Source organism: Saccharibacillus sp. O23 (assembly GCF_002205895.1).
Lineage (GTDB): Bacteria > Bacillota > Bacilli > Paenibacillales > Paenibacillaceae > Saccharibacillus.
The window spans coordinates 288,357-346,027 of sequence record NZ_NJDE01000010.1 but is presented as its reverse complement, the minus strand read 5'-3'; the positions used below and the strand labels follow the sequence as shown (position 1 = coordinate 346,027).

At 55.6% G+C, this 57,671-nt stretch carries 51 protein-coding genes and 3 tRNA genes (1 of these 54 only partly in view); 14 read left to right on the top strand and 40 right to left on the bottom strand.

The genetic code is table 11. The features are described 5' to 3' along the window. Nucleotides 1–276: the 3' portion of a GNAT family N-acetyltransferase gene (locus CDO73_RS15465; RefSeq protein ID WP_088489414.1), read on the top strand. The gene continues 174 nt to the left of window position 1, outside the view; 276 of the gene's 450 nt are visible here — the last part of the coding sequence; its start codon lies beyond the left edge, outside the window; its stop codon occupies nt 274–276. A 97-nt stretch (nt 277–373) separates the two neighbouring features. Here the strand turns inward: CDO73_RS15465 and yfcE are convergent, their stop codons facing one another. The 4 genes from yfcE to rnhA form a co-directional block, all read right to left on the bottom strand. Beyond that, complete coding sequence (gene yfcE, locus CDO73_RS15460; protein WP_088489413.1) at nt 374–922, bottom strand: phosphodiesterase; 549 nt, start codon at nt 920–922, stop codon at nt 374–376. A gap of 249 nt (nt 923–1,171) precedes the next feature. After that, nucleotides 1,172–1,585, bottom strand: coding sequence for a hypothetical protein (locus CDO73_RS15455; RefSeq protein ID WP_088489412.1), 414 nt, complete (start codon nt 1,583–1,585; stop codon nt 1,172–1,174). 24 nt (nt 1,586–1,609) lie between these two features. After that, nucleotides 1,610–2,278 carry a uracil-DNA glycosylase gene (gene ung, locus CDO73_RS15450; protein ID WP_088489411.1) on the bottom strand — a complete coding sequence of 223 codons (669 nt, stop codon included), beginning with the start codon at nt 2,276–2,278 and terminating at the stop codon, nt 1,610–1,612. Nucleotides 2,279–2,493: 215 nt separating this feature from the next. Then, nucleotides 2,494–3,138, bottom strand: a complete 645-nt coding sequence (gene rnhA / locus CDO73_RS15445) for a ribonuclease H (protein WP_088489410.1) — start codon at nt 3,136–3,138, stop codon at nt 2,494–2,496. Nucleotides 3,139–3,466: 328 nt separating this feature from the next. Here rnhA and CDO73_RS15440 point away from each other — a divergent pair, with 328 nt between their 5' ends. Continuing rightward, nucleotides 3,467–4,327 (top strand): polysaccharide deacetylase family protein, encoded by an 861-nt coding sequence (locus CDO73_RS15440; RefSeq protein WP_088489409.1) that lies wholly within the window; start codon nt 3,467–3,469, stop codon nt 4,325–4,327. Between the two features lie 83 nt (nt 4,328–4,410). On the opposite strand, the gene CDO73_RS15435 is transcribed toward CDO73_RS15440, so the two are convergent. The 7 genes from CDO73_RS15435 to CDO73_RS15405 all read right to left on the bottom strand — a co-directional run bounded on the left by CDO73_RS15435 (nt 4,411) and on the right by CDO73_RS15405 (nt 13,603). After that, nucleotides 4,411–5,331, bottom strand: a complete 921-nt coding sequence (locus CDO73_RS15435) for a glycoside hydrolase family 43 protein (RefSeq protein WP_088489408.1) — start codon at nt 5,329–5,331, stop codon at nt 4,411–4,413. Nucleotides 5,332–5,370: 39 nt separating this feature from the next. After that, complete coding sequence (locus tag CDO73_RS15430; protein WP_088489407.1) at nt 5,371–7,209, bottom strand: glycoside hydrolase family 127 protein; 1,839 nt, start codon at nt 7,207–7,209, stop codon at nt 5,371–5,373. A gap of 12 nt (nt 7,210–7,221) precedes the next feature. Beyond that, nucleotides 7,222–8,052, bottom strand: a complete 831-nt coding sequence (locus CDO73_RS15425) for a carbohydrate ABC transporter permease (protein WP_088489406.1) — start codon at nt 8,050–8,052, stop codon at nt 7,222–7,224. Then, the gene (locus tag CDO73_RS15420; protein WP_088489405.1) at nt 8,052–8,936 is read right to left on the bottom strand and encodes a carbohydrate ABC transporter permease; all 885 of its coding nucleotides are present in this window, start codon (nt 8,934–8,936) and stop codon (nt 8,052–8,054) included. The genes CDO73_RS15425 and CDO73_RS15420 overlap by 1 nt, the downstream gene beginning before the upstream one ends. 51 nt (nt 8,937–8,987) lie before the next feature. Further along, a complete protein-coding gene (locus tag CDO73_RS15415; protein ID WP_088489404.1) occupies nt 8,988–10,391 on the bottom strand; it encodes an ABC transporter substrate-binding protein in 1,404 nt (467 codons plus the stop codon). 114 nt (nt 10,392–10,505) lie between these two features. Next, nucleotides 10,506–12,290, bottom strand: coding sequence for a cache domain-containing sensor histidine kinase (locus CDO73_RS15410; protein WP_088489403.1), 1,785 nt, complete (start codon nt 12,288–12,290; stop codon nt 10,506–10,508). After that, the gene (locus CDO73_RS15405) at nt 12,287–13,603 is read right to left on the bottom strand and encodes a response regulator (protein WP_088489402.1); all 1,317 of its coding nucleotides are present in this window, start codon (nt 13,601–13,603) and stop codon (nt 12,287–12,289) included. The genes CDO73_RS15410 and CDO73_RS15405 overlap by 4 nt, the downstream gene beginning before the upstream one ends. Nucleotides 13,604–13,847: 244 nt before the next feature. Between CDO73_RS15405 and CDO73_RS15400 the strand changes: the two genes are divergently transcribed. Both CDO73_RS15400 and CDO73_RS15395 read left to right on the top strand, forming a co-directional pair. After that, nucleotides 13,848–15,620, top strand: a complete 1,773-nt coding sequence (locus tag CDO73_RS15400; RefSeq protein ID WP_088489401.1) for an ATP-dependent nuclease — start codon at nt 13,848–13,850, stop codon at nt 15,618–15,620. Beyond that, nucleotides 15,601–17,130, top strand: a complete 1,530-nt coding sequence (locus CDO73_RS15395) for a UvrD-helicase domain-containing protein (RefSeq protein ID WP_088489400.1) — start codon at nt 15,601–15,603, stop codon at nt 17,128–17,130. The genes CDO73_RS15400 and CDO73_RS15395 overlap by 20 nt, the downstream gene beginning before the upstream one ends. Nucleotides 17,131–17,275: 145 nt before the next feature. Here CDO73_RS15395 and CDO73_RS15390 read toward each other — a convergent pair whose 3' ends face one another. The 14 genes from CDO73_RS15390 to CDO73_RS15325 form a co-directional block, all read right to left on the bottom strand. Continuing rightward, on the bottom strand, nt 17,276–18,586 hold the full coding sequence (locus CDO73_RS15390; RefSeq protein ID WP_088489399.1) for a Gfo/Idh/MocA family protein: 1,311 nt from the start codon (nt 18,584–18,586) through the stop codon (nt 17,276–17,278). A gap of 134 nt (nt 18,587–18,720) precedes the next feature. Continuing rightward, on the bottom strand, nt 18,721–20,457 hold the full coding sequence (locus tag CDO73_RS15385; protein WP_256972716.1) for a prenyltransferase/squalene oxidase repeat-containing protein: 1,737 nt from the start codon (nt 20,455–20,457) through the stop codon (nt 18,721–18,723). Nucleotides 20,458–20,492: 35 nt separating this feature from the next. After that, nucleotides 20,493–21,176 (bottom strand): hypothetical protein, encoded by a 684-nt coding sequence (locus CDO73_RS15380; protein ID WP_088489397.1) that lies wholly within the window; start codon nt 21,174–21,176, stop codon nt 20,493–20,495. Next, on the bottom strand, nt 21,163–22,152 hold the full coding sequence (locus CDO73_RS15375) for a sugar phosphate isomerase/epimerase family protein (protein WP_088489396.1): 990 nt from the start codon (nt 22,150–22,152) through the stop codon (nt 21,163–21,165). The genes CDO73_RS15380 and CDO73_RS15375 overlap by 14 nt, the downstream gene beginning before the upstream one ends. 1 nt (nt 22,153) lies before the next feature. Next, a complete protein-coding gene (locus tag CDO73_RS15370) occupies nt 22,154–23,026 on the bottom strand; it encodes a carbohydrate ABC transporter permease (RefSeq protein ID WP_088489395.1) in 873 nt (290 codons plus the stop codon). Between the two features lie 40 nt (nt 23,027–23,066). Then, nucleotides 23,067–24,011, bottom strand: a complete 945-nt coding sequence (locus tag CDO73_RS15365) for an ABC transporter permease (RefSeq protein WP_088489394.1) — start codon at nt 24,009–24,011, stop codon at nt 23,067–23,069. A gap of 154 nt (nt 24,012–24,165) precedes the next feature. Next, nucleotides 24,166–25,770, bottom strand: coding sequence for an extracellular solute-binding protein (locus CDO73_RS15360; RefSeq protein ID WP_088489393.1), 1,605 nt, complete (start codon nt 25,768–25,770; stop codon nt 24,166–24,168). 463 nt (nt 25,771–26,233) lie between these two features. Next, a complete protein-coding gene (locus CDO73_RS15355) occupies nt 26,234–28,474 on the bottom strand; it encodes a helix-turn-helix domain-containing protein (RefSeq protein ID WP_088489392.1) in 2,241 nt (746 codons plus the stop codon). Between the two features lie 218 nt (nt 28,475–28,692). Then, nucleotides 28,693–29,865 (bottom strand): glycoside hydrolase family 88/105 protein, encoded by a 1,173-nt coding sequence (locus CDO73_RS15350; protein ID WP_256972709.1) that lies wholly within the window; start codon nt 29,863–29,865, stop codon nt 28,693–28,695. A gap of 219 nt (nt 29,866–30,084) precedes the next feature. Then, nucleotides 30,085–30,167, bottom strand: a tRNA-Leu gene (locus tag CDO73_RS15345). A 168-nt stretch (nt 30,168–30,335) separates the two neighbouring features. Further along, nucleotides 30,336–32,036: a methyl-accepting chemotaxis protein gene (locus CDO73_RS15340; protein ID WP_088489391.1), complete on the bottom strand. Its 1,701-nt coding sequence runs from the start codon at nt 32,034–32,036 to the stop codon at nt 30,336–30,338. Between the two features lie 354 nt (nt 32,037–32,390). Then, entirely contained in the window at nt 32,391–32,906 is a 516-nt protein-coding gene (locus CDO73_RS27520) for an SH3 domain-containing protein (protein WP_256972708.1), read from the bottom strand. 89 nt (nt 32,907–32,995) lie between these two features. After that, nucleotides 32,996–33,244, bottom strand: a complete 249-nt coding sequence (locus tag CDO73_RS15330) for a hypothetical protein (protein ID WP_088489389.1) — start codon at nt 33,242–33,244, stop codon at nt 32,996–32,998. Between the two features lie 217 nt (nt 33,245–33,461). Beyond that, nucleotides 33,462–35,285, bottom strand: a complete 1,824-nt coding sequence (locus CDO73_RS15325) for an APC family permease (RefSeq protein ID WP_088489388.1) — start codon at nt 35,283–35,285, stop codon at nt 33,462–33,464. Nucleotides 35,286–35,682: 397 nt separating this feature from the next. On the opposite strand from CDO73_RS15325, the gene CDO73_RS15320 reads away from it, so the two are divergent. The 6 genes from CDO73_RS15320 (at nt 35,683) to CDO73_RS15300 (ending at nt 38,517) form a co-directional block, all read left to right on the top strand. Beyond that, on the top strand, nt 35,683–35,865 hold the full coding sequence (locus CDO73_RS15320; protein WP_088489387.1) for a hypothetical protein: 183 nt from the start codon (nt 35,683–35,685) through the stop codon (nt 35,863–35,865). Nucleotides 35,866–36,068: 203 nt separating this feature from the next. Further along, a complete protein-coding gene (locus CDO73_RS15315; protein ID WP_088489492.1) occupies nt 36,069–36,428 on the top strand; it encodes a NucA/NucB deoxyribonuclease domain-containing protein in 360 nt (119 codons plus the stop codon). A gap of 75 nt (nt 36,429–36,503) precedes the next feature. After that, nucleotides 36,504–36,878: a YidH family protein gene (locus tag CDO73_RS15310; protein WP_088489386.1), complete on the top strand. Its 375-nt coding sequence runs from the start codon at nt 36,504–36,506 to the stop codon at nt 36,876–36,878. Between the two features lie 95 nt (nt 36,879–36,973). Then, a complete protein-coding gene (locus CDO73_RS15305) occupies nt 36,974–37,336 on the top strand; it encodes a hypothetical protein (RefSeq protein WP_088489385.1) in 363 nt (120 codons plus the stop codon). 31 nt (nt 37,337–37,367) lie between these two features. Beyond that, nucleotides 37,368–37,511, top strand: coding sequence for a hypothetical protein (locus CDO73_RS26795; RefSeq protein ID WP_179218716.1), 144 nt, complete (start codon nt 37,368–37,370; stop codon nt 37,509–37,511). Nucleotides 37,512–37,890: 379 nt separating this feature from the next. Next, the gene (locus CDO73_RS15300; protein ID WP_088489384.1) at nt 37,891–38,517 is read left to right on the top strand and encodes an FMN-dependent NADH-azoreductase; all 627 of its coding nucleotides are present in this window, start codon (nt 37,891–37,893) and stop codon (nt 38,515–38,517) included. Between the two features lie 171 nt (nt 38,518–38,688). On the opposite strand, the gene CDO73_RS15295 is transcribed toward CDO73_RS15300, so the two are convergent. Continuing rightward, nucleotides 38,689–38,916: a hypothetical protein gene (locus CDO73_RS15295; RefSeq protein ID WP_088489383.1), complete on the bottom strand. Its 228-nt coding sequence runs from the start codon at nt 38,914–38,916 to the stop codon at nt 38,689–38,691. A 314-nt stretch (nt 38,917–39,230) separates the two neighbouring features. On the opposite strand from CDO73_RS15295, the gene CDO73_RS26790 reads away from it, so the two are divergent. Then, nucleotides 39,231–39,377, top strand: coding sequence for a hypothetical protein (locus CDO73_RS26790; protein ID WP_179218715.1), 147 nt, complete (start codon nt 39,231–39,233; stop codon nt 39,375–39,377). Nucleotides 39,378–39,478: 101 nt separating this feature from the next. Here CDO73_RS26790 and CDO73_RS15290 read toward each other — a convergent pair whose 3' ends face one another. The 4 genes from CDO73_RS15290 to CDO73_RS15275 all read right to left on the bottom strand — a co-directional run bounded on the left by CDO73_RS15290 (nt 39,479) and on the right by CDO73_RS15275 (nt 43,890). Further along, a complete protein-coding gene (locus CDO73_RS15290; RefSeq protein WP_256972707.1) occupies nt 39,479–40,411 on the bottom strand; it encodes a ring-cleaving dioxygenase in 933 nt (310 codons plus the stop codon). Then, nucleotides 40,408–41,361 carry a ring-cleaving dioxygenase gene (locus tag CDO73_RS15285; protein ID WP_088489382.1) on the bottom strand — a complete coding sequence of 318 codons (954 nt, stop codon included), beginning with the start codon at nt 41,359–41,361 and terminating at the stop codon, nt 40,408–40,410. Before CDO73_RS15285 ends, CDO73_RS15290 begins: the two co-directional genes overlap by 4 nt. 208 nt (nt 41,362–41,569) lie before the next feature. Continuing rightward, nucleotides 41,570–42,730: a DUF2264 domain-containing protein gene (locus CDO73_RS15280; RefSeq protein ID WP_088489381.1), complete on the bottom strand. Its 1,161-nt coding sequence runs from the start codon at nt 42,728–42,730 to the stop codon at nt 41,570–41,572. Then, entirely contained in the window at nt 42,724–43,890 is a 1,167-nt protein-coding gene (locus CDO73_RS15275) for a glycoside hydrolase family 88 protein (RefSeq protein ID WP_088489380.1), read from the bottom strand. Before CDO73_RS15275 ends, CDO73_RS15280 begins: the two co-directional genes overlap by 7 nt. Before the next feature lie 166 nt (nt 43,891–44,056). Between CDO73_RS15275 and CDO73_RS15270 the strand changes: the two genes are divergently transcribed. From CDO73_RS15270 to CDO73_RS15260, 3 genes are all read left to right on the top strand, one after another. Continuing rightward, nucleotides 44,057–44,893, top strand: coding sequence for a helix-turn-helix domain-containing protein (locus CDO73_RS15270; RefSeq protein ID WP_088489379.1), 837 nt, complete (start codon nt 44,057–44,059; stop codon nt 44,891–44,893). A 108-nt stretch (nt 44,894–45,001) separates the two neighbouring features. After that, nucleotides 45,002–46,177, top strand: a complete 1,176-nt coding sequence (locus tag CDO73_RS15265; protein WP_088489378.1) for a serine hydrolase domain-containing protein — start codon at nt 45,002–45,004, stop codon at nt 46,175–46,177. Between the two features lie 106 nt (nt 46,178–46,283). Next, the gene (locus tag CDO73_RS15260) at nt 46,284–46,544 is read left to right on the top strand and encodes a hypothetical protein (protein WP_088489377.1); all 261 of its coding nucleotides are present in this window, start codon (nt 46,284–46,286) and stop codon (nt 46,542–46,544) included. Between the two features lie 87 nt (nt 46,545–46,631). Here the strand turns inward: CDO73_RS15260 and CDO73_RS15255 are convergent. The 10 genes from CDO73_RS15255 to pyrR all read right to left on the bottom strand — a co-directional run bounded on the left by CDO73_RS15255 (nt 46,632) and on the right by pyrR (nt 57,528). After that, nucleotides 46,632–46,705, bottom strand: a tRNA-Ile gene (locus CDO73_RS15255). Nucleotides 46,706–46,753: 48 nt separating this feature from the next. Then, nucleotides 46,754–46,827 (bottom strand) — tRNA-Met (locus CDO73_RS15250). Nucleotides 46,828–46,947: 120 nt separating this feature from the next. Continuing rightward, entirely contained in the window at nt 46,948–48,498 is a 1,551-nt protein-coding gene (locus CDO73_RS15245; protein ID WP_088489376.1) for an ABC transporter substrate-binding protein, read from the bottom strand. A 199-nt stretch (nt 48,499–48,697) separates the two neighbouring features. After that, nucleotides 48,698–49,339 carry an orotate phosphoribosyltransferase gene (gene pyrE, locus CDO73_RS15240; protein WP_088489375.1) on the bottom strand — a complete coding sequence of 214 codons (642 nt, stop codon included), beginning with the start codon at nt 49,337–49,339 and terminating at the stop codon, nt 48,698–48,700. A 40-nt stretch (nt 49,340–49,379) separates the two neighbouring features. Next, a complete protein-coding gene (gene pyrF / locus CDO73_RS15235) occupies nt 49,380–50,132 on the bottom strand; it encodes an orotidine-5'-phosphate decarboxylase (RefSeq protein ID WP_088489490.1) in 753 nt (250 codons plus the stop codon). 95 nt (nt 50,133–50,227) lie between these two features. Next, nucleotides 50,228–53,452, bottom strand: coding sequence for a carbamoyl-phosphate synthase large subunit (carB, locus tag CDO73_RS15230; RefSeq protein WP_088489374.1), 3,225 nt, complete (start codon nt 53,450–53,452; stop codon nt 50,228–50,230). Nucleotides 53,453–53,454: 2 nt separating this feature from the next. Beyond that, nucleotides 53,455–54,585, bottom strand: a complete 1,131-nt coding sequence (carA, locus tag CDO73_RS15225) for a glutamine-hydrolyzing carbamoyl-phosphate synthase small subunit (RefSeq protein WP_088489373.1) — start codon at nt 54,583–54,585, stop codon at nt 53,455–53,457. A gap of 71 nt (nt 54,586–54,656) precedes the next feature. Continuing rightward, nucleotides 54,657–56,000 (bottom strand): dihydroorotase, encoded by a 1,344-nt coding sequence (locus CDO73_RS15220; RefSeq protein ID WP_143536135.1) that lies wholly within the window; start codon nt 55,998–56,000, stop codon nt 54,657–54,659. Between the two features lie 62 nt (nt 56,001–56,062). Then, nucleotides 56,063–56,974 carry an aspartate carbamoyltransferase catalytic subunit gene (locus tag CDO73_RS15215; RefSeq protein WP_088489372.1) on the bottom strand — a complete coding sequence of 304 codons (912 nt, stop codon included), beginning with the start codon at nt 56,972–56,974 and terminating at the stop codon, nt 56,063–56,065. Further along, nucleotides 56,971–57,528 (bottom strand): bifunctional pyr operon transcriptional regulator/uracil phosphoribosyltransferase PyrR, encoded by a 558-nt coding sequence (gene pyrR / locus CDO73_RS15210; RefSeq protein ID WP_088489371.1) that lies wholly within the window; start codon nt 57,526–57,528, stop codon nt 56,971–56,973. The genes CDO73_RS15215 and pyrR overlap by 4 nt, the downstream gene beginning before the upstream one ends. Between the last annotated feature and the right edge of the window lie 143 nt (nt 57,529–57,671).

The following is a 57,671-nucleotide window of genomic DNA, read 5'->3' as shown; positions in this document are numbered from 1 at the left end:
GACGCGGCCGCCGGACGCTATGTTCCTTACGCGGATGGCGCGGTCAAAATGCAGCGTATCGCGGTACGCTCCGCTTATCGGGGAAAAGGTCTCGGCAGGATTCTGATGGAGACTCTCGAAGAGGCGGCGCGCCTCGACGGATTCGAGCGCTCCGTATTGGACAGCCAATGCCATGCGGAAGCTTTTTACCGCTCGCTCGGTTATCGGACGATTCCGGGCGAACCGTTCGAAGACGCCGGAATCTTGCATGTACGCATGGAGAAAGATCTCCGGTGAATCGTCCCCGGAACGCGGCGAACAAACGGCCGACTCGAAAAACCGGAAGCCGATCGGCTTCCGGTTTGCCGTTTGCGATTCGCCGGATAAGCGACGATCACCATGCCGTTCGCATAAGGTCGGCCCCGTCCAATGTTTTCACGGTCAAGCCGCTTGCGTCCAGCAGCCCGTAAGAAGCCGGATATCCGTCTTTGGGCAGCGAGACCGAACCGGGATTAAACAGATACAGCCCTTCGCGTTTCTCGGCGACGGGTACATGCGTATGGCCTTGCATAAAGACGTCGCCCGCCGACAGCGCGGGCAAGTTGTCCATGCTGTGATGATGGCCGTGCGTGACGAACAATCTGCGTTCTTCTTGCAGCAAGACCGCGTATTCGCCCATGATCGCGAAATCGATCAGCATCTGGTCCACTTCGGAGTCGCAGTTGCCGCGGACCGCGCCCACCACCTGCGCTTTGCGGGAATTCAGCACCCGAGCGACCTCCTGTGGGTCGTAACCTTCGGGAAGCGGATTGCGCGGACCGTGGTAGAGCAAGTCGCCGAGCAGCAGGATGCGCTGCGCGCCTTCCCGGTCCGCTTGTTCCAACGCTCGGTTCAATCCGGCCGACGAGCCGTGGATGTCCGAGATGATCGCCAATTTTTTCATATCGAGGTCTCTCCTTCTTTCTGTTTCGCCCGGCCGAAATCGCGAACAGGCCGAACGTCTCCGCTTTATTATACCGTTGATCCCCGGCGCTGCGCAGCACAAAAAAAGCCCCGGAACCCCGCCGATGCGGAAAACGGCTCCGGGGCCGAAAGCTTATCCGTGAAACGAACAACATGGACGTCTGGTTTCGTCAGGCGCTTCCGATATTATCCTCGGAAGGAACGTACGTACCGTATGTTTCTTGCGATATTATCCTCGGAAGGAACGTACGACGAAGCGATGTTCCCGCTTGTCCAGCACGGTGCCGTCTTCGAGCGTTACGGTCTGATCGTTATGTTTGACCAGATGCGTTCTCGCGGCTACCAGCTTATCGCCCTGCCAGATCATGACTTCCGAACGAAACAGCACGGCATGTTCGAACTGTCTCATCGTACGCATCACGTACCCGATCGAATTCGGACGCCCGGCCGCTTGGCGGCTCTCCTGAGGCAGCACGTCGACCTCGCGGATCGACATGATGTCTTTCATTCCGATTCGGACTCCGCCGGGACTCAGCACGATGTATTGTTCTTTGTCGTTCCAGCGGATCAGGGTCCCGTAGCGCTTCGTCTGATACGGTCCGCCGTTGTCGACAACCACTTTTTTACCTACCCAATGTTTCAAAGCGCGCACCTCCGGGCAGTCGCATCACAGCGACGGTATTTCCCAATTTATCGGCTGGATGCCGTGTGACTTCAAATAATCGTTCGTTTGCGAATAAGGACGGCTGCCGAAGAAGCCTCCCCTGGCCGACAACGGGCTTGGATGCACGGACTTCAGTACGGCATGCCGCCCCGTATCGATCAGCGCTTCTTTCTTCTGGGCGTGAGCGCCCCATAAGATGAAGACCGCCGGTTGTTCCCGTTCCCCGATCGCTCGAATCACCGCGTCGGTAAAACGCTGCCATCCCAATTTCTGGTGAGAAGCCGCCTGACCTTCCCGTACGGTAAGCACCGTGTTGAGAAGCAGAACGCCTTCTTCGGCCCAATGAATCAGATAGCCGTGATCGGGGATCGAATATCCCAGATCCGAAGCAAGTTCTTTGTACATATTCCGCAGCGAAGGCGGAATCTTGACGCCCGGAAGCACCGAGAAGCTTAGCCCGTGAGCCTGTCCTGGTCCGTGATAAGGGTCTTGACCGAGAATAACGGCCTTGACGGCGGCAAAAGGGGTCAGCTTCAGCGCCTGAAACAAAAGAGGCTCCGGCGGATACACCGTGTGCGTCCGATATTCTTCCGCGACGCGCTGCATCAATTCCTTAAAATACGGTTGGTTGATCTCGTCTTTCAATACCTCGTCCCAATCGTTGCCAAACATTCGTTTCGCTCCTTTCCAACATTTCCGACACGGCATGGCAGCAATTTGTTCCCGGCTTTCATTACCCGAAAATCGCTCGCGCGCTCCGAACGTCTCCAAACGGTCAAAAAGCCGACTCTCGCGCGAACAAGAGCCGGCCTGGCGGTCCGGTAAACGTTAGAAATTATACTAGCACGTTTGCGGATGCGGCGCAATTTGGCGAGCATCGGGAACGCTTATTTGCGGCCGTAGTCGGCTTTGATTTCGCCCCAATCCTTCGTCTCCCATTTCATGATTTTGGTCGTATAAGGATGGGTCTCCAGCCACTGCACCGCCCGATCGACCAGAGTCCAAATCTCCTCCGTCGAACGGTCTCTCGGCAGAGTCGACGACACGCGGCGCTGCTTGACCCATTTCATGGCGTTGACGGAATCGCTATAGACGGATTTGTCGCTGCCTTCGCGCTGAATATGGGCCAACGCATGCACGATAGCCAGAAACTCTCCGAGATTGTTCGTTCCCTTGGCGATCGGTCCGTACGAAAAGATCACTTCTCCGGTCGCCGTATCGACCCCCTTGTATTCGACGGGGCCGGGGTTGCCGCGCGTGCCCACGTCGACCGAGATGCTGTTGTAGTCGATCAGATCGGCAGACTTCGCGCCTGCCCGGGAAGCGGCGGGTTTCTTCGCTTTCCCGGCTCCGCCGGACCTTATGTAAGGCTTCGCTCCGCCCGCATAGGCGGCCTCCGCCTCGCTTCTCGACTCGAACGATTTGTAACGCGCGCCCGGGAACCCGTCTACCTGCGCTTTGCAATCCGCCCAGGTCGAGTAGATTCCGGGCTGCTTGCCCGCCCAGACGACATAAAATTTAGACTTGCTCATACGCACCTCCAACCCTTTGCAGCTTGTTGTGTAACAACGTCGAAATTCGACGTGTAACACTTCATTATAGGTTGTGCTCCCGAACAATTGCAATACAAGTTGAAGGTTTCTTGCGGATTCCGGCCGCGTGCCGCAAGCAGCGATCTTCCGCGAAAAACGCTGCCTTCGGCCGAAATCGGCCCGCGCGGAACGAGTCGAAGGAAGCTTCAGGAATCCGAAGCGGGAAACTGGCTTTCGGTCGTCCTTTTCGTCCATAATAACAGGGTAAGGGCGAATCGGGCATATGGCTTGACGAGCCCTCATCACAACGAGAAACGGTGGGATTGATATGCTTACTCTGGAAAACTGGAAGTCCCGGCGACGCTTGATCCTGCATGCCGACGATTTCGGGATGTGCCATTCGACCAACCGGGCGATCCTCGAACTGCTGGAACGCGGCGCGATCACTTCGACGACTTTGATGACGCCTTGTCCGTGGGCGCTGGAGGCGGCCGACGCCTCGGCTTCGGACGCGGGTCTGGACGTGGGCGTCCATCTGACGTCGACGAGCGAATGGGAACGATACAAATGGGGCCCGGTGCATCGTCAGCCGGGAAGCGAAGCCTTGACGGACCGGCTGGGTTATTTTCCGGCGGACTCGCAGTATATGCCCGACGTCGACCCTGCCGTCGTCCGGGCCGAGATGGTCGCGCAGATCAAACTGGCGCAATCTCTCGGCGTCGATCCGACGCATCTGGACAACCATATGGGAAGCCTGCGCAACGTGCATCACAGGCTGCTTATCGAATTGGGCGCGGAATACGAGCTGCCGGTCCGCTTCTCGATCCGCCCCGCTTACGCGAGCGGCGACGAAGCCGAGATCGCCGCGTTGGCGCGCGAATTGGGCGTGCTGCATCCCGATGCCGTAATCGGGCTTCCTTTCACGTACGAAGAAGGACAAGATTACGACTTTGCCCGGAACCGTGTCATCGGACTCCTTCGGGGACTGGAACCCGGCGTCACCGAGATGCTGTTCCATCCGTCGCTCGAGACGGACGAACTCAAAGCGATCACCGACAGTTGGCCTTACCGGTTATTCGATTACCGGCTGTTCCTCGATCCGGAGGTGCTGCGGGTCATCGAAGAAGAACAGATCGAGCTGATCGGCTGGCGGGAGCTTCGCGATCTTCAACGCGATTCGCGCCGCTGAACATCGAACCCGGCAAGCCGAGCATGCCGAAAAGCCCGATTCTTCCGGTTAAGGAGAATCGGGCTTTCGTTCGGATTGGCCGCTCAAGTCATTTTGACGGGCAGAATGTTCCCCGTCTCGTCGTCGAACGCCATCTCGTCCATGCAGAGCACGCGATGGTTGCGATCGCTCTCGCCGAGCGGACGGCGGTGATAGACGATCCGCCAATCGCCGTCTTCGCGATTCGGCACGAATACGCCGTGATGGCCCGCGCCCGTCGCGACCTGCGGGTCCTGCTCCAAGATCTTGCCGATCCGTTCGAACGGACCGAGCGGCGAACGGGATCTGGCGTATGCGACCGAATAATCCGGACCGCCCCAACCGCCTTCCGCCCACATGAAATAATACTCGCCGCTTCGCTTGAACATGCACGGGCCTTCCACGTAACCTTCCGGCGTGATCGACTTGAAGACCTCGCCGTCGTCGAAGCTTCCCACGCTGACCATGTCGGCATTCAATTTGACGACATTGCAGTGTCCCCAACCGCCGTAATACAAATAAGCCCGACCGTCGCCGTCCAAGAAAACATGCGGGTCGATCGGCTGCGCGCCGTGAACGAAACGGTCGATCAGCGGGTGTCCGAGCGCGTCCGCGAACGGCCCTTCCGGCCGATCGGCGACCGCCACGCCGATTCCGCCGAGTTCCTCGTCGCTTTGAATATCGTTGGCGCAGAAATACAGATAATACCGTCCGCCGACCTCGATCGGCGAAGGCGCCCAGAGCGCTTTTTCCGCCCACGGAATCCGTTCGACGTCCAGAATCCGCTCCGCTTTATGCCATGCCGACAGATCCTCCGACCAGAACGCGTCCAGAAACGTCTGCTGTTCGTAAGGCGCCGAGAACGTCGGATAAATCCAGTAGTTCCCTTCGAATATTCGTGCTTCCGGGTCCGCGTACCAACCCTGCGCGAGCGGATTCGCCGCCCGTTTGCCGCCGCTTGCTTCGGCATTGAGCCGATTCGTCATGATGGCTTTCCCCGCTTTCGCTTTTGTCGGAACGGCCGATCAGAATTCGTACAAACCTCCGCCGGGCCGTTCTTTGATCCATACCTGCATCCATCCCGCTTCGCGGTTATCCCAAGCGTAATAAGGCACGAAGCGGTAAGGCGCTTCGCCCGAACGCGGCCCTGCGGCTTCGAGCACCGTCACGCCGCCGAGCAGTTTCGCATCGTGATGTACGCGCACGGCGCCGCTTCCGAGCAGCGAGAGTTCGTCGTACGACAACCCCGGATTATCCGCGCCTTCCAGCGCATAGACGATCGGTCCGCGCCGCAGCGCGATCCGTCCGCGATTCGCTTCGACTTCCGGCCGCGAACGCACGACTTCGACCGGCATATCCAGTTCGAGCCGCACCTGATCGCCCGGCCGCCATGTGCGGCGCAGTTCGAGATAGCCGTTCTCCGGCGCCGCATCGATCGGTTGTCCCCCGACCGACAAACGATAACTCCGGCACCAACCGGGCAAACGCAGCCGAAGCGTGAACTCCGACGTTTTGGACGGTTCGACGCCCAAATTCACGCGGCCGTCCCACGGATAATTCGTCGCCTGCGTCACCGATACCTTTTGCCCGCCTTCGATTTCGATCTCCGATTTGCCCGCGATATACTGGTTGATGACGACGCCGTCCTCCGCCTTCGCGTACGCGTATTGGCCGACGGCCGGCAGAAAACGCACCAGATTGGTCGGGCAGCACGACGTATGGAACCATTCGACGCGATGATGGTCGCCGCGCGACGCCAGCGGATTGACGTAGAAGAAACGGTCGCCCGACAGCGAGATGCCGGACAGCGCTCCGTTGTACAATTCCGTTTCGACGAGATCCGCGTATTTCCCTTCGCCGAACAGCAGATTCATCCGATGGTTCCAGAACGCCATGCCGATCGCCGCGCAGGTCTCGCAGTAGGCGCTCTCGTTCGGCAGGTCGTAATCGTGCGTGAACCCTTCGTTATGCCGCGAAGGTCCGATGCCGCCCGTCACGTAGAGATTGCGTTCGGCCGTATGCGACCAGACTTTTCGGAGCGCGTCGACATAAGCATGATCGCCCGATACCCGGGCCGCGTCCGCCATCGCCGTATACAGATACATTGCGCGAACGGCATGCCCGGTCACCTGTTCGATCTCGCGTACCGGCACGTCGTCTTGGCAGTAAGCGGGACCCCATTCGGGTTTGTCCCAGATCTTGCCTTGCCCCAGACCCCGGCCCCGCTCTTCGAGCAGCCAAGACGCCAGCTTCAGATAGCGTTCTTCGCCCGCAGCCGCATGCAGCTTGATCAGCGCCAGCTCGATTTCTTCGTGGCCTTCGACCCAATGATTTTTGCCCGGCCCGAACCGGGCGTCGTAATGATCGGCCAACCGGCAGGCGGCATCGAGCAGTTTGCGTTTGCCCGTGGCTTCGTAGTAGGCGACCGCCGCTTCGATGAGATGGCCGCCGTTATACATCTCGTGCTTCTCCATATCCGTCCATTTTCGTTCGGGAGCGACCAACGTATAATAGGTAGACAAATAACCGTCGTCTTCCTGCGCCGCGCAGATTTCTTCGATAATAAGGTCGATTCGCGCTTCCAGCTGGGGATCGCGCCGAAGCATCAGCGTGTAGGCGGCGCCTTCGACGACTTTGTACACATCGGAATCGTCGTAGTACATCCCTTCGAACTCGCCGGGCATGCGCTTGGCGGCTTTGGAGAAATTGGCGATGCGCCCCGTTTCTTCGCAGCGATCCAGACAGACCGGAACCGTGACGCTTCGCACCTTCTCCAACCGAGGACGCCAGAAAGCGTCCAGAATCTCCACGCTCGTAAAAGGAACGACGCCCCACTTTTTGACCGTTGTCTCGGATGTGATCATCTTTTCGCTCCTTTACCCTTTTAACCCGGTCAGCGTGATGCCTTCCAGAAAGTATTTTTGTCCGACCAAAAAGACGACGACGCAGGGCAGGACGACCACGGCGGACGCCGCCATGAGCAGATCCCATTGGGCCGTATACGTCCCTTGAAACATCTGCAAACCGAGCGCCAACGTGAACAAATCTTCGCTTTTGAGATAGATCAGCGGACCCATGAAGTCGTTCCACGAAGCCAAGAAGCAGAACAGCGCCACCACGATGATCGCCGAACGGCTGAGCGGGAAAATGATCGACAGATAGATCCGGAAATACGAAGCGCCGTCCACGAACGCGGCTTCGTCGAAGTCCCGCGGAATGGTCAGATAGAACTGGCGCAGCAGGAAGATGTTGAAGATGCCTCCTCCGAAATAAGCCGGCACGATCAGCGGATAGAACGTGTCGTAGAACCCGAGCGCCTGCCAGCCGAGAAAACTCGGGATGAGCGTGACCGCGCCCGGCAGCATCATCGCGGACATCAAGATCGCGAACACGATATTGCGCCCCGGCCACTCGACCCGCGAGAAACCGAAAGCGGCGACGCTGCTGCTGAGCACCGTGCCGACCATGACGGCGACGGTAATGATCAGCGTATTCGTAAAATAAGTCCCGAACGGCAGCACGGTCATCGCCCGGCTGAAGTTATCCCAATGCACGGGGCGCGGAATCCATTCCGGCGGCATGGTGAAGATCTGCGACAAATCCATCAGCGAGCTGCGGATCAGCCACAGAAACGGCCCGATAAACAGTACGGTAATCAGCGCAAGCATGATATAGCCGAAGGTCAGCGACAGCTTCGATGTTCGCATCAGCGGCCCTCCCCTTCATAATAGACCCAAGATTTGGACGTGCGGAATACGAAGAACGTGAAGAACAGAATGATCAGGAACAGCACCCAAGCGAGCGCCGAAGCGTAGCCCATCTCCGTGTCCCGGAAGCCGGTCCGCCACAGATAGAAGACGTAAAACAAACTTTTGTTGTTCGGTCCGCCCTGCGTCAGAATGTAAGCTTCGTTGAACACTTGAATCGAACCGATGATGGTCATGATCGCGTTAAAAAAGATCGTCGGCGACACCAGCGGAATCGTGATATGGCGCAGCTTGCTGAACCAGCCTCCTCCGTCCACTTCGATCGCTTCGTAATATTGGCGCGGAATGCCCGACAATCCGGCGAGGAAAATGATCACCGTGCCGCCGATTCCCCAGAGCGAGGTCAGCACGACCGCGGGCACGACGGAACTTTCCCCGTACAGCCATAGGCTGCCCGGCAGGCCGACCGCGTTCAGCATCGTATTGACCAGACCCAGATCGGGATTGAGCAGCCACATCCAGATCATCGCCGACGCGACGGCCGGGACGATGCTGGGCAGGTAGACCACCGTTCGGAAAAAGGCCCGTCCTTTGACGTTCATGTTCAGCAGCAGCGCGATCAGGAACGACAAGATAATGACGGCGGGAACGCGGAGGACGACGAAATAGAACGTCGCCCCCAGCGAAGGGTAGAAATAATCGTCCGCGCCCGAGAACATGCGGACGTAGTTATCGAAGCCGATAAACGACGTCCGTTCTTTGAATACCGAATAATCGGTAAAACTGAGCACCAAGCTCGCGATCATCGGCCCCAGCGTAAAGATGACGAATCCGAGAATCGCCGGGGAAGTGAACAGCAATCCGTAAAACAAACTTTTTCTCATCGTTATCCTCCATGTCCGATAACCGGCAGGACGGTCCGAGCGGAGCCGGGATCAATCCCGGCGGCCTTGAACCTGCGCCTGCGCTTTATCGGCGATGCTGTCCATCGCTTCCTGCGCGCTCTGCTGGCCGAGCCAGACTTTGTCCAGCGCCGGCGTCACCACGTCCATGATCTTGTTGAAGTTCTTGACGTAACCGGTCGGCGTCTGATGGCTGTGGTTCAGCAGGACGTCGATAATCGCGTCCTGATAACCCGAAGGACGGGCCGGAAGATCTTTGGTCCAGCGGTCGAGCAGCGCTTGATCGGTGTACCAATCGAGTTCGGCGGGCATCCATGTGCCGGCCGTCAACATATCGATCGAAGATTCGGGATCGATCAGCGCTTTGATCAGCTCCCACGACTCTTCCGGGTGTTTGGTCGACTTGAACATCGAGAACATGGCGCAGACGACGGTCGTTTGCGGTTCTTTCATGACCGGAAGCACGCCCACGTTGAAATTGAATTTGGACTGGGCGAGCGAAGAGCTGACCCATTGGCCGTCGATCGCCATCGCGACTTTTTTGGTTTGCAAGGCGACATGGGTAGCCGGAATGTTCTTGGATTGTACCGGCGACGGCGCGACATGATGCACGTTGACGAGATCGGCCAGATTTTGCAGCGCTTCGACCGCTTCCGGTTGATTCAGCGCGAACGTCTTGCCGTCTTCGGAGATGAAATCTCCGCCGTTGGAGTAAACGAAGTTGCTGTAGCTCGCCCACCACGAAGGCAGGTTGATGCCGTACTGCTTGATGTTCTTGGGATCGAAATTCGGATCGGCGGCGTTGCGCCCTTCTTTGTCCAGCGTGAGCTGCTTGGCGACGTCGACGAATTCGTCCCATGTCCACGCGTCCGCGACTTTCGACGGCGGAGGCTCTACGCCCGCGTCTTTGAACGCGTCTTCGTTATAGAACAGTCCGAACGTTTCGGGACCGGGCGCGATACCGATCACGTTGCCTTTTTCCAGCGAATACGTGATGTTGGGGACCAGGCTGTCCGCGTTGATATCGGTATCTTTGGACAAGAAATCTTGAAGGTTGTAGAACTTGCCCTGCTCGGCCAGCGGATAAGCGATGCTGCCCGATTCCATCATCGCGACATCGGGCACGTCGTTGCCGGCGACCATCGTCGTCAGCTTGGTGTCGTAATCGGCCGCGATATGCTGAAGTTCCACTTTGATGTTCGGGTGTTCTTTTTCGAATTTCTCGATCGCGATCTTATAAGGTTTGACTTCGTCCGGCGCGCCCCACACGGCAAGGCGCAGCGAGATTTTTTCGCCTCCGCCTTCGCTTTTCGTATCGGAAGAACCGGGCGACGACTCGCCGAGCTGCGCGCCCGAACGCGTGCAAGCCGACAATACCGTCGCCGCCAGAAGCACAAATACCGCGAGCCAGATCGTTTTTCTGTTGATTCCCGCCATCTGATCTTTCCCCCTCGATTATCGTGGTTGGGTCATAGCTGCGCAGTCTATGATTGCTTTCAGTATAGAATTTTGATAACGCTTACATAACCCGAACCTGATTGGATAGGTGGACTATGTTTGGCTATCTCTCGGCAGCCGGATCGTGATGAGCGTGCCTCGGCCGGGCGACGATTCGATCGATACCGAAGCGCGGCTTCCGTACTGCATCCGGATTCGGGCCGTCGTATTCCGAATGCCGACCGAAGCGCCTTGACCGTTCGAGATGCCGTCCACCGTCTCCGCGTCCATGCCTTTGCCGTTGTCTTCGACCTCGTAGATCCGCTCGTCTCCGCTTGTTTTCCCCCGAATAACGATAAGACCGCCGGTTTCCATTTCTTCGAACCCGTGCAGAATCGCGTTCTCCACGAACGGCTGGAACGTCAGTCTCGGCAGTTCGTATTCGAACAGTTCGGGAACCAACTCGTATTCGACCGCGAATTTGTTTTCGAAACGCGCCTGCATGATATAGAAGTAGCTGTTCATCCACTCGATCTCTTCGCTTAAGCTTACCGCTCCCCACTCGCGCCGCGACGTATAATGCAGCATGTTCGACAAGCAGACGAGCATTCGGCTCAGCTCCCGCTGATCGTTCTCGAGCGCCATCCAATTCATGACGTTTAACGTGTTATACAGAAAATGCGGGTTCATCTGCCGGTTCAACGCTTGAATCTCCGCCTCCTGCTCTTTGAGCCGGGTCTCGTAGACTTCGGTAACGAGCGACCCGATCCGATCGTTCATGCGGTTGAAATGTCCCAGCAGCCGGCCGAACTCGTCGTCCGAAGTGACCGGCACGCGCGCGTCGAAGTCGCCTTCGCCGGCCGAACGCATCGCTTCGGTGAGCCGCCGGACCGGCTTGTTGATCTTGCCCGAGATGAAGTAAGCCAGCGCCAGCGCGGCGGCGGTCATGACCACGGCCAATACGAGAGTCGACGTGCGAATGACCGGCACCAGATCGCGGATCAGCGAGGCTTCCGGCGTGATCACCACGGACAACCAGCCCGTTACCTGCGAACGGTCGAAACAGACGATGACGCGTTCGCCGCCGAGGATCATGCGCTTGCGGCCGCTGCCGAGCCGCTGCAAATCTTCGATCCACGGTTCGCCGTAGACGCGGGACACGAGCGAAGCGTCGTCGCTGGCGGCTACCCGATTATCGGGGTCCAGCACCAGATAACGGGAGCGGTCGGGCAGGCTGCCCGCGAACAGCTTGTTCAACGCTTCGTATTTGAGGCTGATGACCAGCACCGGCCGTTCGACGCCTTCGTCCAGCCGGCGCAGAATCGAATTATAAAGGTAGGAAAAATCCAAGACGCGCGTCGCCGAGAACAAATACCGGAAATCGATATTGTCTTCCGCGTAATCCGGCTGGCCGAACATCGCGGCGAAATCGTAGGTCGGATACCAGACGAGTTTGCCTCCCGCCTGCTCGGCCGTCCGGTAGACTTCGGATCGCGTCGGGTCGCCCTGCGGAAGCTGTTGGCCGAACGTGAAATACGAAGTCCACAATTGATACGCGTACACGTCTTCGAACTGGGAAAAGTAATTGCGCAGCACGTCCGATACCTGCCGATCCGCCGCGAGCAGTTCCGACCCGCTGGTGGGGTCCAGATCGTTGAACAGTTCGAACAGGTCTTTATCCGTAAACAACGCCATGCTGTTCTGGTCGAGAATCCGCAGCTTGGTGTCCATCAATTGGTTGTTCTTGCGCACGATCTCGTAGACGTTGTCCTGCGCCTGATCGGTCACGACTTTCAAGCTGGTCCGGTAGAACAGCGTGCCGAGCACGAGCAGCGGAATCGCGGTCAGCAGCACGTAGCTGGCGAACAGCCGGAAACGGAACGAACGGGTTCGTTTCATTCCGCCGTTCTCCCGCTCTTAGGCCCCCGCTTATAAGCGGCGGGCGAAATCCCGTGCATTTTCTTGAACACCCGGCAAAAGTATTTGGTGTCCGGGTAGCCGCAGGCTTCGGCCGTCTCGCCGATCCGGCGGCCCGCTTCGAGCAGCGCTCTGGCCCGGCGCATCCGCGCCTTCGTCAGATGCGAAGTGAACGTATCCCCGGTCTGCTGCTTGATCCAAGTGCTGAAATAAGAAGGATTGAAGAAGAAGCGTTCGGCCGCGCGCTCCAACGTCAACTCTTCATGCAGGCGCTCTTCGATCCACGCCAGACAGTCCCGCACGAGCGCGTCGGCATCGCCGCCGTCGCCCGAACCCGGCTTCGGCCGCCGCTCCGCCGCCTGCGGCGCTTCGCGCGTCCGAAGTTCGTCATGGAAGACCATCCCGCTCAGACTCTCGCGGATTCCGTGCGTTCCGGCTTCCCGAGCCAGCCGGAACGCTTCCGGCCCTTCCGCGCCAAGCGTCGCGCAGGCGGGCCCCACGCCGTGAAACATCCGGCCGTATTCCGTCCATCCGGCCCGCAAGCGTTCTCCGCAGGCACGAATCGCCTGCCGCTGCTCCGGCAGCAGGAGACAACTGCCGCGAACGATTGTAACCGTTTGCAAATTTTTGCCGGGGTAAGCTTCCGCCGCAAACGAAAACGCTTGGCCGATCGGCGACCATGCGCGCTCCGATTCGCGCAGAAACCGCTCGACGTCGAACGCCCCGCGCCGTTCTTCCCGAACGTCGAGCTCCGTGAAGATCACGAGTCCCGCTTCTCCCAACCCTTCGGTCCGCTCCAGCTCCCGCATTTCTTCGGGCGCAAGGCTTCCGCCGATCCATTCGGCAAACAGCCGGCTGCGGTAAACGGACTGCGTACGCGCAAGCCGCAGATCCCGTTCGTCTTCTTCGCGCTTCCGCCGCTCTTCGGCCGAGATTTCTTCTTCGATCCGATCCAGCATCGCGGCGAGTTTGTTCTCGTCCACCGGCTTGAGCAGATAATCGCTGGCTCCGTGCCGCAGCGCTTGCTGCGCGTAATCGAACAGATTATAAGCCGATACCATCACGACCCGCGGCTTGGGCCGTTCTTCTTCGACCCTTTTAAGAAATTCCAACCCGTCCATATTCGGCATCCGAATATCCGTCAAGACCAGATCGGGCCGTTCTTCGCGAATCAAAGCAAGCGCCGCTTCTCCGTCTCCCGCCGCGTTCAAGCGATCGCCCGGCCGAAACGACAGAATCAGATTCATCATTCCCCGGCGATGGCGCGGCTCGTCGTCCACGATCAGAATCTTCATGCGAATCCCCTCCTGGCTCAAGTTCTGTCTTCCGTTCGCTGCTATTATACGGCCTCTTTCGCCGGTTCAGAAGGACGGATTGATTGGAAAGGTGGACTTTTTTTAGGTTGAATAAGTGTAATAGGGACGCATACTATAATTCTTTTTCGAAAAACGAAGTTTCTAACAACAAAATATGGAGATATGATACTATATTGGTATCTAACTTTGAATTCAAGAAAAATTAACTTAGGCGGTGTTTTCTTTGAAGCTAACAAGTTTAAAAATAGAAAATTTCAGGAATTTCGAAAACATAAATGTAGATTTGACTAACCAAAACGTTATTTTCGGTATGAATGATGTTGGGAAAACAAATTTCATGTTTGCACTAAGATTTTTGTTAGACAAAGAAGTGAGGAAAAATGGATTTAAAACTTCCGACTATTATAAAAATAATATTGATAAGACTATAAAAATCACTTTGGGTGTAGACTTATCAGATCGTGAAACTAACAACGATTCAAAACATATTATTTCAAAAGTTGGAGGGGCTAGATCAAGTGATAAATTAGATGAATTCTATTTTCGAGTAGAAGGCACTTTCGAAAAAAGTGAAGCAATGGGTATACCAAAAATATACTGGGGGAATAAATTTGAGGAGTTAATTGAGGTTAATCAAAATGGAATTTTCAGCAGCCTTGATAATCTTTTTAAAGTCGTATATGTTGATCCAACAATAGATTTAGAAAAAACATTCTTAAAAAATCGTAATAAGCTATTTGATCAAGCAAAGTTAGATGAATCAGATATAAATATATCGGATGAAATAAAACAGCTAGCTGATACTTTAAATAATAAAATTAGCAGTATGAATATAATTCAAAGTTTCCAAGCTAATATCACTGATGAATACAAGAAATTAAAAAACGAAAATATAAAAATCGAAATGAAATCCGAATTATCAATAAACGGATACTTCGGCAATTTGATACCTTATATTAAAAGAGACAATGATGATCATATCTATCCAACTTCAGGCGACGGAAGAAAAAAAATACTAGCTTATTCACTACTAAATCATTTAATTCAATTGCAAGAAGGTAATAAGATAATTATCTATCTGATCGAAGAACCTGAGAACAGCTTACATAGATCTATGCAAATTGCATTATCCAAACAATTATTTAATTCGAAAGTTTATAATTATTTCTTTTTGTCGACACATTCTTCAGAATTACTTTATGAAATGGATCATGCTTCATTAATAAGAGTGTACTCACAGAGCGGTACTGCTTGTGAATCATATATTTATACAGTTGATACTGAGTACAGAGATGTAAAAAAAGAGCTTAATCGTTCATTGGCAACAGCGTTGTTTGCAAATAAGGTTTTATTAGTAGAAGGACCATCAGAAAAAGTCTTATTCGAAAAAATATTAGAAGAAGTGAATCCAATGTACGAGTTGGATGGAGGATTTCTGTTGGACGTAAACGGAATTAAATTTGAACCTTATGCAAAAGTTTTACGAGGATTAAATATTTCAGTAATTGTAAAAACAGATAACGATTTAAAGTCCAAAAAAAACCAACCTACAAAATTCGATTTAATAGGCTTGCAAAGATGTTTGAACCTTTTAGAAGATTATGAAGAAATCTCATTGCCTGCTATTGAAATCGATTATTCTAAAATTGATAGTGAAGGAAAAAAAGTTTACTCTGAAAAAGAAAAGCTAAAGATGGTTATTGAGAAAAAGAAGGATATTTTTCAGCAGTATGAAAATCAAATTCGGCTATTAAAAGAGAAGAACATTTACTTATCTAAAATCGATTTGGAACACGATTTATATGAAGCTATTGGTCCAACAATGCAAAACGCATTAGGCTCTAACCCTATAAAATATTTACAAGATCATAAACTGATAAACATGATAGAATTCACAAAATATTTATCTCAAACAGATTGTTCTACAATCATAAACCATCCACTATTCGAAGCATTAAGAAAGTTGGTGTCTTCAAATGAGATCGAAATTAGTTGATCAAGAAGCTAGAGATAACATTTTAAAAGACGATAACAATATCGTAATCTCGGCAAGTGCTGGCTCTGGAAAAACTACAATCATGGTAAAAAAAATGGGCATCGAACTTAATAAAATAGCTGATCATAGAACAATAGCAGCCATCACCTTTACTATTAAGGCAACTCAAGAAATTAAGAAGAAGGCTCAGCAGTCTATAAACAAAAAAATTGTAGTTATGACAAATGACTCTTTTATTGAAAAGGAAATTACAAGACCTTTTATTAGGGACGCATTTGGTCCGCAATACTCAGGTGAATATGCAGTCGAATATGGAAATGAGTATAAGTTCAACACTTCAAATGATGGCTTAGAGCAACTCAAAACAAAAAATATTCTTGGTTCTTTTCGAAATAATAAACAAAATTTTAAGTTCAAAGTTGCTTTGGCAATACTCCAAAGGTCAGTAGCAGCAAAAGAATATCTTGTATCAAAATACAAAGTACTCTTTATTGACGAATATCAAGATTCAGACCAAGATATGCATAATTTTTTCATGTTTTTGAAAAATGTACTTTGCATAAAGATTTTTATTGTTGGTGACGGGAAGCAAGCAATTTATATATGGAGAGGAGCAATGAGTAATATTTTTGAATTATTAGTAAAAGAAAAATTCAATAATTACGAGTTGGTCACAAATTTTAGATGCCACAAAGCAATCGAGAATTATGCGAATCTGCTTCACAATACTTCTTATTTTGATAATCAAAGTGAGTTAGTAGATACTGTGGTATTTAAAAAATATCCATACAATAATTTCGAAAATCTTCCCGTATCATTTTCACAATTAGTTAGCAATAATATTATTGACGTAAACAAAGAAATAACTATTATCTCGAACTTTAATGATGATGCAAAAGCAATAACTACAAGTCTTAACGAAAAAGGTTATGATTTCGTATTTATTCCAAGAACTCCTATCGATGAAGGATTACCAAATGGATATCTTCTTAAAGAGTTAGCTATGTTTTCTAAAAATACAGATTACACAATCTATGACTTTATAGAAAACATAGGAAATGATGAAAGGACGCAAACAAGAATCGAGATCAATCAGATAATTAGCGGTTTAAAAAAAAGTAAAAACCTTGTTGAAGAAAAAATAAAAGTGATAATAAGTAATCTATCTAGTTACTTAGGTATGAAAATCAGCATAGAGGAAATTGCTAAATTTTGTGAAAGCGTATGTGACCCTCAGTATGAAATGGCTTTCCATTTATCAGACAAAAAACATAAAGTTATGACTGTTTTTGCAGCTAAAGGATTAGAATTCGATCAGGTGATTAGTTTTTCCCGTTATTACAGCATACATGTTAATGATAATATGCAGAATCATTATGTGTGTGTTACAAGAGCAAAAGAAAAGTTTGTTATGTTTATTGATAATGATAGATACTCTGAGCATGTGATAAGAACGGCATTAATAAACGGCCTCAATGAACCAAACAAACTATTCAAAAAAATCGAATAATTTAAATAGTTTATAAGATAGTTTTCTATAAATGAATAGAAATGAGGATTCCTGTGGAAATAAACGAATTATTATCATGATAATAATTCGTTTATTTCTATGTTATAACACAATAATCTTGTATAAAAGGTCAATACTAAAATGCTTAAGGAATCCGTACCAACTCGTCCACCCGGATCGGACGGCCCTGCGCCATCGAGAGATTGGCCGCGACGCCGGTCAGGATCGAGCGCGCTCCGTCCACGTGATCGGCGGCGCGGCGGAAGCGGTCTTCGACGGGTTCGCCGAACAGATCGTTCAGCAGTACCGGATCGCCGCCGCCGTGTCCGCCTTCGCCTTCTTCGAATTCCGCTTTGTACGGTTCGCCGAACATAGGAAATACGAGCAGATTTACGCCTTTGACCGCGCCTTCCAGCGCTTTGTCTCCGCCCGAATTGACGTACGACTGTTCGATCACGTTGGCTTCGATCCGTCCTTTCGTCCCGTTGAACGCGATCCGGTAACCTTCCCACGGCAGATAAGCGTTCAGCGAATAGGTCAGCAGCGCTCGGTTCTTGTAACGCACGGTCACGCTCATCGTGTCTTCGATCGAGATGCCGTCGCCGAATACGCTCTGATCGCGCCGGTAGCCGTCTTCGCTCTCCGCGTCCAGATACATCGCTTTGAGATGTTCGTTGTCGTCCAGCCGCAGCGCGAAAGGATCGCCTTCTGCGTTCGGATGTCCGGTCGCCCGATCGTAGAATCGGGTTACGCCGCGCTTTTCCGCGTTTTCCCGGCCGTAGAACAACAGATCGCCCATCGCGAACACCGTCTCCGGCTGCGAGCCGATCCAAAAGTTGACCAGATCGAAATGATGCGTCGATTTGTGCACGAGCAGGCCGCCGCTGTTGCGTTTGTCCCGATGCCATCGGCGGAAATAATCGGCGCCGTGCTGGGTGTTCAGCAGCCATTCGAAATGAACGGAAGTCACGTCGCCGATGACGCCGTCTTGGATCAGCTCGCGGATCTTCGTATGATGCGGCGCATACCGGTAATTGAAACTGACCCTCACTTTGCGCCCGGTTCGCTGCACCGCGTCCACGATCTCTTGGCATTTGCCGGCGTCGGTCGTCATCGGTTTCTCCGTAATCACGTCGCAGCCGAGTTCCATCGCGCGGATGATATACGTATGATGCGTGCGGTCCACGCTGGTCACGATCACGACATCCGGCCGGAGTTCGCGGATCATCTCGTCGAAACGATCGGACACGTACGTCTTGACGGCGGGATAATCGTATTTCTCAGTCAGCAGTTTGTTGGCATAATCCATCCGAACCCGGTTGATATCGCAAAAAGCGAGCAGCTCCGCCGTTTCCCGAAACTCCCCCGCGATCGCCCCGTAGAAAAATTCCGCCCGGCCTCCCGTGCCGACCAACACATACGTTTTTTTGCTTGTTTTTTGACGGCTTGCCTCCATGTTTGACGTCCTCCTTCGCTGAATCTTCATTGAAGCAAGCGTAACGCAAAAAAGCGGAGAATTCTCCGCCTTTTGTACACGAATGGCGAATACCCCGCTTTTATTGCGTTTGTGGCCCAAGTCCGTCGATCACATCACTTCGGCGACATCCGAATGCGTACGGTCTTGTCGAACGGCGTCATCAGATTCACCAGCGCGATTTTGCAGCCGTCGGGCAGATTGGCTTCGCGGACCGAAGGCGCCAGATGCGCCAGTTCGCCGCCGGTCAGCTCGATCCAGTCGGAACCGCATTCGTAACGCAGCGTGCCTCCGCTCCACAGACGCCGGTCCGTTCCGGTTTCTTGACCTTCGCCGGATACGAGCTCGCCTTCTCCGCCGAATACGAACGAGAGCTGCGTCATGACTTCTCCCGGCTCGTCGGCTCGCAGATGCAGATCCCAGCCGCTTTCGACCGGCACGGCTTCGATCTCGACCCGGAAGACCTGCTCATGCGTCAATTCGCGTTCGTGGTGAGGCAGCAGGTACCACGGACTGACTTCGCCGTTCGCAATCGGCTGACGCGGCGCGGCGACCGGCCCGTAATAACCTTTGCGCTGCTCGCCGGACAGCCGGTAAGCGCCGTTTGCTTCCCGCTCCATCTTCTGCATCGGCACATAACCCGGATAGAAATAAGAAGCGGCCTGCACGGCCAGCAGCCGAGCCGCGCCGTGGCGCAGCGCGAAGAACGACGGCGTCTCGGTCATCAACGTCACGCTGGTCGCGCCGTCGCGAATCCGGGCGACGGGCGCGCCGAAATCGATATGCATGCGGCTGTGGAAGATCCGGCCGTTATGGCCGGCCCGTTCCATGTCCGCAAGGTAACTCTCGCGATAGAACTCGCCGTTCAACATTTTCTCGTAACGCGTCGGAACCGCTTCTTGCGCTTCGGCCGCCCACGGCCCGCGCAGCTCCGGCTCGAGCAGCATCTGAATAAGCGCGTTGACCGAAGCCGGACCGGCATCTTCCATCGCGCCGATCGCAAGCGAAGCCATGCCCGCGAACAGCGGGTCGCCGTCCTGCCGCGCCATCATCGCGTAAGGCAGGTAATACGCGGACAGATCATGGAACCTGCCGAGATCCTGCCGCCCCGAATAGTCGGTGACCACTTCGCCCGACGGGTGCACGAGATAGACCATCATGCGAAGATTAAGCCTTACCGGTTCCAGCAGTTCCGGCCGTTCCAACAGCCGCGCCGCATAGATCAGCATGATATCGCTGACCGCGCTGTAGATCCCGTTGCTGCGCTCGGTCCATTCGCCGTCCGGCGTGATATCCATCCCTTCGGCCAGCCATTGGTCCGCCCGACGCGCCGCTTGTTCGCCGGCTTCTCCGCCGAGCAGTTCGCGCAAGCAGCCGAGCGCCGCGCACAGCACCCAGCGATGGTTCGGCGTATGGCAGCCTCCCGTCAGCATGACCGGCAGCGTCCGTTCCAAGAACGACCGCATATTGCGAAGCGTCGGCTCCAGCGGCTCCCATTCGGCCCCGCTCAGCAGCTTGTAGAGCTGGTAATAGCCGACGACCACGAACGCCGTATCCGGCGGCGAATGATAATTGGTCCATCCCGGCGAGATCGACCCGTCTTCGTGCTGCATGCGCAGCACGAATTCCGAAGCGAGCGTCAGACGCTTCGCCAATTCTTCGTCGCGATAATACGCCGAATCCGGATTGACCAGCGCCGTCCCCCAATTGCACATATCCGTCGGCGTGCCCGTCGTATGATTGACCCACGCTGCGCCGGTTGCCGGATCGATCGTCCCTCCGTAATACCGGTTCTCCGGCTCCAATACCTGCCGTTCCAACCCTTTTCGTACCGATTCGTCGTTATGCTTCACCAATCGCGCATATGCGATAAGCCCGTCCCCCTTGCTTATGGATATGGATCATGTTCCCCGATATGTTCCAATTCGCGGCGAACGCGCCGCGGGATCTCCGCCGACAAGTCCGGCCACGACACGAATAACTCTCGGCGGTCCGCATAAGCCCACTCCCGATAAGCCGATGCGGGTGTGAAAGCGAACGTTCGCAGATAACGTTCGACGCGGCGGTCGATCTCTTCGTTCGTTTCCAGCTCCCCGCGCAGAAAATCGCCGAAATCGAGTCCTGCGGCTCCCGCCGTTTCCGACGTGCAGGACTCGAATTCCGGCAGCAGAGGAAAGACGTCGGGCAGCGGCGACAGCGCGTGTTTGCCGGGCTGCACATAGAGCGAGACGCGTCCGTCCGTCAGATTGGAACGGTCGGGCAGCAGGCTTTTCAAATACCGCCCGTGAAAACTCGCTTCCGCGTCCGCGACTTCGCCGTCTTCATCCAGAGCGACCCAGACATGCTCCAAGTCGTACAGATGTTGAATATCGTAATCGTAATAGATCGCATACTCGATCACCCGTCCGGAAGGCGGACATTTCAAATCGGGTCGACGAGCAAAAGACGGCGAAGAACCGTCTTGGCGCAATACGGTAATGCCGAATCGCGCCGGGAAAAACGGCTCCCGTTCGTCGAACAGCAGAATCGGAGCGTGGCGCATGGCGAGACGAAGTTCTTCAGCCCCGAGCATGAGCAGACTCTCCGCTTCGCGCCGCCAGCTTGCCGAGCAGCAGCCGATGGCTCCGCTCGATCTCTTCGGACAGGCAGGCCGCTTTGAGCTCGTAGACTTTGACGCCGGCGCGTTCGATCATCGGCAGATAAGCGTCATAGAAATGCATATCGCCGCTGTGGACGTACGGACACCAATGATCCGACAGCCCGATCGTCTCGTGAATATGCACGCCCACGATATGATCCATTAAGCCGTTCGCTTCGCCGACGCTGTCGTACAATCCCAAACGGTCCATCATGATGGCGTGGCCGGTGTCGTACCAAATGCCGACCGGCGCTCCTTGCAGCGCGTCGATCACCGTCTTGGCTTCGGCGAGCGTAGGCATCTGATTCGGACGCGACCGCGTCTCGATGCCGAAACGCACGTTCAATCCTTTGGCGGCCGACCGGTTGCAGACTTCGTCCAGACTCTCGATGATCCGCTTCAAGTAACCTCCGGCTTCGCGTTCCCGGCGCTCGATAAACGAAGACCAAGCGGCGCGGTACGCGGCCGAATCGCGGCCTTCGTCTTGATACAGCTTCTCCAACGCTTTGACGTCCGCATGGTCGATCGGCACCTCGCCCGGATGCACCACGACCGCTTTCGCCCCGTAACGATGCGCGTATTCCGCCGATCCCACCAGCAGTTCGATCGCGCGTTCGCGTTTGGCTTCGTCTTCGAATCCGAGCAGCACCGAATCCGTCCCGTAGTCGGGATCGGGCGTATGCGGAAACGTATTGTGCACGCTGGAGACGCCGATCTCGCCGCGTTCGATCATCGGCTCGATCTCTTTCAGCATCTCCCGCGTCACGTTATAGTTCAATTCGACCCGGCGGAAACCGAGCGAAGCGATGTCTTCGATCATCGCCCGCCCGCCTCCCGTCCGCTTGATGTTCCAGCAGGTCGAAAACGAATATTCGCCTTTGTCGACGACCGTTTCTTCGATCTCCGTCATATCAGCCTTTCACCGCCCCGAGCATCACGCCGCTGACGAAATACTTTTGCAGCCACGGATAGACGCAGAGGATCGGTACGGTCGCGAAAATGACGGTGGCCGCTTTGAGCGCTTCCGGCGTCAACGCCGCGCGGTTGGCCCCTTCCATCTGGGTAAGCTCGGTGACCATGTTGTTTTGGACCATCTGGAACAACTTGAGCTGAAGCGGATAGATCTCCGGGTTGGTGACGTACATGAGCGCGTCTTGGAAGCCGTTCCAGCGGCCGACCGCGTAGAACAGCGACAAGGTCGCCATAACCGGCAGCGACAGCGGCAGCACGATCCGCAGCAGCGTATTCAGATGCGAACTGCCGTCGATTTCGGCCGATTCTTCCAGACTCTGAGGAATGCCTTTGAAGAACGAGATCAAGATGATCAAGTTGAACGGACTCACCAGCCCCGGCAGGATCAGCGCCCAGACCGTGTTGATCATGTGCAGGTCGCGAATCAGCAGGTATTCGGGAATGATGCCGCCGCTGAAGAACATCGTGATGATGATCAGATACATGAAAAATTTGCGGCCTTTCAGATTGCTTTTGGTCAACGGATAAGCGGCCGCGATCGTGAACAACATGCACAGCAGCGTCGTCGCGACCGTCAGGATCACCGTAAAGCCGAGCGATTGCAGCATGGAATGGTCCGCGAATACTTTGCCGTAAGCGTCCCAGTTCAATTCGACCGGCCACAACGTAACCTCGCCCGAAGTGATCGCCCGGTTCGAGCTGAGCGATACCGCGATCGTATGCGCGAACGGAGCCAGACAGAAAATGACGAACAGCGAAACGAAAGTAATATTGACAATGTCGAAGATTCGATTGGAAGTACGTTCACTCATCGCACAAACTCTCCCTTCTGTATAAGCCTGCCGCCTAACCTTACAAGATGCCGTCTCCGGTCACTTTTTTGGAAATGTAGTTCGATCCGACTATGAAGACCAGACCGACGATCGCTTGGAACAAACCTACGACCGTCGCCAGCGTATATTGGCCGGCTTCCAAGCCGATCCGGTAGACGAACGTGCTCAGCACGTCGGAATATTCGCGCACCGCCGTGTTGCCGATAATGTAAGGCCGATCGAATCCGATGCTGACCATCTTGCCCAGATTCAGGATCAGCAGGGTGATGATCGTCGGCTTGATGCTCGGAAGCGTGATATGCCAGATTTTCTTGAGTCTCGTCGCCCCGTCCACGTCCGCGGCTTCGAACAATTCTTTGTTCACGCCTGTCAGCGCGGCCAGATACAGAATCGTTCCCCAGCCTGCGCTCTGCCACACGCCGGTGAACAGGTATGTGATCAACCAAGAGCTTTTGTCCGTCAGGAAAGGAATCGCTTCGAAGCCCAAGCTGCGAAGTACTTCGTTCACCATGCCGGACTGCGTACCGAACAATTGATATACGATCCCGCCGATGATGACCCAAGAAATGAAATGCGGAATGTAGAGGATCGTCTGCGAGAATTTTTTGAACCAGCCCGAGCGGATCTCGTACAGCATGATCGCGAGAATGATCGGCGCCGGGAACGAAACGATCAGATCGAGGAAGTTCAACATGAACGTATTGCGCAGCGTGATATAGAAGTCGTTCATCGCGAATACTTCGCGGAACGCGTCCAAGCCGATCCATTCGCTGCCGTTTATGCCCTGAAACAAATTGAAGTCTTTGAACGCGATCTGCACGCCGTACATCGGACCGTAGCGGAAGATCAGGAAGTAGATGATCGGCAGCGAGAGCAAAGCGTAGAGCTGCCAGTAGCGTTTGATATAGGACGAGCGCCGTTTCGATCCGCTGGTCTCGTTCAGGTAAGTCGTCGCTTTGGTCAAGTCGTTCTCCTCCTGGCGGGTACGGCCGCTCTGCCGTCCGTTCGAACCGAACGGTCCGGCGGAGCCGCCTCCCGATAAAGATAGCCGAGGGCGGCGAGGAATGCGAATCTCCCCTTCCGCCCCGGCTTGCCCGTTTTCAGATGCGTGCCGCCGATTAATTCAAAGTTTGCAGCGCCGCTTCCAGTTCTTTTTTGAGTTCGGAGCCGCCAATATTCATGAAGTCCTGCATTTCGCGGTCGTATACCGCTTCGAATTGATCCGGTTTGGCCATCGTGCTTTGGACCATGATGACTTTGAGCTTGTCGTTCAGCGCGGTGCCGTATTTGGCTTCCGCTTCGATCGGACCGTTGAACACGATCGGACCTACCGTATCGGTATTCGCGAGATCGATCGATTTTCTCAGCATTTCTTGGTTGTTCGCCGGGAAGCCCGCGATCCAAGCCGCTTCGTTCTTCGCTTGATCGCCGATCGCTTTGCCGTTGGAGATGATCGCCATATCGCCGCCGTTGTAGACGCGGTCTTTCATTTCTTGCGTCGCGTCGTCTTTCAGCACCGGAATGCCGTCTTTCATCTCGTAGTTCTCGCCTTCCACGCCGTTGTAGATGTTGATGATATTGTTGCCCGTGGACATCCAATCGAGATATTTGACCGCTTCGGCCGCGCGTTTGCTGCTTTTCGGAATCATGATGTACATGCCGTTGGAGCCGTAACGCGATTTGATGTGTTTGCCGCCTTCGTTCGGGTTGGAATACGCGTCGATCGGCGTCACTTTGCTGCCCGGAACGTTAGCCGTCAGGTTGTCGAGCGTGCCGTCGGCGTAGAACAAGTTATCCACGTCTTCGGACCAGAAGCCGACGTTGCCGTTTTGGATATCTTTGCCGAGCTGCTCTTTTTCTTCGTCCAAGCTGAAGTCTTTGCTCATGAGGCCTTCGTTATACAGTTTGTTCATGAACTGCATCGCGTCTTTGAATCCTTCGTGCAGCGGCAGTTCGTAACGTTGGCTGTAAGTCAGGTCGCCTTTGACCGGTTTGATGAAGGAGTAGATCAGCGTTTCGTATTGAGCCGGTGCCAGCGCCATCCCCATCGGAATGTTTTTGTCGCCGAGGCCGCCCGGATCTTTTTCTTTGAAAGCTTTGAGCGTTTCGTACAGCTCGTCGGTCGTCGTCGGAGCTTTCATGCCCAGCTTATCGAGCCAATCTTGACGAATATAAGAGGCATAGCGGCCGGTGATCGCCCGTTTGCCCGGAATGGCGAACTGCTTGCCTTCCAATTGACCGAATTTGAGCGTATCGTCGCCCAGATAGGATTTGAGGTTGGTTCCGTACTGGTTCAGCAGCTCGCCGACATCGGTCAGGCCGCCCTGCTGCGCGTAGCGGAAAAATACGCTGGAATCGTAGACGAAGACGATATCCGGCACGTCGCTTGCGCTCGCCATCAGTACGTTCAGCTTGGTCGTTTCTTCGGAACGCTGTACCGGCACGTATTGAACGTCGATGTTGTTCGGATCGCCGAACTCTTTCTGTACGTATTGCGTCAGCCAGTTGTTCGTGATCGTGTGCGGCGACGGGCTGTTGCCCCGGTCGAACACTTCCACCTTTAAGGTTACGCGTTCTTTGCTTCCGCCGGCCTCTCCGCTTGCGCCCGCCGACTGCTCTTTGTCTCCCGAGCCGCAGCCTGCCAGCAGCGATGCGCCCAACATAATGGAAAGCACCGTTCCTGCCGCTTTTTTCATGACCCCTCTACGCGTCTGTCCTGTCATTTTCCCATCTCCTTTTGTCTGTAGTGTGACGGTAATGCAGACAAATCCACCAAGCTTCGGCGTCCGTTCCCGGATGCCGCCCCCCCTTTCGGAGTGACCCCAGTATTCCATACAATCCGGCGAATGAGCAATAAACCTCTTTCCGATGGATAGATCTTGGTTAAATTGTCCTTTCGGTTTATTATCCTGACTGTTTTCGTCGAACTGCGCTTTTTCGTAAGCAAAAACCTTGTGAAATCGCTTACATCGTCAAAAAAACCACCTTCCATAAACCTTTTTCGCAGGACAAACCGAATTCGTAAGCCTTTAAAACCGCTAAAAAACCGCGATCGCGTCGCTCTTCCTTACGGAAGGGCAGCACAATCGCGGCAGGCGGCCGAAACGATCTTAACGAATCGAAGATTTTGCTATTCGAACGCGCAAGACCCGACAATCGCCGAACAAAATAACGTAAAACTTTTGATCAACTTTCGAGCGACGGCAATCCGCGATGCTGTCTGCGATAATCTCCGGGCGTAATGCCGGATACCCGTTTGAATACGCGTCCGAACGTAATCGCATTCGCGTAACCGACCTGCAGCGCGATATCCTGCAGCGGACAATCCGTCTTCAGCAATAACCGTTCGGCTTCCTTCATTCGCAGTTCGGTAAGAAAATCGACAAACTTCATATTGAATTCCGTCTTGAATAAGTAGCTGGCGTATTTGCCCGAGATCTGGAACCGATCGCTCAAATGTTTCAACGAGAGATCGGGATTCGCGAAATTCTCTTCGATATACGTCTTCATCTCGCTGACCATCGCCCGGTAACTTTTCGTTTCGCTGGCAGATACGTATAGACGGAACAGATCGGTCAATTCGTCCGACAACGCGGCTTTGACCTCGTTCAGCGTATCCGCTTCAAGCAATCGACGCTCGAGAGCTTCCGCCTGTTCGCGAGATAGCGCCTGCTGCAATCCTTCCGACATGACCGAAACTTCGCGTTCGAGCATCTGAAGCAGGGCTTGGATCAAAGAAAGAATGGTCTCGTCCTGAACAAAATCGCGTTCGAATTCTTCGAACAACAATTCCAACTGCTCCCGCCATTGTCCGTTCGACATCCGGAACTGCTTGACCAGTTCGGCGATGGTCTGGAGATAGCGATACGTCTCGAGCAGACGCGGCGTCGAATCTTCGGTATCGGCCAGCAGAATATCTCCGCTCTGAAGCAGCTTGTGGCGCATGACCGACTCGGCCGCTTCGTAAGAAACGCGAATCTGCTGGACGCCGCGCACGATCGGACCGATTCCGCAGAATAACGACAACCGCAGATGATCCGTGACCCAGAACCGGTAACTTTCGGCCAGCTTGCGCTGCGCTTCCATCATCCGAGCCTCGTCCTCTTCGGCGAGAAAGATCACCGCCAAACGGTCGCTGCCCATCCATTCCGCCCATGCCTGAAGCTGGACGCTCCGCGCCAACTCTTGAAAAACGTTCATCAAAGCGAATTTCAGCGCGTTCTGGTCGCCTCGGGTATACCGGTCGCGGAACACGCTCTCGTAACGTTCGATCTCGTAGACGGCAACGGCAAAACGCGATGAATCCGACACGCCCGCGAGCGGCGAGAAGGTCTCCAACCGTTCGACGGCCTGTTCGACGCGTTCGCTCCGCAGCAGTTCGGTAAACAACCGGCTGCGCTGAAGCAGTTCGTTCTCCCGGCTCTTGATCTCGTAATCCTGCGTATGATGAATCAGATTCTCCAATACGTCGTCGATCAACTTGAGTTCGTCCGTCCGTTTGCCGCCTTGATCGAGCGCGCGAATCTGGTGCGCTTCGATCCGGTTCATAATGACTTGTACCGGCTTGTAATTGCGGCGGGTAATATAGATCAAATACAAGACGGCGCATACGACGGTGCCCACCGCGATCGCTACCCACAAATAAGAAATGACGGAGACCCATCCGAACAGACTGGCGGCGCGTATGCCGCTGGAGAACGTCCAGCCCAACCGATCCAACTTCAATTCGTTGAGCATCTGGCCGTCTACCGTCTCGGCATGAGCTTGATAGACCGTTCCTCCGCTGCCGTCGGTAATCGTCATGAAAGATAACTGTTCGTTGACCATATTATCGATCAACTGCTCGATCGCGCTCATCTTGAGATTGATCACCAGCGTGCCTTCGCTGCCGAACGGCAGCGGCATGCCTTTGTCGATCGTCAGCACCCGGGTCGACACGGCGGACTGATCGGATCGGTAATCGCGCAGCGGCTGCCAGCCCGAGCCCGGTTCGCCCGCATCGATCTTCTTCAACCATTCCGCGTCAGGGAACGTTCTCGGATCGGACAAACCGCTCTGCGTCAATACGACCTTGTTCCTCTGATCGTACAAGTAGACCGATTGAATATAACTCGAATCGTCGGACAAGCTGCGTAAGCTGCGCGCGATCGCATACATATCGGACGTGCTGCGTCCTCCGATCTCCCGAAAATACGACGGGTATGCCGTGTTCTTCTCGACTTCGGCAAGAACCGACATCTCGGCTTCCCGGACGACTCGATCCACGTTATCCACAAGATAACGCGAAGCCACGCGGTCGGCCTTCTTCGTTTCCTGCCGGGAAATGTCGTTCACGAACACAAACGAAGTGAAGATCAGGATCGTCACGGTAAGCAAAAAAATCGGAAAATACGAAAGCAGCAGTCGACGATACCAGGTTCGGGACAATGAACAACCCTCCTCGCTTTGCGTCGATCCAGCGGATTGCTTCGCGGCAATCGCGATCGAGATCGACAGCATGGAATAACCGGCGGTCAGCCGGAGGAAGAAGACCGAGAACGCCGATCCTTCCGTGATGTAACGCCATTATAACAAGGCTTTTCCGAATCGGATACCTGTTTCGAACGATAATCGATCGCAGACCGGAGAAAAGCTCACACAAAAAGTTAGCTGCGATACAGCGCTTCGCCCAGCAGCGCAATCGTCAGCGCTTGGCCGTAAGCCATCGGCGCGGTGACGATCCGCGCGTAATCTTCGCGCAGCTTGCCGATCGGCGTTCCGGCCGATACGCCGCCGACCACGCCGTCTTCGCCGATCCGTTCCAGAACGGCATTCAGCGCGCGCATGGCGGACTCGGCGAATTCTTCCGGCAGCAGGCCCCGCCGCACGCCGAACAAGATCCCCGCGGCGATCGCCGCGGAACCGGAAGTCTCGGTGTAACTGTCCGGATCGTCCAGCAGCGTATGCCACAATCCGCTCGAATGCTGGAGCTTAAGCAGACTTTCGCTCTGCGTCCGGAACGTCTGCGTCAGATAGAGCAGCGTGCCCTCGTCCAGATAAGGACGCATCAGATCGATATATTCCGGCAGCCCCAGCGTGAACCAGCCGTTGCCGCGGCACCAGAACGCTTCGCTGAAATTATGCCGACCGGTGAAGTTCCACCCGTGGAAGAACAGCCCCGTTTTCCGATCGTACAAATATTTGATATGCAGCAGCAGTTGATGCAGCGAAGTCTCCCGCCAATCCGCCCGGTCGTATTTGACGCCCATTTTCGCCGTGAACAAGATCGCCATGAACAGCGTATCGATCCAGATTTCGTTTTCGTTCAGCAGCACTTCGGAGGAGGTCGCGCCTGTGGTTACATGCTGATAGCCTTGTTCTTCCGTACGCGGCAGTCCGTTCGCCAACCACTCCGCCCATTCCAGACTGAGCGCTTCCGCCTCGGGCAGTTCCATTAACGAGAGCAGCGGCGCCGTCGTGTTGATGTTGCGGCTCGGCAGTCCTTCGCTAAGCCTTGCCGACATCCACGGCTCGGCATAACGCTCGAAACGGTCGTCGCCGAAATAACCGCCCACTTTTGCCAAGCCGTACAATCCGATCCCCTGCGGCCAATCCCATACGTCCATGCCGAAATCGCGCGCGAAATAGCCTCGGCGCGCCGCGTCGCCCTCGAGCGCTTGCAGTTCGTGCTCGTTCTCCGGCCGCTGCAAATTCATCAAGCGTTCGGTCACCCGATCCAGCGCTATCATAATGCTTTCTTTTGTCGCGTTTCCCGGCGTTTTTGCGCTTCCGGCCGTCCGGTTCGTTTCTTGCTCCCCCACCGCTTCGTTTCTGTCCATTCCGTACCTCCGATTCTCTATTCGCCGAATTTTCCTAGTGCAAGCCTTATCCGATTAAGCGCTTACTTCGTTATCGCTTTTTATTATAACATCTGAGCAAGTCTCAAGACATAACCAAAAATTCAAATCAAAAAAACAATTTTTACTCAACAAAAAAGCATCGCATACCGTTCCCGCTGAATGCGGGCGATACACGATGCTTTCGTCGGTGCAAAAGGATGCCGAAGACCGGACTCGAACCGGTACGGGAGTACTCCCGGCAGATTTTAAGTCTGCTGTGTCTGCCATTCCACCACTCCGGCTTAATAATCAAGCAAGATTGCCGACTTAAAAGATCATAGCATGTGCCAGATTCTCGTGTCAATAAAAAACAAAGCCTCGTGTCCCGAAGGACGCGAGGCTGTTCGGAAAAGATCGCAAATCGGGCCGAATCAGACCGATCTGTCGATCCGCGGTCGATTGATGCGCAGTTAAATCTTGAACCGGCTTACATTCGTGTAGAGCTGTTCGGCAGTCGTCGACAACGCGGACGAAGAAGAAGCGATCTCTTCCATCGAAGCCAACTGCTCTTGGGTCGCGGCCGATACTTCGGTCATGCCCGACGAAGCTTCGCCGGCGATCCGCGAGCTCTGCTGCACGTAATTCAGAATCTCGTTCGTGCTGGCCGACATCTGTTCGGCTCCGGCGGATACTTCTTCGATATCGCCGGCTACCTGACCGACCGCGCCCAGAATGTTGTCGAAAGCGCCGCCGGCAGCCGATACCATCTCGATGCCTTTGTACACTTCGCGGTCGTTGATCTCGGCCGCCTCGATCGCGCTGTTCGTATCGGATTGGATCAACGTGACCAATTCGGAGATGCGCTTCGCCGATTCCGAAGATTGTTCGGCCAATTTCCGAACCTCGTCGGCAACGACGGCGAATCCGCGTCCGGCTTCGCCCGCGCGAGCCGCTTCGATCGCCGCGTTCAAAGCCAAGAGATTCGTCTGCGACGCGATCGCGGTAATATCGCTCGTAATCATGCCGATCTCTTCGGAACGTGTACCCAACTCCTTCACCACGCCGCTCATCGACGTCACCGACTCGCGGATCGAATCCATCTGGCTGATCGCCTGTTGGATCGCTTCGCTGCCGCTCTGCGACCGGCTTGCGGCCTCGGCTGCCGACGCGGCAACCGTCTGCGCTCTCGTCGCGATCTGCTCGGCGCCGATGGACATTTCCTGCATCGCCTGCGCCGAAGTCTCGGCAATATCGACCTGATGGACGGTACCTGCCGCCGTTTCCTGAACGGTTGCGGCAATCTGCTCGGAAGCGAGCTTATTCTGTTCGGCGCTGGCGGTCAATTCCTCGGAAGAAGCGGCGACCAGTTCCGAAGAAGCCGCGACCGATTCGACCAGTTCGCGCAGACTCACCGTCATGGCATTGAAAGCCGAAGCCATCGCGCCGATCTCGTCGCGGCTGCTTACCTTGATCTCCTCGCCCGTCAGATCGCCGGACGCGATCCGTTCGGATGCTTTTTGTACCCGCTTCAGCGGAGTCGCGATCATGCGTCCGAGTACGACCGCGATCAGCACGGCCAGTACGATCGCGATCGCGCTAAGCACGATCACGATCGTCGTTGCCGTTTGAGAACGATCTACGGCTTCTTGCGTCATGCCTCCGGCTTGTTGGTTGTCCAGCGCGATCAATTCCATGATCGAATTGTTGGCCGTATTCCATACGGAGAAGGCTTCACGGTGCAAAGTCCGCGCCTGTTCTTCCTGATTGTTCTCCGCAGCCGCTACGAGCGGCGGAAGCGCGGCAAGAAACGTATCGTAATTCGTTGAGAACTCTTCGAACAATTTCTGTTCTTCGTCGGTACGAATCAACTGCTTATATTGTTCGCGTTCGGTTTCGATCTTCGCAAGCAGATCCGTATAAGTTTTCTTAATCTCGCCGAACTCGCTGGAACGGTTCTCGACGATCATGTTCAGGAGCAGACGTTCCACATCGGACACGTCCCCGTTCATCGTTCCGAGCAAGGTGACGCTAGGCATCCATTTGGTATTGACTTCCCCGGCTTGATGACCCAATCCGTTCAAATTGCTCAGCGATACGAAGCTGACGATCGCAAGCAGCAGGGTAACGCCCAGAAATCCGCTTAACAGTTTAGTCTGGATGGTGAATTTCATTGTTGTTCTTCTCTCCTGTCTCTGATTTTTCCAACACGAACGATTTAAGCCGACCGCCTTTTAACGGCTTCAGATCAATCTTCTTTAATTATCGACCATTTTCGTCAAATTTTTAGAGAGACAGCCAGATTTCTATTTTGGCCCGTTTAAACCTTTGAACCTTCCTAGGACGTCTTTTATGAATTTTTCACTTATTTCATTTTTAACATTTATAATAAATTCTTGGAAAACTTTATGCGAAAAAGGGTTGGCAGCGGCTTTACGTTGTGCTAATATAACCTCAACAGAAAGGAGGTGCGTTCACATCTGTAACGACATGCTGAACGTATCCCTTACCCGGACCGGTGCGGCTCTTTAATTAGAGCACGCCCGGTGGCGCGGGATACGGAAGCCAAGCAAACAAATAGCGCCACGGGTAGAGAGGCCGTCCGAAAGGACGGCCTTTTTGCGTACGTCGGCTGATAGATCTTGTATGTCTTGATAGGTCTTAACGTGCAAAAGCCGCCTGAAAGGCGGCTTTTCTTCCTTCTCTATTCCGTATGTTCGCAAGGAATCCAACCGATTTCCCCGTTCTCGCGCTTTCCTCGCAGCCATCCGCTTTCTTCTTCCAATACGGTCAACGTTTCTCCGGCTTCCGCCGTCAGCTCGTGCGCTGTAGGCTTCGCGCACGATTGCCCGTTCTCCTTCTTCTTCGAGGATCAATCGATTGACCGGTACCCAGCCCGAACGTCCCGAAGGGTGCATGCAGCGAATCCAGCCGGGGTACTGTAGATCTTCTTCGCCCGTTATCACGCATTCGCCTTTTGCCAAGATGATCGGTTCCGGATAAGCGGTCGTATAGCTCTTGGTGATCCGCACCTGACGCCCCATGCCTGATCGCTTCCTTTCCTGCCTGCTCTCTTTATCGATGATTATTATGTAATACGATTTGCTTTTTCGCAAATCGTCGATTTTCGTTTTTACTTTCCGTTCAAGGATGCGATGTTTGTTCGCCGCTCTCCTTTGCCTTTCTCCCTGCGTCGGAACGGAGAAGGCCGACACGCCAGAATCCGGTCTTGACGGAATGTACGGCGTTCGCCGCTCGTCAAGCATGTGGAATAGACCAATTCGCCGCGAATGCCGTGAATTTCGATTCTCCGCTGCGACAGATGCCCGTTCTTGTCCATATAGACGATCTCGACGACTTCGCCGATATATTTGGTCGGCATACGCGTGCTCCCCTTTCATAAGAACAAATGTTCGATATATATATATTATATACGAACAAACGTTCTTTAACAAGCGATCTTTTCCTTTGTCGACAACTCGAATCAGGCTCGGCGAATCGGTGCTTTTTCTTTTGTCCGACGGCTTTGCGCAGCAAAAAGACCTCGCGTTCCGCTGAGTCGCGGACGGCGAGGTCTTTTTGGCAAAAGCGATTTTTCGTTATTTGTTCAAATGGAACGGCACGGTCGTGACGATCACGTCTTTGTAGTTCAGCAGATACGCGCGCATCATCAAGCTGGTCTGGTTATGCAGCACGGCTTCCCACCAATGCTTCGTGATAAACTGCGGAATCAGCACGGTGATGTTGTCGTGTTCGCCTTTTTTCCATTCCACCGTCTCGATAAATTTGCGCAGCGGACGCATGATGCTCCGGTAACGCGATTTGAGCACGATCAAGCGAATGCCCGGATCCCATTCGGCCCACTTGTCTTCCATCTTGCGGATCGACTCGTCGTCGAATCCGACATAGACGGCCACCACGCTGTCGGACAGCGTCTTCGCGTAGCTGACCGTATGGCGGACGACCTGCGTGATGCCGGACACCGGAATGATGACCGTGTTGCCTTTGACGCAAGGTTTGTCCACCGCGAGATCGATTCGCAGCTGATCCGCCGTATTCGCGTAGTGCCGGTAGATCTTCGCGAACAAATAGACGACGAACGGCAGGAATACGAAGACGACCCAGACTTGCGCGAATTTGGTGAAAATGAAGATCAGGGTGATCGACAGCGTCGTCAGCATCCCGATCGTATTGACGATCAGCTTGCCCTGCCAACCTTTGGGCTTGTGCTTGATCCAGCGGATCATCATGCCCAGCTGCGACAGCGTGAACGGAATGAATACGCCGACCGCGTACAAAGGAATCAGATTTTCGGTATTTCCTTTGAATACGACGACCAAGACGGCCGACATGACGCTCAGGAAAATGATCCCGTTCGAGAAGCCCAGGCGGTCGCCGCGCACCATGAACATATGCGGCAGGTATTTGTCTTTCGCCAGCATGAACGCCAGCAGCGGAAAAGCGGAGTACGCCGTATTGGCCGCCAAGAACAAGATGATCGCGGTAACGCCTTGAATCACGAAGTACAGCCAACCGCGTCCGAAAGTCGCTTCGGCGATCTGCGAGATGACCGTCGCTTTCTCGTCCGGCCGAATGCCGTACCAGTACGCCAGCAGCGTGATGCCGGTAAACATCGCGCCCAGAATGACGCCCATCATCAGCAGCGTGGCCGCCGCGTTCTTGGGAGCCGGATCGCGGAAGTTCGGAATGGCGTTCGAGACGGCTTCGACGCCGGTCAGCGCCGAACAGCCGGAACTGAACGCTTTGAGCAGCAGGAACAAGCTGACGTTCGAGATCGTCGCTTCGAGCTGCGGCGCGGCGGCCGGAGCGCCGCCGGTGAAATAGTTGATCGTGCCGGAGATGATGAGCACGAAGATCGCGACGACGAACGCGTAGATCGGAATCGCGAGCACCGACGCCGATTCGGTGACTCCGCGCAGGTTCATCAGCGTCAGGAACACGATCATCGCGAGCGCGATCAGGACGCGGTCGTCGTGCAGGACCGGGAACGCCGAGGTAATCGCGTCCGTACCCGCCGAAGAGCTGACCGCGACCGTCAGAATGTAGTCGACAAGCAGAGAGCCGCCGGCAACCAAGCTGGAGAACTTGCCCAGATTGTCTTTGGCGACGATGTACGCCCCGCCTCCTGTCGGATAAGCGAAGATCGTCTGGCGGTAAGACACGATCAGAATGGCCAACAAGGCCAATACCGCCAAAGCGATCGGCAGCGAATACCAGAGCGCGGCGCTGCCCGCCAGGATGAGGACGATCAGGATCTGTTCGGTGCCGTATGCCACGGAGGACAACGCATCCGACGAGAGAATGGCGAGCGCTTTGAGCTTGCTCAATTTCTCTCCTTCGAGTTCGTTCGATTTCATCGGTCTGCCGATCAGAAACCTTTTGATTTTGCCTGTGCCTGTCATGATTGGTTAACTTCCTTTTTTGGTTGATGTCGTGAGCGGAACACGGGGCCGCCTCGAACGGCGGGCCGCCATACGCGGTTCGGGTAAGTTCCGAACGAATCGCGACAAGCCGAAGCTTGACGCCGCCGCGTAATCTACCGTTTTACTTTAAGGATTTCACCAGTAATTAGCAATCCCAAACGAATGCTGTTTTCATTCATTTTCGCCCTTTTTTTCACACTTTCAATATCGGGCCTCGACTTCGCGAAGCCCAGCACGCTCAATCTCGTCCGCACGTCGATATTTCGCCATTTGTGAACGCAGGAAAGCGCTATTATGAAAAATGTTTCATCAAGCCGGCGAACGTGTATGCATTTAACAGACAGTCAGGTTTTATTTTATGGAAAGGGTGAGCGTCATGAACAGAGACCGTCAAGACGATTTGAGAGACAAAGGGCCGGGCCCGGACAACATTCCCGATGCCGACCCGCGTTACGAAGACACCGATCCGGGTTCTTTCGATAAGCTGACCCGCGACAATCTTGAGAGCGACGAACCTCTTCTGGACGATCCGGAAGATTCCGAAGAACTGGACAAATAAGCTCGAATATCTTTTGCGAAATTTCGCGCGCCGCGGCCTCTTTTCCGGTATAATGAAGCTCCGATTACCGGTTAAGGAGGCTCGTTTGCGTGAGTAAAAAGAAATCCGATCGCAGCAAGAAACGCGCGCCGTCGCTGATTACCATCGTTATTGCCGTCCTATTGGCTTTGTTCGCGCCGCAGTTGTACAAGCTGGTCGCTCCGATGCTGGATTTGGACGTTCCCGGCAGCGGAAACGGACAGGTCGTTCGCATCGAATTCCCCGCCGATCGTTATCCGAAAACGGCGGCGCATATTCAGCATGCGATCGCCAAAGGCGAATCCGCGGTGTGTACCATCGATCGGGACGGCGCCAAAGCCAATCGGGAAGATTCGCTGCGCGGCATTCCGACCAAAAAAGGCTTCGACCGCGACGAGTGGCCGATGGCGATGTGCGAAGAAGGCGGTACGGGAGCCGATATCGAATACGTCGCGCCTTCGGACAACCGCGGGGCCGGCTCATGGGTCGGCAATACGTTGGAAGATTACCCGGACGGCACGCGGATCGAATTCGTATTCGAGTAACGCTTGATTACCTGCGGATTCCGTCGGGACGGCAGTCCGGCTCCGGCGGTTCCCCTGATACGGAGGAGCTATACGATGAACCCCGGGCAAACGGACCCTTCGATCGAAAACCGCTACGTCCAGCAGCATCTCGCCAACGAACGGACTTATCTGGCTTGGATTCGCACTTGCATCGCCGTTGCGGGCCTCGGTTTTCTGGCCGCCGGTTTGACGTTCAATTCGACTTACGGAGAAAAAGCCCATGTGTTCGCGGTGATCGCGGGCATCGGTTCGTTATCGTTCGCGCTGTCGCTGCTGCTGGCGGCCACGCACGAATACCGACGCAAGCGACGCGACATTAATGAAGGCGTTTTTCGCGCCTCGCGTTTGGCCGTCAACCTGACGCTGGGCTTCATGTTGGTGCTGTTCGCGCTGCTCTTCGTGCTTGCGGGATTTCTGCTGTTCGGTTGACTTAGGCAAAAAAGCGCGGATAGCGCCTTGACCGTTCCCTTCTTTTCCGACCATAATGATAAGAAGAAGACGAGGATCGGGAATGGAGGCGAAACATGCGGAGATACGGGAAAAACGCTCGGATTTATGCCAAAGCGGCCGTTCTGCTGCTCTGCTTGCTGTTCGTGCTTCTGCCCGACGTTCGTTTCGCGGCTTCCGAGAACGACGCTTCGGGCGCGAACGTCGACTCTTCTTATCACCAGCAGCACCAATACGCGCCGCCTGCCGCTTCCCATCAGACGCCGGTTCCCGATATGGCCGCGCTGCCTCTGGGACTCGGCTTCGGGACGATGTGCGCGGCTGCGGCCTTGCAAAGCCTGCATGCGGACTCTCGCATTCCGATCCTGCGGAAGCATCGCCTGCTCAGGCCGCTTAAATTCAGAGGTTCCTTCCTCTCGTTCTTCCGGATTCCGACTTAACAGGAACGTGATCCGGAAGGAGGAATAAGAGATGTCCAAAGACAAACAATTTTTTGACCGCACCGAAGATCATCACAAACAAGAAGGCTTGATCATGATCCGCGAACTGCGCACGATTCTGTTCTTTACGCTCGGTTCGATCGCGGCCGTCGTCGGTCTGTCGTTCTTCATCTAAATCGTATCGCGACCGTCTGCGGCCGCCGAGCCGCAGCCAAGCCCCCGTTTTCGGGGGCTTTTTGCATGGAGCGCGCGGTCCGGACAAAAAAAGGACCCCGACGCCGAAGCGCCGGGGTTAAAGTCTATGTTACAGAGGGGTTGTGTCATTAATATAACGTTCCAAGCTTAAGCGTACCTGATAGAAACCTGAAATTCCGATTAAAATTCAGCCGCGTACGTCGATCGACAAAGCCGACCGTTAAAACGGAAATTCGATTCGGTCAACGTCCTAGCTAGGTAACTTTTTTTCGTTTTGGGACTTGACGATTTATTTTATTTCATATACTATAATTAAGAAAGTTAAATACTAAAGATATCGCTCAGGAGGAACTTATTCCATGACTCACGTTCTCTTCATCAAAGCCAACAACCGTCCGGCCGACCAATCCGCTACGGTAAAACTGTACGACAGCTTCGTACAAAGCTATAAAGCCGCTCACCCGGACGATCTCGTTACCGAACTGAACCTGTTCGAAGCCGATCTTCCTTACTACGACAACGACATGATGACCGGCCTGTACAAAGCGGCTAACGGCATCGAAGCGACTTCCGAAGAACAACGCCTGGCAGGTCTGGCCAACACTTACCTGGACCAATTCCTGGGCGCCGACAAAGTCGTATTCGCGTTCCCGCTCTGGAACTTCACGATTCCGGCTCAACTGCTCACTTACCTCTTCTACCTGAACCAAGCGGGCAAAACGTTCAAATACACCGCTGAAGGTCCTGTAGGTCTGGTAACGGACAAAAAAGTCGCTCTGCTGCAAGCACGCGGCGGCGTTTACTCCATCGAACCGATGAGCGGCATGGAAATGTCCTTGAACTACGTGAAAAACACGCTGGGATTCTGGGGCATCCAAAACCCGGAAACGGTCGTTGTCGAAGGACACAACCAATTCCCGGACCGCGCGGCTTCGATCATCGAAGAAGGCGTGAAACAAGCAGCCGAACTCGCGGCGAAATTCTAATTTTTCTCTGCAAAAAAGGCTCCGCTTCGGCGGGGCCTTTTTTCCGTTACGGCACGGCATCTTATGCGGCTGCGCCAAAAAGGAGAGGCTCCGTCATCCGACGGAGCCTCTTCGCGTACCGACGGCTTGCAGACCGTCGCTTCTATATGATCAAAAGCGTTCCTCTATTTCTTACTCGTGGCCCGGTACTTCCGCGCTCAAAATATTCTCAATGGCGACCTTCTGCAGCTCTCCCCATTTCCCGATCGTCAACATCCCGCCATCCAGGTCAAGCTCCGTAATCTGTCCCACGAACAGTTCATCCGAATTGTGCACCCGAATCACGACAAAATAGCCGTTGGTAAAAATGCGTTGAAGATCGGCCTGCACCTTCATTACGTTCTGTTCTTCGATTTCCATATGAGTCTCCTTCTTAAGGACCCACAAACGGACAGTCCGAACTGTTAAATAAGTACGGCTATCGGAATTGCACTCCTTTTTCAATATCCTAACTTTACCACTCCCATGTTACGGAATGCAAATTTATTTCGTTTCGAAAACGTTTCGAACAAGCTAAAATGGGTAAAATATTTGGTTGTATGTTATATTAACTGACTTAAATTCGGGTTGATTTTTTCGTTTTCGCCGAAACGGACGCATTTCGGGAAACTTCGCTTCATGGAAGCTCGTAATAGAAAGCATCAACAACTTTCGCGATCGGAGGAGGAACTTTCATGGCATGGAGAAGACGACGGCGCAGAGAACGCGAAGGACGGTTCGACGGCTTGTTGGACGTGCTTGAAATCGTGGTCGAACTGCTGTCTTATGGCCCCCGCTTGATCTTCGGAATGTTTCGCTTGATCTTTAAGCTGTTCGATTGAAGAATCCTTTGGCGCAAAACGCATAAAAAAGGCCGACGAGCTTAAATGCTCGTCGGTTTTTTGACGTGAATGCACCTTCGGCTTCGCCTCGCGCCTGTCCGTTAAGGGGTAGGCTTATGCAGCTCGGCCAGCAAATCGTCGAAACGGCCTCGCTCCGACTCCAGCCACGGCGGCAGCATCAGACGTTCGCCTAACGCGTCTTCGGCTTCGTCGACGGCGAAGCCCGGCGGATCGGTCGCGATCTCGAACAGGATTCCGCCGGGTTCTTTGAAGTAGACGGCTTCGAAATAATTCCGGTTCTTCGTTTCCGTCGGCGCGAATCCTTGTTCGACCAGCCGTTCGCGCCACTGCAAAAGCTCCGCTTCGTTCTTCGCCCGCCAAGCGATATGGTGCACCGTGCCCGCGCCCATCAGTCCGCGGATTTCGGAACGGATCGCGATATCGATCACGCGTCCCCGATCTCCGGCGGCCCGGAAACGAATACGTCCTTGATCCCGGCCGATCTCCTCCATTCCGAGCAGATCCCGAAGAACGTCGGCCGTGCGCTCCGGCTGCGAAGACAACAGTACGGCGCCCTCCAGTCCGATGATCGCTTCTTCCCGTCCGATCCCGCCGAATGCCTCGCCGCGAGCTTCGAATTCGCTGCCGACCAGATCCAGTCTCAGACCGTCCGGATCGTCGAAAAACAAGAAGGCTTCGCCGAACGCCGTTCCCGCTCTGAACGGAATATCGAAAGACTTCAAACGTTCGCGCCAGAAATCGAGCGAGCGGGCCGGAACCGCCAAGCGGGCCGTTCCGACCTGCCCGTTTCCGATCCGTCCGTGCGGCTGTTTCTCCCATGGAAAAAAGGTCAACAGCGTGCCCGGCGACCCTGCCGGGTCGCCGAAATACAGATGATACACTTCGGGACGATCGAAATTCACCGTTTTTTTCACAAGGCGCAGTCCTAACACTCCGCTGTAGAAGTCGACGGTCCGCTGCGCGGAATTGACCATCGAAGTGATATGATGAATGCCCTGCGTGACCGGCATCATTGCTCCCCGCCCTTTTCCAAGCTTCTGACTTCGAACGGAATCAACGTCTGTTCGAGCTGCGCGCGGTACTGCTCGTATTGCGCCGGCAGTTTGAGCGCGGTGCCCATCGTTTCGGGCGTTTCGTCATGCGCGAAGCCCGGAGGGTCGGTCGCGATCTCGAACAGAATCTCGCCGTGCTCCCGGAAATATACCGCGTTGAAGTAATTGCGGTCCTGCACCGGCGTGACGCCGTAACCTTTATCCGCCACGTAATCCTGCCATTCCCGCTGATCGGCGTCGTCTTGAGCCCGCCAAGCGATATGGTGAACGGTTCCGACGCCCATCGTGCCGCGCGCGACCGGCGTCATTTTCACGTCGATCACGTTGCCGATGTCCGCGATCGAACGGTACCGTCTCAGATCGCCTTGCTGTCCGACGAATTCCAGTCCCATCACTTGTTCGAGCAATTCGGCCGTACGTTCGGGCTGAGCCGACAGCAGCGTCGCTCCGCCGAAGCCTTTGATCGCGACTTCAGGCGTCACGCCGCCGAACGTCCACGTGTTGATCTCCCCTGCTTCGCGTTCCACCAGTTCCAGATGCAGGCCGTGCGGATCGTCGAATTCCAGATACTCTTCGCCGAAACGCGACAGTTCCGTGAACGCCACGTCGAATTTCGCGAGACGTTCCCGCCAGAAGCCCATCGAACCGATCGGGATCGCGAACGACGTGATACCGACTTGGCCCGCTCCGACTTGGCCGCGGTAAGCGTTGGCCCACGGGAAGAACGTCATGATCGTGCCCGGCTGCCCGCCCTCGTTGCCGAAGTAGAAGTGGTACGTTTCCGGATCGTCGAAGTTGACCGTTTGTTTGACCAACCGAAGTCCCAATACGCCTGCATAGAAGTCGACGTTTTTTTGCGGATGACCGACGATCGCCGTAATGTGGTGGATCCCTGCCGTTTGTTTGTTCATGAGTAATCCCTCCAAATATTTTATATTAAGAATCTTTAATTTAAAGTATTTCCGATGTGTTCATCTTATCTTGAATTAAAGATAATGTCAACAGGGACTTTTCGAAAATAAAAAAAGACTCGCCCGTTCGGGCAAGTCGGCTCCTGTATGACGTTCGATCCTTTCCTTTCTTCGCGAAATTTCTCCGTGACCTCCGTAGCTCCGAACCTCATAACCCGTGATCCGCCGGCAGATCGTCGCCCGCCGATATCCGAACCGAGGTCCAAGCCGTATCGGGCCCGCTCCAGAACGGATCGTCCGGCGCAAGACCCAGCGGCAGAAAGACCGTCGAACACAGATACAAACTGCCGACGCTGATATAACTTTCCGCCAGATTCGGCTGGAATCCGTAGACCCCCGGCGTCAGCCAGCCGCGCTCGTCCAGCGTGCCGGGCGCGTCCATGATGCGGCGGATTACCGCAGTCAGCGCGCAGCGCACTTGAGCGGGCGAGAGCGACGGGTCCAGCCAATGCTGCAAACAGGCCTGCGACAAATGCTGAAACGCGCCGAACCGATAAACGAGCGAGCGGCCGATATACGGATACGTGCCGTCCGGCGCGATCAAGCGCTCCAATACGGACGCGTAACGCGACGCTCTCGCTTCGATGATCGGTCTCCATTCGGCATACGCGGACGACGTCCGATGAAATAACCGGATCAAGTCGACCAGCATCGGCTGAATCACGAAGCTGTTGTAGTAATCCCAACGAAATTCCGGCCCGTCTCCGTAGACGCCGTCTCCCCGGTACCAGTCCATATGAAAATGCAGCGCCGCGTCGATCCGCATCCGGTCGTACTCGTCGTCGCCGAGCAGATACAGCCCGGCTTCGACCATCGCGCTGAACAGCAGCCAATTGGTCATCGGCGGCACGGTGCGGCGGGTACGGCGCAGTTCGGTCTTGAGACGTTCCTTGACCCGCTCCGGAAGTCGGCCCGCGATCGCTTCGGGTGCCCGAACCAGAGCATGGGCCAGAAAAGCGGCATCGACCAGCGGCTGCCCGCCGTCCGAGAAATTCATGTAATCCGGCGACTGCGGATCGGTCGCCGCGTCGAGGCCGTCGATCACCCGCTCCGCGTACAACGCCCGCAGCGACTCTTCCTCGCCTTCCGGTCCTTTGGCCTCCAGCCACGGAGCCATCCCGCAGATCAGCCGTCCGAACGCTTCCAGACAGGCGTACGGAGCGCGGTCCGGATGAAAGTCCAGCGGAAGAAGTTCATGCAGCCGCCGTTCGCGCAGCGCGTTCAGCACCGGGTCGGCAATCTTCCGCAGGGTCTCCAGCCAATACCGCCGGGCCTCCGTCCCGTCGGCGAGGCGATCCCCTTCTACCATAGATGCTTTCCGCGATCCGACAGACGAAGAACCGCTTCGATAAAGAAGTAATCGCCGTAGATGATCGGAACTTCATGTTCTCCGCCGTGATACGCGACCGTGCCGCCGCCCACGATGCCGTCCTGCTCGGGATTCCAATCGACGAACCGCCGTTCCGTCGCCCGAAGCATTCTTACAGCGGCTCCGACGTACATCCGACGTTCGTGTTCCGGCACCGCCTCGGCGATCTCCAGCAGCCCGCAGGCCGCGCACATCGCCGCCGTCGTATCGTAGACGACCGGCTCGGCCGGCGCGCGGAAATCGACCAGCGGCAGATCGCCCGTAGAAGAAATATTGGCGATAAAATAATGGGCGATGCGTTTGGCGGCGTCCAGATATTCGCTTTTGCCCGTATGACGATGACCGAGCGCCATGCCGTACAGCGCCCAAGCCTGCCCGCGGCTCCACGAAGAACCGCTCTCGAACCCTTGCCCGCCCGGATTGTCCAGTACGCTGCCGTCGGCCGGATCGAAGATCATGATGTGATTCGACGAACCGTCTCCCCGCAGCGTCGTCCGCAATACCGTATCCGTATGCAGAATCGCGATGTCCCGATATCTCGGATCGCCCGTTTCTTCGCTGGCCCAGTAGAGCAGCGGCACGTTCATCAGGCAGTCGATAATCATCCAGCCCGCGCGGTTGCTGCCCGGATCGTCGTTCCACGCGCGTATGAAGCGTCCGGCCGGATTATAGCGGCCCGCCAGAATATTCGCCGCATGCAGCCCTCTCGTCCTCGAACGGGGATTGCCGGTCAGCCGGTAGTCGGCGACGGCCGTATGCAGCCACATGAAGCCGACGTCGTGATGCAGTCCGTCGAAGCCGCTTAACGCCGCGTCCAGCCGCTCTTCCACTTTTTCCGCGGCGGTTCGGTAAGCGTGCTCTCCGGTCGCATGATGCATCTGCCAGAGCATTCCCGGCCAGAAGCCGTTCGTCCACCAGTAGATATCTTTTTCGCCCATGTCTTCGTAACGCCCGTTCGTCGGGATATAAGGAATGCGGCTGCCGATCCGCGCGCATTCCGCCGACATCTTCGTCTGCAGCGGTCCCCATACCGACTCCAACCATTCTCGATCTTCGGAACTGATCTGCCGCTGCGCCTGCTGCTTCGTATCCGTATTCATCCCGTTTTCCTCTCCTTCGCTTAATGCTTGTTCGGATGTCTTATGCGGATCTCCGAACCTGATTCGATCCGCGTTCTCTTCTCTACTATAAAATCTTGCGGGCAGGCAAAGCGATAATCTATAATGAGCAAAAACTGACTTATCGTGCGATCGAAGGAGGCTGCCTATGCTGAAATTGGCGAAATGCGGATTCAATTCGGCCCATCCGGAAGGGATTACGATCGATCGGCCCAACGGTTCGGGTTACTATGTTTTCGTCTTGTTCAAGAGTCGGGCGCAGGTTCGCGCAGCCGGACGGGAATGGGCGGTAAGCCCCGACACTTGGATGATCTTCCGTCCCGACACGCCGTATCGTTACTATAATCTCGATCGTTCCTTCGTGAACGACTGGCTGCATTTCGGCGGCGAAGAAACGGAATCCCTGCTGCGCGAATTGGAGCTTCCGCTCGACGAACCGACGCCGGCCGTCCATTCCGCTTCCCTCTCCCGGATGGTGCTAGAGCTTCAGCGCAGCGTATGGCTGGGCGGGCCGCTTCAAGAACGCATTCTAGACGCCGACCTGAACAGTTTTCTGATGAAACTCGGGAATCTGCGGCGGATCCGCCCGGCTTCCGAGCATACGGAACGTTATTTCCCGCAGTTGTCGGAGATCCGCAGCATGCTCTACAGCACGCCGCAGCAGCGATATACGATCGACGAATTGGCGGCGGAGATCGGCTTGAGCCGTTCTTATTTTCAACACGTCTATCGGGAAGTGTTCGGATGTCCCGTCTCGCTCGACATGATTCACAGCCGTTTGGAACTCGCGAAATATTTGCTCGAGAACGGCTCGCAGTCCGTCGGCGACGTCGCGCGCAGGTGCGGGTACGAGAACGAAACGCATTTTATGCGGCAGTTCAAAAAGTTCGTCGGCCAAACGCCCAGCCGCTATCGCAAAAGCGCTGCCGAACCTCGCCCTCTGCCGATCGAACAAAAAGAAGCCGGGCTATTGCCCGGGAAATAGAAGCGATAGCGAAAACGATGCAAAAAGACGGCTTACCCTCTGTACAAACTCGCGAAATAAGCTTACCATTTGCATGAAATCAGAAGCACAAAGGAGACGTTGCGACACATGTTGGATACATACACGACCGAAAAATTGCAGCAAACTTTGAGAAACAGCATCGACCGAGGCGAAATCGCCGGCGCGAACATGATGGTGCTCAAAGACGGCGAAGAAATCTTCTACCATGAAGACGGCATGGCCGATATCGAGCAGGAACGGCCGATCGCGCAGGATTCGATCTTCCGGCTGTATTCGATGACCAAGCCGATTACCGCTACCGCGATCATGATGCTGCTGGAACGCGGCGAGATCGACCTGTTCGATCCGGTAAGCCTTTACATCCCGGGTTTCCGCAATCAGCAGGTCGAGAAGAACGGCGATTTGAAATCGCCGATCCGCGAAGTCAATATTCAAGATCTGCTGAACATGACTTCGGGACTGGTCTATGGCGGAGAAGATCTTGCGGGGCGCCGGACGGACGAGCTGTTCCGCGAACTGGGGAGCCGCCTGCACGGCGATGCGCCGATGACCACGTTGGAATTCGCGAACCGTTTGGGACAAGGTCCTCTTTCGTTCGAACCCGGATCGAGCTGGACTTACGGCACTTCGGCCGACGTGCTCGGAGCGATCGTGGAGACCGTAAGCGGCCGATCGTTCGGAACGTTCTTGTGGAAAGAAATCTTCGAGCCGCTCGGCATGCGGGATACCGGCTTCTGGCTGACGGAAGAACAGCAGGAGCGGCTGGTGAAAGTGTATCAGACGAACGAACTCGGCGGCCTTCTGCCTTATACGGACAGCCATCTGGGCGTCGTGAACCGGATGGATCGCGAACCGGCTTTCGAATCCGGCGGAGCCGGTCTGGCTTCGACGATCGTCGACGCGGCCAAGTTCACGACGATGCTGATAAACGGAGGCAGCCTGAACGACGTTCGTCTGCTGAATCCGAAAACGATCGAGAAAATGACCTCCCCGAGCCTGACTTCGCGGCAGCAGGAAAGCTTCGCCGGTTGGCACTCGCTGGTCGGGCATAGCTACGGCAATCAAATGCGCATCCTGACCGATGCCGGACGCGCCGGCATGATCGGCAGCGTCGGCGAATACGGCTGGGACGGCTGGCTCGGCGCGTATTTCACCAACAGCCCGCAGGATAACCTGACGTTCCTGTTCATGGTGCAGCGCAAAGACGCCGGTACGCTACCGGTGACGCGGAAGCTGCGGAATATCGTGTTCGGGGCGCTATAAAAACGGATAGAAAAACCTTGGGTCTTTTAAAAGAAAACCGCGCGAGGGCCAAAGCTTTTGCGCGGTTTTTATGTCAGCGCAATTTTTGAGGAGAGGATGAAAAATCATGGTTACAGGGTTAAGGTTGGTCGGTGTATTCATCTTGTTGATCGCTCTCATTAACGGAATTTCTTCCGGAAGAGCAGTCGCGGAATTATCTTCGGCTTATAGCGATTGGCATTTCAGTTGGAAAACAGGTTTTATGTATTGGACGATCGGACTCTTCGCTTCAATGGTTCTATTCGCGCTTTCTTCGATCATTGAACAATTATCGTTCTTGTCAGGGCGTCGCAAACCTGAGCCTGAAACCTCTTACGTTGAAGAGTAAAAAACGGCTCAACCGTAGTAGAAAACTTATCGCAACACGCAAAAATCCCCTTGCTCTTTAACAGAGCAAGGGGATTTCTCGCCATAATGGACCCTACAGGACTCGAACCTGTGACCAACCGGTTATGAGCCGGTAGCTCTAACCAACTGAGCTAAGGGTCCTGGTTCCGACGCGCCTATGGAGCCGTGCCGGGACATGCAAAGCTTTTATTGCGGGGGCAGGATTTGAACCTGCGACCTTCGGGTTATGAGCCCGACGAGCTACCGAGCTGCTCCACCCCGCGACGATCGAAATGTCGTTTGCGTCACAAGCGACATCACTTAATATAACTTTTTATAGAGCGATAGTCAAGAGTTTTTTACTTTTTGCTCAACCGATAAGGATTCGGCGGACCGGATGACGATTATCCGGTCTGCCGAAGAACCTTTCCGATCGAAGGAACAGGCTCGCCGAACGTCAGCGTGCCGTCCTCGGTAAACGGACCTTTGAGCCAGCGGCGGCCTTCGTTCTCCCACTGCTCCAGTCCCTGTTTCGCGGGCAGCTCTCCCCGAAGCACTCTTAAGAATAACTGCCGTCCGGCATCGCCGATCTGCCAGAGCTGCGGATTGTGCTGGACCGCTTCCTCTTCGCGTTCCGCGATCGGCTCGGCCGGACGCAGCCGCGTAAAAGCTTCGGCTCGGTAACCGTAAGCTTCCGCTTCGCGCGCGATCGCCCGAAGCCGGCTCGGCATGCGGTAAGGATCGTGAAGTTCCATCTCTTGAACCGATTCGCTGGTGACGAAACGTATAAAGTCCCAAGCTTGCGACTTGCGCGCGCTTGACGAAACGATCGAAAACGTATCGCCGAGTTTGACTCCCGCCCCGATCTCTTCTTTGCCGGCATGCGTCGGCAGTTCCACCGTCCGCCATTCGAAAGGATCGAAGCCTTCGATCCCGTCCGCGTTCTGCATCGCCGTTTGCAAATCCGCGGCGTAACTGCTGTCCGCGATCGTCATCGCCGCTTGGCCTCCGAGGAACAGATCGCCTCCGAAAGGATCGTAAGCCTCCGGATCGGATTCGGGCCGCTGCGCCGGCGGCAGCGCGCCTTGACGCGTCATATCGGTCAGATCGGTCCACACGCCGAGCCACTCGGACGTATTCACGGTCATCTCTTCGGCTTCGAGATCGAAAGTGCTTAATCCCAGCGGCTCGGTATACGCGCGAATGCCCCAGAGCGGATCTTCCGCCAGCGTCGGCGTAAACGATAATCCGTATACCGGCTTGCCCTGATCATCCTGTCCGCTGGCCGCCCGGGCCAAAGCGAAAGCCGCTTCCCAGCTCAGACCGTCTTCCGGCGGTTTGACGTTATTTTTCTCGAACCAGTCCACGTTGTAATACAGCGCGGACGAAGCGTATTCCGGCGCGAGCGCGTGCAGTTCGCCGCCGCCCGCTTGTTTGAGGCCGTCGATCACCGCAGGCGCGAAATCGGCTTCTTGCTCGCCGCTCTCTGCCATGTACGAAGCCAGCGGTTCGGTCCAACCGTTCGTCGAGGCCGCATGCAGCACTTCGGAATCGAGAATCAGCACGTCGACCGGATCGTCGCCTTCCGTCAACTTGCGCAGTTCTTCGATCGGCGTTTTTTTTTCGGCATCGGCCGAGTCGGGATCCAGATAACGATAACGCGACGTATCCACCGCGGGAACAATTTCGATATCGACTCCGGGATGCATATATTCGTAAATATCCGTATAAGCTTCCCGATAATAACGATCGTTCGTTTGACCGGTCAAAATGCCGATTCGCAGCTTGCCTGCCGTGGGGTCCTGCTGCCGCGTTCCTCCGCCGGCACTCTCGTTTTCGGAAGCGGAAGCTTCCGGCTGCGACAATTTTTCTCCCGAGAAGCAGCCCGGCAGCAGAAGCAATGCCGCCAGCGCGGCCGCGATGCCCGTCCGGGACGGACCGATCCTTCTTTTCATGGGTTTGCCCCTCTCGTTGTCTGCTGGCTTTTCCGTCGTCCGTCTTCTTATATTGGACGCGGCGACCGACGGAATGGTTACGGCCGTTATTCATCATATAAACCAACGGTACGGCGACTCACCCATCTGCCGAGGATAAAAAAAGAGCCGCGCCGTCATTCCGACAGCTCGGCTCTTTCTGCTGCATGTTTCGCTTCGATCAGCGGCCGAACGAAGACGGATCTTCGCGCCACGATTTGAGCAGTTCGACTTGGTTTTCTTGAATGGTGCCGAGCTCGAGTGCCGTCTGCATCAGCGCCGTGTAGTTGGACAACGTCGCCAGCGGCACGTTCTCTTCGGCGAATGTCGAGACCGCGCGGTCCAATTGGTAGCTGAAGATCGCCAGCACCGCCAGCGGCTCCGCGCCGGCTTCGCGTACGGCCAACGCCGCTTTGAGCGAGCTGCCGCCCGTCGAGATCAGATCTTCGATCACGACCACTTTCTGGCCTTCTTTGATCAGTCCTTCGATCTGATTCTGTTTGCCGTGGCCTTTGGCTTTGTCGCGTATGTAAGCCATCGGCAGATTCAGCTTCTGCGCGACCCAAGCCGCGTGCGGGATCCCCGCCGTCGCCGTTCCCGCGATCACTTCCGTTTCCGGATAGCGGCTGCGGATCAGCTCGGCGAATCCTTCCGCGATGCGCTCGCGCACTTCCGGGTAAGCCATCGTCAAGCGGTTGTCGCAGTAGATCGGCGATTTGATGCCCGACGTCCAAGTAAAAGGCTCGTCCGGACGCAGCGCGACCGCGCCGATATTCAGCAGGTCTGCCGCGATTTTCGCTTCTGTCGTCGTATGAGTCGTCATGTCGTGATCTCCTCCGGATTTCGAATTCTTTGATCTTGCTTTATGATCGGCCCGCGCTCATCTCTTCGATGATCCGCAGCGCTGCTGCTCTCGGATCTTCCGCGCCCGTGATCGGCCGTCCGACCACGATATAATCGCTGCCTCCCGCGATCGCTTCTCCCGGCGTCTTGGTGCGGGATTGATCGCCGATGTCGCTGCCGGCGGGACGAATCCCCGGCGTTACCGTCTTGAAGTCCATTCCGCAGGCCGCTTTGATTCCGTCCGCTTCGAGCGGGCTTGCCACCACGCCGTCGAGTGCCGCTTCGGAAGCCAGCTTCGCGTAGCGGATCACCGCTTCTTCCACGCTGCCCGGGATGCCGATCTCGCCGTTCATGGTGGCTTGATCCGTGCTGGTCAGCTGCGTAACCGCGATCACGAGCGGACGAGCGAGCGAAGGATCTTGCGCCAACGCTTCTTCGACGCCTTGCATAGCGGCCGCCATCATCTTGGAGCCGCCTGCCGCATGCACGTTGAACATGTCGACGCCGAGCTTCGCGATGCTGTTTGCTCCGCCTTTGACCGTGTTGGGAATATCGTGCATCTTCAGGTCGAGGAAGACCGAATACCCTTTCGCTTTCAACTCGCGCACGAATTCGGGACCCGCTTGGTAGAACAGCTGCATGCCCACTTTCATGTAACAAGGAATCCCTTCAAGCTTGGTGATCAGTTCGCGCGCCGAAGCGCCGTCCGCATAATCGAGCGCGACCATCAATCGCCGCGCCATCTGCATCGTATCGGTCGAAGTCGAATTCATCCGTTTCTTCATCTCCTTAAGTGTGACGAGCGCATACGAGAGGCGCCCGCAGAATCTGCACGGCGCCTGTCGTCTGATCTTGATGTCCGGTTAAATTAAACGTTCTGTACGCCTACCGGCATAGCGCGGGACGTGAAGCTGACCGTCTCCAGCATGTCGAGCAGCGCCGCGACCGTATCGAGCGAAGTCATGCAGACCACGCCGTTCTCGACCGCTTCGCGGCGGATACGGAATCCGTCGCGCGCCGGCGTTTTGCCTTTGGTCAGCGTGCTGAAGACGAAGTTGGCTTCGCCGTTTCGGATCTTGTCCAGAATGTTCGGCTCGCCTTCGCTCAGCTTGTTGACGCGGGTGACCGGAATGCCGGCTTCTTCGAGCGCTTTGGCCGTTCCGCCGGTCGCCATGATCGAGTAGCCCAGCGTGTAGAAGCCCTGCATCAGCTCGACCGCTTCCGCTTTGTCTTTGTCGGCCACGGTCACGATGATCGAACCCGTGGACGGGATCTTCATGCCCGCGCCGACCAGGCCTTTGTACAAGGCTTTGGCGTAATGTTTGTCGCGGCCCATGACTTCGCCGGTCGACTTCATTTCCGGTCCGAGCGTCGGCTCGACGCGGCGCAGCTTCGCGAACGAGAACACCGGCACTTTGACCGCGACTTGTTTGCTTTCCGGCCACAGACCTTCTTTGTAGTTCAGATCCGCCAGCTTGACGCCGAGAATCGCCTGCGTCGCCAGATTCGCCATCGGGATATCCGTCACTTTGCTCAGGAACGGTACCGTACGCGACGAACGCGGGTTCACTTCGATCACGTAGACTTCGTCTTTGAAGATGACGAACTGGATGTTGACCAGACCGACCGTTTTCAGTTCTTTGGCGATACGGATCGTGATGTCCACGACTTTATCTTTGAGAGCCTGCGACAGATGCTGCGGCGGGTACACCGCGATCGAGTCGCCGGAGTGAACGCCCGCGCGTTCGATATGCTCCATGATGCCCGGCACGAGCACCGTCTCGCCGTCGCAGATCGCGTCGACTTCGACTTCTTTGCCGAGCATGTAGCGGTCGATCAGGACCGGATGTTCCGGGTTGACCTTCACGGCTTCTTCCATGTAGCTCAGCAGTTCTTCGTCGGAGTATACGATCTCCATCGCGCGTCCGCCGAGGACGTACGAAGGACGAACCAACACCGGGTACCCGAGGCTTTGCGCCGTATCGACCGCTTGGTCGACCGAAGTGACGGTCTTGCCGGCCGGTTGGGCGATGCCCAGACGCGACAGCAGCGCTTCGAAACGCTTGCGGTCTTCCGCTTCGTCGATGCTGTCCAGCGACGTGCCGAGAATGTTGACGCCCGCGTCCTGCAGCGGCTTCGCCAGGTTGATCGCCGTTTGACCGCCGAACTGGACGATGACGCCGATCGGCTGCTCCTGCTCGATGACGTTCATGACGTCTTCGAAGAACAGCGGCTCGAAGTACAAGCGGTCCGACGTATTGAAGTCCGTCGATACCGTCTCCGGGTTGTTGTTGATGATGACTGCTTCGTAGCCGGCTTTGCGAATCGCCCATACCGCGTGTACCGTCGAGTAGTCGAATTCGATGCCTTGACCGATCCGGATCGGACCGGAACCGAGCACGATGATCTTCTTCTTGTCGGTCTGCGCCACTTCGTTCTCCTGCTCGTAAGTCGAGTAGTAGTACGGCGTTTCCGATTCGAATTCGGCCGCGCAGGTGTCGACCATCTTATAGACCGGCACCAACCCGATCTCTTTGCGGTAAGCGCGGATCTCGGCTTCCTTCGTCAGCTTGCCGTTTTCGCGGCCCGGAGCGCGCAGCTCGGCGATCGCGCGGTCGGTAAAGCCCATGCGTTTCGCTTCGTACAGCAGTTCGTCGGTCAGCTCGTCCGTTTCCGCCAGTACCGTTTCGAACGCGACGATGCGTTCGATCTTGTCGAGGAACCACCAGTCGATCTTCGTCAGATCTTGAATCTGTTCCAGCGAGTAGCCGCGGCGGAACGCTTCGGCCACCAAGAACATTCTTTCGTCGTCCGGCTTCATCAGACGGGAATCGAGTTCTTCCTGCGGCAGCTCGCTTGCGCCTTTGAGCAGCAGGCGGTGCGTGCCGATCTCCAGCGAGCGGACCGCTTTATGGATCGATTCTTCGAACGTGCGGCCGATCGCCATGACTTCGCCGGTCGCTTTCATCTGCGTGCCCAGCTTGCGGTTGGCGCGGGTGAACTTGTCGAACGGCCAGCGCGGGATCTTCGATACGATGTAGTCCAGCGTCGGCTCGAAGCAGGCGTAGGTCTGGCCCGTTACCGGGTTGACGATCTCGTCGAGCGTGTAGCCCAGCGCGATCTTCGCCGCCATCTTGGCGATCGGGTAGCCGGTCGCTTTGGACGCCAGCGCCGAGGAACGGCTGACGCGCGGGTTGACTTCGATGACGTAGTATTGGAAGCTGTGCGGATCGAGCGCGAACTGCACGTTGCAGCCGCCTTCGATGTTCAGCGCGCGGATGATCTTGAGCGACGCGGAACGCAGCATTTGGTATTCGCGGTCGGAGAGCGTCTGGCTCGGCGCGACGACGATGCTGTCGCCGGTATGTACGCCGACCGGATCGAAGTTCTCCATGTTGCACACGACGATGCAGTTGTCGTTGGCGTCGCGCATGACTTCGTATTCGACTTCTTTCATGCCGGCGATGCTGCGTTCGACCAGACATTGGCCGATCGGGCTGTAGCGCAGGCCGGACGCGACGATGTCGCGCAGTTCTTCTTCGTTGGCGCAGATGCCGCCGCCCGTTCCGCCCAGCGTGTAAGCCGGACGCACGATGATCGGATAGCCGATCTCGCCAGCGAAGTCGAGCGCTTCTTCCAGCGTCGTCACGATGACGCTGTCCGGTACCGGCTGTTCCAATTCGCGCATCAGGTCGCGGAACAAGTCGCGGTCTTCGGCTTTTTCGATCGAATGAAGCTGCGTGCCGAGCAGTTTGACGTTCTCGCTCTCCAGCACGCCGGCGCGGGCCAGTTCGACGGCCATGTTGAGGCCGGTCTGTCCGCCGAGCGTCGGCAGCAGGCCGTCCGGACGTTCGTGACGGATCACCTGCGTCACGAAGTCGAGCGTGATCGGCTCGATGTAGACTTTATCCGCCATGTTGGTGTCGGTCATGATCGTGGCCGGGTTGCTGTTGATCAGGACGACTTCGACGCCTTCTTCTTTGAGCGCTTGGCACGCTTGCGTTCCGGCGTAATCGAACTCGGCCGCCTGACCGATGACGATCGGGCCGGAGCCGATCACCAGGATTTTTTTGAGTTTGTCGTTTTTCGGCATAATTAACGTGCTCCTCTCATGGCGGCCATCATCGCCGCTTGACGCGGCTGTTTCGGACTGCTCTTTTTGTATTCGCGGATCATCTCGATGAAGCGGTCGAACAGATAGCTGTTATCGAACGGTCCCGGCGCGGCTTCCGGATGGTACTGCACGGAGAAAGCCGGAAGCGTCTTATGGCGGATGCCTTCGATCGTTTTGTCGTTATTGTTGATATGCGTCACTTCGAAATCGGTGCCGGCCAGCGATTCTTCTTTGACCGTGTAACCGTGGTTCTGCGACGTGATGTAGCAGCGGCCGGTCTGAAGGTCTTTGACCGGGTGGTTGCCGCCGCGATGGCCGAATTTCAGCTTCTCGGTATCCGCGCCGCCGGCCAAAGCCAGCAGTTGGTGTCCGAGGCAGATGCCGAAGATCGGGTATTCGCCGAGCAATTGCTTGATCGTCTCGACCGCGTGCGGCACGTCTTTCGGGTCCCCGGGGCCGTTCGACAACTGGATGCCGTCCGGATTGAGGCGGCGGATCTGATCGGCCGTCACGTCCTGCGGCACGACCACGATATCGCAGCCGCGCGCGCTCAGTTCGCGCACGATGCCGCTTTTCGCGCCGTAATCGATCAGCACGATGCGTTCGCCGTGTCCCGGGCTGTTGTAGACATGCGGCGTGGACGTCTTTTTGACTTGATCGTTGATCAGCGCGGAGGATTCCAGCATCTCTTTCAACTCTTCGACCGGGCGGTCGCCGGCGGCGAGGATGCCCCGCATCGTCCCGTGGTTGCGCAGCAGGCGGGTCAACATCCGGGTATCGATATCGCTGATGCCCACGATGCCGTGCTCTTTGAGCAGCTCGTCCAGCGTGTATTCGGCGCGCCAGTTGCTCGGCACCGGCTCGTAGCGCCGCACGACGAAGCCGTTCACGAACGGTCTGACCGATTCGAAGTCGTCGCGGGTAATGCCGTAGTTGCCGATCAGCGGGTAAGTCATCGTGACGATCTGGTTGCAGTACGACGGATCGGACAGCACCTCTTGATAACCTGTGATCCCGGTATTGAATACGACCTCTCCGGTCGTGTCGCCTTGAGCGCCGAACGAGCGGCCCGTGAACAAGGTGCCGTCTTCGAGCAGAAGTTTTGCCTGCATGGTTTGAAGTCCTCCTTATATATGAAGAAAATGCTTTTTCGTGTATGCGTGATTCGTAAAGTTCCTAAAGCTTACGCGTTGGCGTTTTGTGCGCGTTCGGCTCCGTATACCGCGCGGCCGCCGACGAACGTCGCGACCGGCCAGCCGGACAGCTTCCAACCCGTGAACGGCGTATTGCGTCCTTTGGTGGCGAATTCTTGCGGGTCGACCGCTTTTTCGAGCTCCAAGTCGATGATCGCCAGATCCGCGACCGCTCCGACTTCGAGCTTGCCGGACTCCAGACCGAACACGCGGGCCGGGTCCTGCGTCATGCGGCGGACCAGGAAATCGAGACTCCAGCGTCCGGTCTTGACGAATTTCGTGTACAGCAGCGGGAAGGCGGTCTCGAAGCCGACGATGCCGAACGGCGCGAGCTGCATGCCTTTCGCTTTTTCTTCTTCGCTGTGCGGCGCATGGTCGGTGACGACGATATCGATCGTGCCGTCTTCGAGCGCTTCGATGCAGGCCTCGACGTCGCGAGGCGTGCGCAGCGGCGGGTTCATTTTCCAGTTGGCGTCCATGCCCGGAATGTCTTCGTCCGACAACACCAGATGGTGCGGGCAGACTTCGGCGGTCACTTTGACCCCGATCGACTTCGCCAGACGGATCAAGCGGATCGATTGTTCGGTGCTGACGTGGCAGACATGGTAGTGCACGCCCGTCGCTTCGGCCAGCAGCACGTCGCGCCCGACGTGAATCGCTTCGGATTCGTTCGGAATGCCTTTGATGCCGTGCTTTTTCGCGAAATTGCCTTCGGAGACGTACAGCCCTTTGACCAGCGAATCGTCTTCGCAGTGGGCGATGACCGGCATCCCCAGTTCGGCGGCCTTCGTCATGGCGTCCTTCATCATCTGCGCGTTCTGCACGCCGACGCCGTCGTCCGTGAATCCGATCGCGCCCGCGGCTTTCAGCGCTTCGAAGTCCGTCAGTTCGCGTCCCAGCTCGTTCTTCGTAATCGCCGCGTAAGGCAGCACGTTGACCAGATTCGCTTCTTGGGCTTTGTCCAAGATCAGCTTGACCGTCTCGGGATTGTCCGTCACCGGCTTGGTGTTCGGCATGCAGGCGATCGTGGTGAATCCGCCCTGCGCCGCCGAACGCGCGCCCGTCTCGATCGTTTCTTTATGTTCGAACCCCGGTTCGCGAAGATGCACGTGCATGTCGATCAGGCCCGGCGTGACCAGTTTGCCTTGAGCGTCGTAGACCGTCGTCGCGGCGCTTCCGATTGCCCGTTCGTCGGCCGAAGCATAAGCCCCGGAAGCCAGAATGGCTTCGATCTTGCCGCCTTGAATCAGAATGTCGCTCTGCCGCAGCTCTCCGTCCTCGTCCAGCACGCTCGCATTTTGAATCCATACATCCACGTTCGCATAATTCGTCATTTATAAAAACCCTCCCGGTTCCGTTCGTTTTCTTTATCGCTGCTCTGCGTTTCCGCCCTATTTTAGCGAAGCGCGCGTTCGACGACCGCCATGCGAACCGGCACGCCGTTCTGCATTTGCGGGAAAATTCGCGAATTCGGCGCTTCCACCAGCTCGCTGTCGATCTCCACGTCGCGGTTGACCGGAGCCGGGTGCATGATGATCGCATGCGACTTCATCTTGGCCGCCCGCTGCGTCGTCAGTCCGTATTGGGCCCGGTATTCGTCCGCCGACTTCAGGATGCCTTCGGCATGGCGTTCGAGCTGCACCCGCAGCATCATGACCACGTCCGCGTCCAGCGCTTCGTCCATCGTCACGTAAGGAGCGTAAGTTTCGAGCTCCGGCGCTTTCATGCTGTCCGGCGCGCAGAACTTCACGTTCGCGCCCAGCGCCCGCAGCGCCCACAGATTGGAACGCGCCACGCGGCTGTGCTTGATATCGCCGATGATCGAGACCGTGAGGCCGCGAATCTCGCCGAACTGCTTGCGCATCGTGTAGAGATCGAGCAGCGCCTGCGTCGGATGTTCGTTATTGCCGTCTCCCGCGTTGATCAGCGGCACCCGCACATGCTTGGCGAGTTCGTCCAGCACTCCGATCGGCTTCAAGCGAATGACGCCCGCGTCGATGCCCATGCTTTCCAGCGTGCGGACCGTGTCGTAGATGGATTCGCCTTTCTCGACGCTGGAAGCCGCGGCCGCGAAGTTCAGTACCTGCGCGCCGAGTCTTTTTTGCGCCATTTCGAACGAGAAGCGCGTGCGCGTGCTGTTTTCGAAAAACATGTTGGCGATAAAACGATGTTCCAGAACCGGGATGCGTTTCTCTTCGTGGCTCTCCCAATAAGCGGCGCGTTTCAGCAGCGATTCGATCTCGGCGGCGCTCAGGTCCTTCAGGCCGAGCAGCTGCCGGTCGCGGAGCGAAGGTCGGTAGGCGATCATACGAGCACCTCCCGGCGGCTGCTGATGCGAACTTCGTCGCTGTCGTCGATCTCGCTGAGCGAGACTTCGATCTCTTCGGTTCGGGAAGTCGGCACGTTCTTGCCCACGTAGTCGGCGCGGATCGGCAGTTCGCGGTGCCCGCGGTCGGCGAGTACGGCGAGCTGGATCATCTGCGGCCGTCCGCAGTCCATCAGGGCGTCCATCGCGGCGCGGATCGTTCGGCCCGTGTAGAGCACGTCGTCGAACAGGATCACTTTCTTGCCTTCGATGGAGACGTCCGACTCGGCGAACAGCTTCTGGCAGTCGACCGTCGAATCGCCTGCCGCGCGATCGTCGCGGTACGAGCTGATATCGATCTCTCCGCAAGCGACCGGCGTTCCTTCGATCTCGAAGATCCGTTTCGCGATTCGCTGAGCCAGCGGTACTCCGCGCGTCTTGATGCCGACCAGCACGCAGCCTTCGATGCCTTTGTTCTTCTCGAGAATCTCGTGGGCGATCCGGGTCAATGCGCGGCGAATGGCGGCTTCATCCATAATGACGTGAGTTTCGTTCATGCGTGTGCGCCTCCTCAGGCAAAAGGTTGGTGTCACCCTTCGGCCCCGTGAACGTCGGTTTCTTTCTGCGCGATGCATGCAAAAAGACTCCTTGCCCGAGCGGACAAGGAGTCGAAATCGACACATGGATGCGACGAAAAGTT

Bases quoted from the DNA above. Each gene is read 5' to 3' on its own strand.
- yfcE (WP_088489413.1), bottom strand. From the start codon at position 922: ATGAAAAAATTGGCGATCATCTCGGACATCCACGGCTCGTCGGCCGGA.
- ung (WP_088489411.1), bottom strand. From the start codon at position 2,278: ATGTTTGGCAACGATTGGGACGAGGTATTGAAAGACGAGATCAACCAA.
- rnhA (WP_088489410.1), bottom strand. From the start codon at position 3,138: ATGAGCAAGTCTAAATTTTATGTCGTCTGGGCGGGCAAGCAGCCCGGA.
- CDO73_RS15440 (WP_088489409.1), top strand. From the start codon at position 3,467: ATGCTTACTCTGGAAAACTGGAAGTCCCGGCGACGCTTGATCCTGCAT.
- CDO73_RS15435 (WP_088489408.1), bottom strand. From the start codon at position 5,331: ATGACGAATCGGCTCAATGCCGAAGCAAGCGGCGGCAAACGGGCGGCG.
- CDO73_RS15430 (WP_088489407.1), bottom strand. From the start codon at position 7,209: ATGATCACATCCGAGACAACGGTCAAAAAGTGGGGCGTCGTTCCTTTT.
- CDO73_RS15425 (WP_088489406.1), bottom strand. From the start codon at position 8,052: ATGCGAACATCGAAGCTGTCGCTGACCTTCGGCTATATCATGCTTGCG.
- CDO73_RS15420 (WP_088489405.1), bottom strand. From the start codon at position 8,936: ATGAGAAAAAGTTTGTTTTACGGATTGCTGTTCACTTCCCCGGCGATT.
- CDO73_RS15415 (WP_088489404.1), bottom strand. From the start codon at position 10,391: ATGGCGGGAATCAACAGAAAAACGATCTGGCTCGCGGTATTTGTGCTT.
- CDO73_RS15410 (WP_088489403.1), bottom strand. From the start codon at position 12,290: ATGAAACGAACCCGTTCGTTCCGTTTCCGGCTGTTCGCCAGCTACGTG.
- CDO73_RS15405 (WP_088489402.1), bottom strand. From the start codon at position 13,603: ATGAAGATTCTGATCGTGGACGACGAGCCGCGCCATCGCCGGGGAATG.
- CDO73_RS15395 (WP_088489400.1), top strand. From the start codon at position 15,601: ATGAGATCGAAATTAGTTGATCAAGAAGCTAGAGATAACATTTTAAAA.
- CDO73_RS15390 (WP_088489399.1), bottom strand. From the start codon at position 18,586: ATGGAGGCAAGCCGTCAAAAAACAAGCAAAAAAACGTATGTGTTGGTC.
- CDO73_RS15380 (WP_088489397.1), bottom strand. From the start codon at position 21,176: ATGCTCGGGGCTGAAGAACTTCGTCTCGCCATGCGCCACGCTCCGATT.
- CDO73_RS15375 (WP_088489396.1), bottom strand. From the start codon at position 22,152: ATGACGGAGATCGAAGAAACGGTCGTCGACAAAGGCGAATATTCGTTT.
- CDO73_RS15370 (WP_088489395.1), bottom strand. From the start codon at position 23,026: ATGAGTGAACGTACTTCCAATCGAATCTTCGACATTGTCAATATTACT.
- CDO73_RS15360 (WP_088489393.1), bottom strand. From the start codon at position 25,770: ATGACAGGACAGACGCGTAGAGGGGTCATGAAAAAAGCGGCAGGAACG.
- CDO73_RS15350 (WP_256972709.1), bottom strand. From the start codon at position 29,865: ATGGACAGAAACGAAGCGGTGGGGGAGCAAGAAACGAACCGGACGGCC.
- CDO73_RS15340 (WP_088489391.1), bottom strand. From the start codon at position 32,036: ATGAAATTCACCATCCAGACTAAACTGTTAAGCGGATTTCTGGGCGTT.
- CDO73_RS27520 (WP_256972708.1), bottom strand. From the start codon at position 32,906: ATGGGGCGTCAGGTGCGGATCACCAAGAGCTATACGACCGCTTATCCG.
- CDO73_RS15330 (WP_088489389.1), bottom strand. From the start codon at position 33,244: ATGCCGACCAAATATATCGGCGAAGTCGTCGAGATCGTCTATATGGAC.
- CDO73_RS15325 (WP_088489388.1), bottom strand. From the start codon at position 35,285: ATGACAGGCACAGGCAAAATCAAAAGGTTTCTGATCGGCAGACCGATG.
- CDO73_RS15320 (WP_088489387.1), top strand. From the start codon at position 35,683: ATGAACAGAGACCGTCAAGACGATTTGAGAGACAAAGGGCCGGGCCCG.
- CDO73_RS15315 (WP_088489492.1), top strand. From the start codon at position 36,069: ATGCTGGATTTGGACGTTCCCGGCAGCGGAAACGGACAGGTCGTTCGC.
- CDO73_RS15310 (WP_088489386.1), top strand. From the start codon at position 36,504: ATGAACCCCGGGCAAACGGACCCTTCGATCGAAAACCGCTACGTCCAG.
- CDO73_RS15305 (WP_088489385.1), top strand. From the start codon at position 36,974: ATGCGGAGATACGGGAAAAACGCTCGGATTTATGCCAAAGCGGCCGTT.
- CDO73_RS26795 (WP_179218716.1), top strand. From the start codon at position 37,368: ATGTCCAAAGACAAACAATTTTTTGACCGCACCGAAGATCATCACAAA.
- CDO73_RS15300 (WP_088489384.1), top strand. From the start codon at position 37,891: ATGACTCACGTTCTCTTCATCAAAGCCAACAACCGTCCGGCCGACCAA.
- CDO73_RS15295 (WP_088489383.1), bottom strand. From the start codon at position 38,916: ATGGAAATCGAAGAACAGAACGTAATGAAGGTGCAGGCCGATCTTCAA.
- CDO73_RS26790 (WP_179218715.1), top strand. From the start codon at position 39,231: ATGGCATGGAGAAGACGACGGCGCAGAGAACGCGAAGGACGGTTCGAC.
- CDO73_RS15290 (WP_256972707.1), bottom strand. From the start codon at position 40,411: ATGATGCCGGTCACGCAGGGCATTCATCATATCACTTCGATGGTCAAT.
- CDO73_RS15285 (WP_088489382.1), bottom strand. From the start codon at position 41,361: ATGAACAAACAAACGGCAGGGATCCACCACATTACGGCGATCGTCGGT.
- CDO73_RS15280 (WP_088489381.1), bottom strand. From the start codon at position 42,730: ATGGTAGAAGGGGATCGCCTCGCCGACGGGACGGAGGCCCGGCGGTAT.
- CDO73_RS15275 (WP_088489380.1), bottom strand. From the start codon at position 43,890: ATGAATACGGATACGAAGCAGCAGGCGCAGCGGCAGATCAGTTCCGAA.
- CDO73_RS15270 (WP_088489379.1), top strand. From the start codon at position 44,057: ATGCTGAAATTGGCGAAATGCGGATTCAATTCGGCCCATCCGGAAGGG.
- CDO73_RS15265 (WP_088489378.1), top strand. From the start codon at position 45,002: ATGTTGGATACATACACGACCGAAAAATTGCAGCAAACTTTGAGAAAC.
- CDO73_RS15260 (WP_088489377.1), top strand. From the start codon at position 46,284: ATGGTTACAGGGTTAAGGTTGGTCGGTGTATTCATCTTGTTGATCGCT.
- CDO73_RS15245 (WP_088489376.1), bottom strand. From the start codon at position 48,498: ATGAAAAGAAGGATCGGTCCGTCCCGGACGGGCATCGCGGCCGCGCTG.
- pyrE (WP_088489375.1), bottom strand. From the start codon at position 49,339: ATGACGACTCATACGACGACAGAAGCGAAAATCGCGGCAGACCTGCTG.
- pyrF (WP_088489490.1), bottom strand. From the start codon at position 50,132: ATGAATTCGACTTCGACCGATACGATGCAGATGGCGCGGCGATTGATG.
- carB (WP_088489374.1), bottom strand. From the start codon at position 53,452: ATGCCGAAAAACGACAAACTCAAAAAAATCCTGGTGATCGGCTCCGGC.
- carA (WP_088489373.1), bottom strand. From the start codon at position 54,585: ATGCAGGCAAAACTTCTGCTCGAAGACGGCACCTTGTTCACGGGCCGC.
- CDO73_RS15220 (WP_143536135.1), bottom strand. From the start codon at position 56,000: ATGACGAATTATGCGAACGTGGATGTATGGATTCAAAATGCGAGCGTG.
- CDO73_RS15215 (WP_088489372.1), bottom strand. From the start codon at position 56,974: ATGATCGCCTACCGACCTTCGCTCCGCGACCGGCAGCTGCTCGGCCTG.
- pyrR (WP_088489371.1), bottom strand. From the start codon at position 57,528: ATGAACGAAACTCACGTCATTATGGATGAAGCCGCCATTCGCCGCGCA.